The 55392-nt window shown below is 64.3% G+C and carries 59 protein-coding genes, 2 tRNA genes and 1 other RNA gene (2 of these 62 only partly in view); 9 read left to right on the top strand and 53 right to left on the bottom strand.

Annotated elements, in window-relative coordinates:
* The 19 genes from ACE3P0_RS03045 to ACE3P0_RS02955 all read right to left on the bottom strand — a co-directional run.
* Positions 1-40 carry the 5' end (the start) of a beta-ketoacyl-ACP synthase gene (locus ACE3P0_RS03045; RefSeq protein WP_374399672.1) on the bottom strand. It extends 1184 nt beyond the left edge of the window, so 40 of the gene's 1224 nt are visible here — the first part of the coding sequence; the start codon lies at positions 38-40; the stop codon falls past the left edge of the window.
* The gene (locus ACE3P0_RS03040) at positions 37-762 is read right to left on the bottom strand and encodes a 3-ketoacyl-ACP reductase FabG2 (protein ID WP_374399670.1); all 726 of its coding nucleotides are present in this window, start codon (positions 760-762) and stop codon (positions 37-39) included. Before ACE3P0_RS03040 ends, ACE3P0_RS03045 begins: the two co-directional genes overlap by 4 nt.
* Positions 759-1208, bottom strand: coding sequence for a hypothetical protein (locus ACE3P0_RS03035; protein ID WP_374399668.1), 450 nt, complete (start codon positions 1206-1208; stop codon positions 759-761). Before ACE3P0_RS03035 ends, ACE3P0_RS03040 begins: the two co-directional genes overlap by 4 nt.
* A complete protein-coding gene (locus ACE3P0_RS03030; protein WP_374399667.1) occupies positions 1205-2392 on the bottom strand; it encodes a beta-ketoacyl-[acyl-carrier-protein] synthase family protein in 1188 nt (395 codons plus the stop codon). Before ACE3P0_RS03030 ends, ACE3P0_RS03035 begins: the two co-directional genes overlap by 4 nt.
* Positions 2389-2919: a DUF3261 domain-containing protein gene (locus ACE3P0_RS03025; RefSeq protein ID WP_374399665.1), complete on the bottom strand. Its 531-nt coding sequence runs from the start codon at positions 2917-2919 to the stop codon at positions 2389-2391. The genes ACE3P0_RS03030 and ACE3P0_RS03025 overlap by 4 nt, the downstream gene beginning before the upstream one ends.
* The gene (locus ACE3P0_RS03020) at positions 2916-5282 is read right to left on the bottom strand and encodes an MMPL family transporter (RefSeq protein ID WP_374399663.1); all 2367 of its coding nucleotides are present in this window, start codon (positions 5280-5282) and stop codon (positions 2916-2918) included. Before ACE3P0_RS03020 ends, ACE3P0_RS03025 begins: the two co-directional genes overlap by 4 nt.
* The gene (locus tag ACE3P0_RS03015; RefSeq protein ID WP_374399661.1) at positions 5275-5880 is read right to left on the bottom strand and encodes an outer membrane lipoprotein carrier protein LolA; all 606 of its coding nucleotides are present in this window, start codon (positions 5878-5880) and stop codon (positions 5275-5277) included. The genes ACE3P0_RS03020 and ACE3P0_RS03015 overlap by 8 nt, the downstream gene beginning before the upstream one ends.
* On the bottom strand, positions 5877-6293 hold the full coding sequence (locus ACE3P0_RS03010; RefSeq protein ID WP_374399659.1) for an acyl-CoA thioesterase: 417 nt from the start codon (positions 6291-6293) through the stop codon (positions 5877-5879). Before ACE3P0_RS03010 ends, ACE3P0_RS03015 begins: the two co-directional genes overlap by 4 nt.
* Entirely contained in the window at positions 6286-7827 is a 1542-nt protein-coding gene (gene hutH, locus ACE3P0_RS03005; RefSeq protein ID WP_374399657.1) for a histidine ammonia-lyase, read from the bottom strand. Before hutH ends, ACE3P0_RS03010 begins: the two co-directional genes overlap by 8 nt.
* Positions 7811-8809: a hypothetical protein gene (locus ACE3P0_RS03000; protein ID WP_374399655.1), complete on the bottom strand. Its 999-nt coding sequence runs from the start codon at positions 8807-8809 to the stop codon at positions 7811-7813. Before ACE3P0_RS03000 ends, hutH begins: the two co-directional genes overlap by 17 nt.
* Positions 8806-9546 carry a glycosyltransferase family 2 protein gene (locus ACE3P0_RS02995; protein WP_374399653.1) on the bottom strand — a complete coding sequence of 247 codons (741 nt, stop codon included), beginning with the start codon at positions 9544-9546 and terminating at the stop codon, positions 8806-8808. The genes ACE3P0_RS03000 and ACE3P0_RS02995 overlap by 4 nt, the downstream gene beginning before the upstream one ends.
* Positions 9543-11222, bottom strand: a complete 1680-nt coding sequence (locus tag ACE3P0_RS02990) for an AMP-binding protein (protein WP_374399651.1) — start codon at positions 11220-11222, stop codon at positions 9543-9545. Before ACE3P0_RS02990 ends, ACE3P0_RS02995 begins: the two co-directional genes overlap by 4 nt.
* Entirely contained in the window at positions 11215-11760 is a 546-nt protein-coding gene (locus ACE3P0_RS02985) for a hypothetical protein (RefSeq protein ID WP_374399649.1), read from the bottom strand. The genes ACE3P0_RS02990 and ACE3P0_RS02985 overlap by 8 nt, the downstream gene beginning before the upstream one ends.
* A gap of 6 nt (positions 11761-11766) precedes the next feature.
* Positions 11767-12018, bottom strand: coding sequence for an acyl carrier protein (locus ACE3P0_RS02980; RefSeq protein WP_374399646.1), 252 nt, complete (start codon positions 12016-12018; stop codon positions 11767-11769).
* Positions 12015-12287, bottom strand: a complete 273-nt coding sequence (locus tag ACE3P0_RS02975) for a phosphopantetheine-binding protein (RefSeq protein WP_374399644.1) — start codon at positions 12285-12287, stop codon at positions 12015-12017. Before ACE3P0_RS02975 ends, ACE3P0_RS02980 begins: the two co-directional genes overlap by 4 nt.
* Positions 12280-12975 carry a lysophospholipid acyltransferase family protein gene (locus ACE3P0_RS02970; protein ID WP_374399642.1) on the bottom strand — a complete coding sequence of 232 codons (696 nt, stop codon included), beginning with the start codon at positions 12973-12975 and terminating at the stop codon, positions 12280-12282. The genes ACE3P0_RS02975 and ACE3P0_RS02970 overlap by 8 nt, the downstream gene beginning before the upstream one ends.
* 70 nt (positions 12976-13045) lie before the next feature.
* On the bottom strand, positions 13046-13753 hold the full coding sequence (locus ACE3P0_RS02965; RefSeq protein ID WP_374399640.1) for a beta-ketoacyl synthase chain length factor: 708 nt from the start codon (positions 13751-13753) through the stop codon (positions 13046-13048).
* Between the two features lie 374 nt (positions 13754-14127).
* Positions 14128-14204: transfer RNA gene (locus ACE3P0_RS02960), tRNA-Pro, on the bottom strand.
* A 19-nt stretch (positions 14205-14223) separates the two neighbouring features.
* Positions 14224-15192 carry a polyprenyl synthetase family protein gene (locus ACE3P0_RS02955; protein ID WP_374399908.1) on the bottom strand — a complete coding sequence of 323 codons (969 nt, stop codon included), beginning with the start codon at positions 15190-15192 and terminating at the stop codon, positions 14224-14226.
* Positions 15193-15363: 171 nt separating this feature from the next.
* On the opposite strand from ACE3P0_RS02955, the gene rplU reads away from it, so the two are divergent.
* From rplU to ACE3P0_RS02930, 5 genes are all read left to right on the top strand, one after another.
* The gene (gene rplU, locus ACE3P0_RS02950) at positions 15364-15675 is read left to right on the top strand and encodes a 50S ribosomal protein L21 (protein WP_172197563.1); all 312 of its coding nucleotides are present in this window, start codon (positions 15364-15366) and stop codon (positions 15673-15675) included.
* A gap of 18 nt (positions 15676-15693) precedes the next feature.
* Positions 15694-15957: a 50S ribosomal protein L27 gene (gene rpmA / locus ACE3P0_RS02945; RefSeq protein WP_172197560.1), complete on the top strand. Its 264-nt coding sequence runs from the start codon at positions 15694-15696 to the stop codon at positions 15955-15957.
* A gap of 133 nt (positions 15958-16090) precedes the next feature.
* Positions 16091-17248, top strand: coding sequence for an Obg family GTPase CgtA (cgtA, locus tag ACE3P0_RS02940; RefSeq protein ID WP_374399637.1), 1158 nt, complete (start codon positions 16091-16093; stop codon positions 17246-17248).
* A gap of 3 nt (positions 17249-17251) precedes the next feature.
* Positions 17252-18367 (top strand): glutamate 5-kinase, encoded by a 1116-nt coding sequence (proB, locus tag ACE3P0_RS02935; protein ID WP_374399634.1) that lies wholly within the window; start codon positions 17252-17254, stop codon positions 18365-18367.
* 127 nt (positions 18368-18494) lie between these two features.
* Positions 18495-19826, top strand: a complete 1332-nt coding sequence (locus ACE3P0_RS02930) for an NAD(P)/FAD-dependent oxidoreductase (protein ID WP_374399632.1) — start codon at positions 18495-18497, stop codon at positions 19824-19826.
* 91 nt (positions 19827-19917) lie between these two features.
* Here the strand turns inward: ACE3P0_RS02930 and rplI are convergent, their stop codons facing one another.
* Genes rplI through rpsF form a run of 4 tightly spaced genes read right to left on the bottom strand, consistent with a single transcriptional unit; the run spans position 19918 to position 21377 of the window.
* On the bottom strand, positions 19918-20367 hold the full coding sequence (rplI, locus tag ACE3P0_RS02925; protein ID WP_172197548.1) for a 50S ribosomal protein L9: 450 nt from the start codon (positions 20365-20367) through the stop codon (positions 19918-19920).
* A gap of 21 nt (positions 20368-20388) precedes the next feature.
* Positions 20389-20664 carry a 30S ribosomal protein S18 gene (rpsR, locus tag ACE3P0_RS02920; protein WP_172197545.1) on the bottom strand — a complete coding sequence of 92 codons (276 nt, stop codon included), beginning with the start codon at positions 20662-20664 and terminating at the stop codon, positions 20389-20391.
* 2 nt (positions 20665-20666) lie between these two features.
* Positions 20667-20972, bottom strand: a complete 306-nt coding sequence (gene priB, locus ACE3P0_RS02915) for a primosomal replication protein N (RefSeq protein ID WP_374399629.1) — start codon at positions 20970-20972, stop codon at positions 20667-20669.
* Between the two features lie 27 nt (positions 20973-20999).
* Complete coding sequence (rpsF, locus tag ACE3P0_RS02910; protein WP_374399627.1) at positions 21000-21377, bottom strand: 30S ribosomal protein S6; 378 nt, start codon at positions 21375-21377, stop codon at positions 21000-21002.
* Between the two features lie 222 nt (positions 21378-21599).
* Here rpsF and ACE3P0_RS02905 point away from each other — a divergent pair, with 222 nt between their 5' ends.
* Positions 21600-22871 (top strand): O-acetylhomoserine aminocarboxypropyltransferase/cysteine synthase family protein, encoded by a 1272-nt coding sequence (locus tag ACE3P0_RS02905; protein WP_374399625.1) that lies wholly within the window; start codon positions 21600-21602, stop codon positions 22869-22871.
* Positions 22872-22940: 69 nt separating this feature from the next.
* Here ACE3P0_RS02905 and ACE3P0_RS02900 read toward each other — a convergent pair whose 3' ends face one another.
* The 8 genes from ACE3P0_RS02900 to dnaX form a co-directional block, all read right to left on the bottom strand.
* Positions 22941-23228, bottom strand: a complete 288-nt coding sequence (locus ACE3P0_RS02900; RefSeq protein ID WP_374399623.1) for a 4a-hydroxytetrahydrobiopterin dehydratase — start codon at positions 23226-23228, stop codon at positions 22941-22943.
* An 8-nt stretch (positions 23229-23236) separates the two neighbouring features.
* On the bottom strand, positions 23237-23827 hold the full coding sequence (locus ACE3P0_RS02895; protein WP_374399622.1) for a malonic semialdehyde reductase: 591 nt from the start codon (positions 23825-23827) through the stop codon (positions 23237-23239).
* 47 nt (positions 23828-23874) lie between these two features.
* Positions 23875-27534, bottom strand: coding sequence for a DUF748 domain-containing protein (locus tag ACE3P0_RS02890; protein ID WP_374399621.1), 3660 nt, complete (start codon positions 27532-27534; stop codon positions 23875-23877).
* Between the two features lie 62 nt (positions 27535-27596).
* Positions 27597-28574, bottom strand: a complete 978-nt coding sequence (locus ACE3P0_RS02885; RefSeq protein WP_374399619.1) for a Gfo/Idh/MocA family protein — start codon at positions 28572-28574, stop codon at positions 27597-27599.
* Between the two features lie 22 nt (positions 28575-28596).
* Positions 28597-29754, bottom strand: coding sequence for a rhomboid family intramembrane serine protease (locus ACE3P0_RS02880; protein ID WP_374399617.1), 1158 nt, complete (start codon positions 29752-29754; stop codon positions 28597-28599).
* Positions 29720-30310 carry a recombination mediator RecR gene (gene recR / locus ACE3P0_RS02875; protein ID WP_374399615.1) on the bottom strand — a complete coding sequence of 197 codons (591 nt, stop codon included), beginning with the start codon at positions 30308-30310 and terminating at the stop codon, positions 29720-29722. Before recR ends, ACE3P0_RS02880 begins: the two co-directional genes overlap by 35 nt.
* Positions 30311-30366: 56 nt before the next feature.
* A complete protein-coding gene (locus tag ACE3P0_RS02870) occupies positions 30367-30702 on the bottom strand; it encodes a YbaB/EbfC family nucleoid-associated protein (RefSeq protein ID WP_374399613.1) in 336 nt (111 codons plus the stop codon).
* A gap of 15 nt (positions 30703-30717) precedes the next feature.
* Positions 30718-32601, bottom strand: coding sequence for a DNA polymerase III subunit gamma/tau (dnaX, locus tag ACE3P0_RS02865; RefSeq protein ID WP_374399611.1), 1884 nt, complete (start codon positions 32599-32601; stop codon positions 30718-30720).
* A gap of 157 nt (positions 32602-32758) precedes the next feature.
* On the opposite strand from dnaX, the gene ACE3P0_RS02860 reads away from it, so the two are divergent.
* Positions 32759-32962 carry a hypothetical protein gene (locus ACE3P0_RS02860; RefSeq protein WP_374399609.1) on the top strand — a complete coding sequence of 68 codons (204 nt, stop codon included), beginning with the start codon at positions 32759-32761 and terminating at the stop codon, positions 32960-32962.
* A 66-nt stretch (positions 32963-33028) separates the two neighbouring features.
* Here the strand turns inward: ACE3P0_RS02860 and ffs are convergent.
* The 3 genes from ffs to rnr form a co-directional block, all read right to left on the bottom strand.
* Positions 33029-33126: signal recognition particle sRNA small type (ffs, locus tag ACE3P0_RS02855), an RNA gene on the bottom strand.
* Positions 33127-33204: 78 nt separating this feature from the next.
* Positions 33205-33948 carry a 23S rRNA (guanosine(2251)-2'-O)-methyltransferase RlmB gene (gene rlmB, locus ACE3P0_RS02850; protein WP_374399607.1) on the bottom strand — a complete coding sequence of 248 codons (744 nt, stop codon included), beginning with the start codon at positions 33946-33948 and terminating at the stop codon, positions 33205-33207.
* Positions 33941-36577 (bottom strand): ribonuclease R, encoded by a 2637-nt coding sequence (gene rnr / locus ACE3P0_RS02845; protein WP_374399605.1) that lies wholly within the window; start codon positions 36575-36577, stop codon positions 33941-33943. The genes rlmB and rnr overlap by 8 nt, the downstream gene beginning before the upstream one ends.
* Positions 36578-36669: 92 nt before the next feature.
* On the opposite strand from rnr, the gene ACE3P0_RS02840 reads away from it, so the two are divergent.
* Positions 36670-36754 (top strand) — tRNA-Leu (locus tag ACE3P0_RS02840).
* A gap of 157 nt (positions 36755-36911) precedes the next feature.
* On the opposite strand, the gene ACE3P0_RS02835 is transcribed toward ACE3P0_RS02840, so the two are convergent.
* From ACE3P0_RS02835 to ndk, 16 genes are all read right to left on the bottom strand, one after another.
* Positions 36912-38219 (bottom strand): adenylosuccinate synthase, encoded by a 1308-nt coding sequence (locus ACE3P0_RS02835; protein ID WP_374399604.1) that lies wholly within the window; start codon positions 38217-38219, stop codon positions 36912-36914.
* 2 nt (positions 38220-38221) lie between these two features.
* A complete protein-coding gene (locus ACE3P0_RS02830) occupies positions 38222-39388 on the bottom strand; it encodes an ATP phosphoribosyltransferase regulatory subunit (RefSeq protein WP_374399602.1) in 1167 nt (388 codons plus the stop codon).
* Positions 39389-39393: 5 nt separating this feature from the next.
* Positions 39394-39579, bottom strand: a complete 186-nt coding sequence (locus ACE3P0_RS02825; protein ID WP_172197495.1) for a DUF2065 domain-containing protein — start codon at positions 39577-39579, stop codon at positions 39394-39396.
* 3 nt (positions 39580-39582) lie between these two features.
* Positions 39583-40473, bottom strand: coding sequence for a protease modulator HflC (hflC, locus tag ACE3P0_RS02820; RefSeq protein ID WP_374399599.1), 891 nt, complete (start codon positions 40471-40473; stop codon positions 39583-39585).
* Entirely contained in the window at positions 40473-41726 is a 1254-nt protein-coding gene (hflK, locus tag ACE3P0_RS02815) for an FtsH protease activity modulator HflK (protein WP_374399597.1), read from the bottom strand. The genes hflC and hflK overlap by 1 nt, the downstream gene beginning before the upstream one ends.
* A gap of 39 nt (positions 41727-41765) precedes the next feature.
* Positions 41766-42875 carry a GTPase HflX gene (gene hflX, locus ACE3P0_RS02810; RefSeq protein WP_374399595.1) on the bottom strand — a complete coding sequence of 370 codons (1110 nt, stop codon included), beginning with the start codon at positions 42873-42875 and terminating at the stop codon, positions 41766-41768.
* 44 nt (positions 42876-42919) lie between these two features.
* Positions 42920-43162, bottom strand: a complete 243-nt coding sequence (gene hfq / locus ACE3P0_RS02805) for an RNA chaperone Hfq (protein ID WP_172197483.1) — start codon at positions 43160-43162, stop codon at positions 42920-42922.
* Between the two features lie 93 nt (positions 43163-43255).
* Positions 43256-44584 (bottom strand): ribosome biogenesis GTPase Der, encoded by a 1329-nt coding sequence (gene der, locus ACE3P0_RS02800; RefSeq protein ID WP_374399592.1) that lies wholly within the window; start codon positions 44582-44584, stop codon positions 43256-43258.
* A gap of 10 nt (positions 44585-44594) precedes the next feature.
* Positions 44595-45737, bottom strand: coding sequence for an outer membrane protein assembly factor BamB (gene bamB / locus ACE3P0_RS02795; RefSeq protein WP_374399590.1), 1143 nt, complete (start codon positions 45735-45737; stop codon positions 44595-44597).
* On the bottom strand, positions 45734-46381 hold the full coding sequence (locus ACE3P0_RS02790; protein WP_374399588.1) for a YfgM family protein: 648 nt from the start codon (positions 46379-46381) through the stop codon (positions 45734-45736). Before ACE3P0_RS02790 ends, bamB begins: the two co-directional genes overlap by 4 nt.
* Entirely contained in the window at positions 46368-47672 is a 1305-nt protein-coding gene (hisS, locus tag ACE3P0_RS02785) for a histidine--tRNA ligase (protein WP_374399587.1), read from the bottom strand. Before hisS ends, ACE3P0_RS02790 begins: the two co-directional genes overlap by 14 nt.
* A 34-nt stretch (positions 47673-47706) precedes the next feature.
* Positions 47707-48957, bottom strand: a complete 1251-nt coding sequence (ispG, locus tag ACE3P0_RS02780) for a flavodoxin-dependent (E)-4-hydroxy-3-methylbut-2-enyl-diphosphate synthase (RefSeq protein WP_374399585.1) — start codon at positions 48955-48957, stop codon at positions 47707-47709.
* Between the two features lie 5 nt (positions 48958-48962).
* Positions 48963-49904, bottom strand: coding sequence for a RodZ domain-containing protein (locus tag ACE3P0_RS02775; RefSeq protein WP_374399583.1), 942 nt, complete (start codon positions 49902-49904; stop codon positions 48963-48965).
* A complete protein-coding gene (pilW, locus tag ACE3P0_RS02770) occupies positions 49901-50695 on the bottom strand; it encodes a type IV pilus biogenesis/stability protein PilW (protein ID WP_374399581.1) in 795 nt (264 codons plus the stop codon). The genes ACE3P0_RS02775 and pilW overlap by 4 nt, the downstream gene beginning before the upstream one ends.
* Before the next feature lie 2 nt (positions 50696-50697).
* On the bottom strand, positions 50698-51810 hold the full coding sequence (gene rlmN / locus ACE3P0_RS02765; RefSeq protein WP_374399580.1) for a 23S rRNA (adenine(2503)-C(2))-methyltransferase RlmN: 1113 nt from the start codon (positions 51808-51810) through the stop codon (positions 50698-50700).
* 86 nt (positions 51811-51896) lie between these two features.
* On the bottom strand, positions 51897-52322 hold the full coding sequence (gene ndk, locus ACE3P0_RS02760; protein WP_172197459.1) for a nucleoside-diphosphate kinase: 426 nt from the start codon (positions 52320-52322) through the stop codon (positions 51897-51899).
* A 197-nt stretch (positions 52323-52519) separates the two neighbouring features.
* Here ndk and ACE3P0_RS02755 point away from each other — a divergent pair, with 197 nt between their 5' ends.
* On the top strand, positions 52520-52999 hold the full coding sequence (locus ACE3P0_RS02755) for a hypothetical protein (RefSeq protein ID WP_374399578.1): 480 nt from the start codon (positions 52520-52522) through the stop codon (positions 52997-52999).
* 69 nt (positions 53000-53068) lie between these two features.
* On the opposite strand, the gene ACE3P0_RS02750 is transcribed toward ACE3P0_RS02755, so the two are convergent.
* The 3 genes from ACE3P0_RS02750 to ACE3P0_RS02740 form a co-directional block, all read right to left on the bottom strand.
* Positions 53069-54355: a TRAP transporter large permease gene (locus tag ACE3P0_RS02750; protein ID WP_374399577.1), complete on the bottom strand. Its 1287-nt coding sequence runs from the start codon at positions 54353-54355 to the stop codon at positions 53069-53071.
* Positions 54352-55065 carry a TRAP transporter small permease gene (locus ACE3P0_RS02745; protein ID WP_374399575.1) on the bottom strand — a complete coding sequence of 238 codons (714 nt, stop codon included), beginning with the start codon at positions 55063-55065 and terminating at the stop codon, positions 54352-54354. The genes ACE3P0_RS02750 and ACE3P0_RS02745 overlap by 4 nt, the downstream gene beginning before the upstream one ends.
* 97 nt (positions 55066-55162) lie before the next feature.
* Positions 55163-55392 carry the final stretch of a TRAP transporter substrate-binding protein gene (locus ACE3P0_RS02740; protein ID WP_374399573.1) on the bottom strand. The gene runs 781 nt beyond the window's last position, so 230 of the gene's 1011 nt are visible here — the last part of the coding sequence; its start codon lies off the right edge, out of view — the gene reads right to left on this strand; its stop codon occupies positions 55163-55165.

Genomic DNA, 55392 nt, shown 5'->3' with positions numbered 1-55392 from the left:
GGCTGATTGCCCCCACGCCGGTAATCACGACGCGCTTCATCCTGCCAATCCTCCGTCTACCACGATCACTTGCCGCGTGATGTAGGCCGCCGCCTCGCTCATCAGGAATGCCACCGTGCCGGCGACTTCAGCCACCGTGCCAGCGCGGCGCAGCGGGATCATGTCGCGAATCTCGGCCGGCATGTCGCTCGTCAGATCCGTCTCGATCAAGCCGGGCGCGACGCAATTCACCGTGATGCGACGCTTCGCAAGTTCCAGCGACAGCGCCTTGGTCGCGCCGATCAGGCCGGCTTTCGATGCGCTGTAGTTCACCTGACCACGGTTGCCGATCACGCCGGACACCGAAGCCAGCGTAACGATGCGCCCGCCCTGGCGAAGTTGCACCATCGGCATCACCAGCGGATGCAGCACGTTATAGAAACCGTCGAGATTGGTCCGCAGCACGGCATCCCAATCGTGTTCCGCCATCGCAGGGAAGGCCGTGTCGCGCGTGATGCCGGCGTTGAGTACGACGCCCCAATAGGCACCATTCGCACCAACGTCGGTTTCCAGTGCGGCGCGCGCAGCAGCGCGATCCGATACATCGAACTGCAGCACGCGTGCAGCGCGCCCGAGCGCTTCGACTTCGGCCGCGACCGCAAGCGCTTCATCGCGCCGGCTACGGCAATGCAACACCAGGTCGAAGCCATCGCGCGCCAGTTGCAGCGCAACGCCTCGCCCGATTCCACGGCTGGAGCCTGTGACCAGAACCGTCCGCTTCATGCTTCGGAACCCTTCAGAAAAACGTTTACATCATCCGGCTGGAACGCCGACAGCGTGGCTTCGGCCAGCACCATGTCATCGCGCGTGATGCGCGCATCGAACGCAGCGAGGCCGTTGTCGCCCTGGAATACCTGCGAGGCGGCAATCTGTAGCACCTCGCCCGGCGCGAAGCCGGGTACATGGGCCACGTAACGGCGCGCACCCAGCAACAGACCAACCTTCACCGGCGTACCTGCCGTCTGCGCCCGAATACCGATCAGCGCCGCGACCGTCTGCGCCATGTATTCGATACCGACCCATGCGCCGACACAGCCGTCGTGGCAGAACAGGGGATCGTCGCGAACCGTCAGCTCACACACCACTGCGTCGCCCTCGTGCGAAACGAGGCGATCCACCAGCCGCATGCGGCCACGGTGCGGCAGCAACGATTCAATCGCCGGCATCATGGCTGCGCCCCGAGAATCAGCGTCGCATTGTTGCCGCCGAACGCAAAGGAATTCGACAACACATGGCGCGGGCGACGGCCCAGCCGCAACCCCGACGTGGCAAGGCACAGCGCCGGCAAGGCCGGATCCGGCTCGCCATCCCACAGATGCGGCGGCAGCCAGCCTTCGACGTTGTCTGGTTGCAGCGCGAGCCACGCGAGCGCAGCCTCGATCGCACCCGCCGCACCCAGCGTATGGCCGGTGAGCGGCTTGGTCGAACTGACGGGCACCGAAGTCCCGAGCACACGTACAATTGCCGGGGCTTCCATGGCGTCATTGTGCGGGGTCGCGGTGCCATGCACATTGACGTAGTCGATGTTCTCGGGAGCCAGGCCCGCACGGCGCAACGCCTCGCGCATCGAGGTTTCGGCGCCCCGCCCGTCGGGGTCTGGTGCCGACATGTGGTGCGCATCGGCGCTCTCGCCCCAGCCCGCCAGACTCACCGCAGCAGGCTCGCGCGACACGATGAACAGCGCGGCGCCTTCGCCGATGTTGATGCCGTGGCGGTTGCGAGAGAACGGGTTGCAGCGTTCTGCGCTGACCGATTCGAGCGCCGCGAAGCCGCTGACGGTGAACGCGCAGAGGCTATCGACACCGCCCGCGATCACCACATCGGCGAGATCCGCCCGCAACAGGCGTGCCGCCGAAATCAGCGCCCGCGCACTGGATGAGCAGGCGGTGGAGATGGTGTAAGCCGGGCCGGAGACGCCCAGGGTATCCGCCAGACAACGCGCGGGTGAGCCGAGCTCCTGCTGGCCGTAGTGGTAGCCCGACGGGAATTCGCCCTGCGCCACGCGCACCCGCATCGCTTGCTCGCCCTCGGCGATCCCCGAAGTGCTGGTGCCCAGCACCACCGCGACGCGGTGCGCGCCGACGCGCGCGATCGCGGCATCGACTTGCACGCGGATCTGCGCCAGCGCCGCGAGCATCAGCGCGTTGTTGCGGCTGCGCTGGCGCTGCGGCAGATGCGCCACCGACGGTAGCGCTGCCTGAACTTCGCCGACCATCACATCGCGCCCGGCGAGGTAGCCCGCGCGCATCTGCATGCCGGGCGCTTCACCGGCGCGCAGCGCAGTGGCCACTGCCGTCGGGCTATCGCCCAGCGCACACAGCAGCCCCAGATGGTTCAGATAGATCGTGCTCATGCTTCGTCGGATTCAATCGTCAGGCGGTAACCGAAACGGCGGTGTTCAAGTGTCGTGCGCCCGCGCCAGCGCGGCTCACCGGAATACTCGATGTGCAGGATGCTCGCACCGTTGAGCAACACGTCGCGGCTGCGCTCACCCTCTTCCACCGTCCAGCCCGCCGGCAGCGCGGCCGCGAGCGCCTCGCGCGGCCAATAGGCCAGTTGCAGGTCGCGCAGGATACGCGCGCCGGACACCGCGTCGGGCAGCAGCGGGCTGCGGTCCTCGCGCAGGCCGCTAGCATCGAGATGCACCGCGATCATGCGGCGCCCCATCGCCAGCGCCGCCAGGTCAACGCGCTCCGGATCGATCGCCACTACAGCTTCGAAACTGCGCGTCTCACCCATCGCCGCAACGGTGATCTGCTGCGTCAGCGTCAGCGTGCGGCCAAAGGCTGCCGGCGCGACATAACCCAGCGGCACTTCGTTGGAGGACGGCCCGGCGCATGCCACGAGCAGCGTCAACAGGAGCGGCAGCCAGCGCCTCATGCAAGCTCCTTGCGCGCGAAGGCCGGCGCCAAGAGCCAGGACGCCCCCACGCCGACCAGGCACACCAGGCCGAAGACCCGCAGCGCCGATGTGTGCGACAAGGCCAGCAAGCCGAAGGACAGCAGCGTGCTGAAGGCCGACAAGGTGACCGCGAGCCACGGGTTGCCATCGTCGTTGCGCGGATGTTCGAGCAGGAAGATGCCGTAATCGATGCCCATGCCCAGCACGATGAACAGCCCCAGCACCGCGAACAACTGGAACGGCAGACCGGCGATGCCCAGCGCCGCAGCAGCCAGCAGGCTCGCCAGCACGGTCGGCACCACCGCACGCCAGGTCTCGCGGCCATATCGGCGCCACAGCAACCAGAAAGAGCCGAGATAGCCCAGCACGATCACGCCGCTCATCAGGCCGCGGTAGCGCGCGATGACGCTCGATATACGGCCCGGCTTGTCGACCCAACTCACGCCGGGAATGCCATCGCCCAGGGTGTGCAAACGCGCCAGCGCCGCCGCGCCGGACACGCCACTCAACAGCACTACGCCAGCGTACTGCGTGCCGAGTCGACCCAGCCACAGACTTTGGAAGGGCTCCGATACCGGGTGCTTGAGCCAGTCATCGAAAGCCAGCGCTTTGCAGCTCAGGCGATCGGCCATCACGGCAGCGTCGACGCCAGTGGTCGCCTCGATACGTTCGCGCCACTGCGGCGCACGGTAAGCCGCTTGCAGCGCCGCGCAGTCGGCCACCTGCCGCGCTTGTGAAGGGATATGCCGCGCCAGCATGTCGTAGCCCGTCAGCGTGCCGTCCGCCACGCGAGTCGCCAGGCGCGCGGCCAGCGCCTCCTGCGCCTGCAGCACCGCTTCCGCGCTGTCCGCCTGCACAACAAAGAACTGCGCCGGGCTTGGCACACCGGCGAGTTGCGCCACGCGCCCCTGCTCTGCCAGCAAGGCCGCCGGGGCCGACTGCAGCGCGCGCACGTCGTCTTGCAACTTGATCTGCGCAAGGCCGAGCACAAGCACTGCCAAGGTTGCGAGCGCCATCGCGACGCCCAAGGGCCCGCGCCCGAAGGTCGGCCAGATCGCGCGCAGATGCCCCATCCACGCACCTACGCCGGTGCCGTGCGTGGCACGCCGCTGCAGGTAGGGAAACCACAGGATCACGGTGAGCCACGCGGCCACCAGCCCGGCGCCGGAGAACAGCGCCATCTGCCGCAGGCCCGGGAACGGCGCCAGCGCAAGCGCCACGTAGGCCAGCACCGTCGTGACCATGGCGAGCCACAGGCCGGGGTTGAGCTGGTCGCGACGACGCTTCGGATCGAAGGGCCGCTCGCCAATGCCGGCGGCGAGAAAGTGCACGCCGTAGTCGACGCCGACGCCGATCAGGCTGGCGCCGAACACCAGGGTCAGCACATGCACCCGCTCGAACACCAGCCAGGTCGCGCTCATGGCACACAGCGTGCCGATCAGCAACGGCAACAGCGACAGCACCAGCGCACCGGGACGGCGGAAGATCAGGAACACCAGCAGCGTCACGCCGATCGTCGAACCAAGACCGATCGCCGCGAATTCATTACGCGCCTCGCGCGCGATCACCGCAGCAATCGGCGCCACGCCGGCGGTGAGGATTTCGGCATCCGGCGCAGCACTCGCAGCGCGCTGCCGTGCCAGATCGAGGTGCTCCATCAAACTCTGCTGCGCATCGAGCGAAAAGGCGCCTTCCTTCAGTGTCAACAGCACGACGCCCCACTCGCGCCCGTCCGCTGCGACCCACAACCGGCCATCGACAGTGCGCACGCGCTGGCCGCTCGCCTGATCCATCATCCAGTCGCCGAACAAGCCCAGCGGATCCTCGCGCCACGCCAGACCACCGCCGCCTGCGGGCGAGAAGAGTCGCGCCAGCGCGTGGTCGGCCTGTTTGTCGGCGCCAAGCGCGAGCAAGGCACGCCCCGATTCGCCGATCAGACCGCCGCGATACGGCGCCAGAAACGCGCGCCATGCGGCCAGGTCGCCACCGCTGACGCGGTGCCGCACCGACGCTGGCACGCCATCGAGCCCGCTCAGCCAAGCATCCACTGCCTTGCGCGTCGTCGTCGCGTCGCGTGCGCCAATCATCACCACCACGCGCCGCTCTGCGGATGAGGCCATGCGCGCAAACGCTGCCTCGGCGACCGGATCGCGGTCGTCCTGCGGCAACAGCGCCATCACGTCGGAATCAGGCCGCGGCCGCTCTACCTGCCACAGCCAGCCGAGGTGCGCGCACGCAGCGAGCACCAGCATCAGCCACAGGCAGGCGAGCGCGCGCCAGCCGCGCTCCGGCAGCCACGAGACTTCGTTGCGGACGTGAAGGGCGATCGACGAATCAGTCAAACTGCGCGGCCTCGGCCTTGCCTAGCGCCGCCGCAGGCGTAATGTCGAGCAAGCGGATACGGGTGCGGTCGCCGTTGGCATCCAGCATGTCCACCGATTCGACGAAACGCTGCCCCGCCAGATCGATCTTCGACAGCACCTGCGCCATCGACGCTTCTCGCGGCACCAGGCTCAGCGCCCAGCGGTTGCCGTCCACCTTGCCGCTCACCGTGAAGCGCTGTTCCAGTTGCGCGATGTCGCCGGACAGCAGCGCGAACATCACGCCGTTGATTGCACGCACCGCCGGCTCCTTGTCGGCCGACATGCGCATCGTCACGGTATCGCCTGCCTTCTGCAGGATCTCGCCCTTGGTCAGCCGCACGCTGCTCACGAATGGCGCTTCCGTCTGCCACAGCACACCGCGTTCGCGCGCGACGATGAAGTGTCCGCGCGAAGCCACCGGCTTCGGGAAACCACTCAGCTCGCGTACCTGCTCAAAGCGGCCACTCACCACCGGCGGCTGCTGCAACAGCCCGCGCACCTTGTCGACCAGCGGGTCGGCCGCATGCGCCACCGCGGCGAGCCACAGCAGGCAGCATGCACACAGCAGGCGGATCACAGGCTCACCCCCAATTTTTCAAACAGGATCGGCGGCGAGACGAAACACATCTCGCCGTTGGCAATCTCCACCGCAACCTGGATCGTCTCGCCCTTGGTCAGGCGCTCGCCACTCGCCGCGTCACGCACTTCGTAGCGGATGCGCAGGCGGTTTTCCCATTCGACGATGCGGGCGCTCACGCGCAAACGCTGCGCGAAACGCGCCGGGCGTGCGTAGCGAACCGACATGTCAATCACCGGCCAGGCATAGCCCGAATCGCGCATCTGCGGATAGTCGTAGTCCAGGCCCTGCAACAGGGCGTGGCGAGCGCGCTCGAAGTAGCGCACATAGTTGCCGTGCCACACGACTTCCATCGGATCGAGGTCATGGAACGGTACCTCGATCTCGATCTCGGCCTGCCAGTTATCACGCATACAGCCCCCAGCGCTGGCTGCGCAGTGCGGCGAGCACACGATGCAGGTCAGCATCGAGTGCACGGTCTTCGGCCACAAACGGAATCAGTTGATCGAGGTCGGCGATGAACTCGCCAAGCTCGTCGGTCAGTTCGACGGCCTGTAGCGCGCGCCGCAGCGCGACGCCCTGGCGCACCGCGATAAGGTGCCCGGCCGCGACCTGCTCCACCAGTTCCAGCACGCGCAGCGCATCGCGCGCGGCGATCGTGCCCATGCTGACCTTGTCCTGGTTATGGCATTCGGTCGAGCGCGAAAACACCGAGGCGGGCATCGTCAGCTTCAGCGCTTCCGCAGTCCATGCCGACAGCGAGATCTGCAGCGCCTTGAGGCCGTGGTTGATCGGTGCACGCTCACCGCTGGCGCCCGACAGGTTGGACGGCAGGCCATGGTTGAAGCGGGTATCCACCAGCAAGGCCATCTGTCGATCCATCAGATCAGCGAGGTTCGCGACGAGGTTCTTCAGGCTGTCCATCGCGAAGGCGACATGGCCGCCGTAGAAGTGGCCGCCGTGCAGCACCTGTTCGCCATCCGGGTCGATGATCGGATTGTCGTTGGCGCTGTTGAGCTCGTTCTCCAGCGTGTTGCGCAGGAAGGGCAGCGCGTCTTCCAGCACGCCGATCACATGCGGCGCGCAGCGGATCGAGTAGCGATCCTGCAGGCGTTTTTCATTGCGCGGCGGGCGATCGGAATGCAGATCAGCGCGCAGCCGTGCCGCCACGCCTTGCTGGCCGGCATGCGGCTTCACCGAGAACAGCGTTTCGTCGAAGTGGTGGGCGTTGCCGTCCAACGCAAGGCAGGCCAGCCCGGTCATGCGCGTGGCAAGCCGCGCGAGGTAGTCGGCACGCTCGATCGCCAGGCAGGCCAGGCCGGTCATCACCGCGGTGCCGTTCATGATCGCCAGCCCTTCCTTCGGGCGCAGGCGCAGCGGCGTGATGCCCCGCTCCGCGAACACATCGGCGGTATTGCGGATCGCGCCATCGACCCACACCTGGCGCTCGCCACACAGCACCGCGGCGAGGTAGGACAGCGGCGTCAGATCGCCGCTCGCGCCGACCGAGCCTTCAGCCGGAATCAGCGGCAGGATGTCCTGCGCCAACAGCGTTTCGATCTGCTGCAGCAAGCCCCAGCTGACACCGGAGAACCCCTGCGCCAGCGAAGTCAGGCGCGCCACCAGCACCGCGCGCGTTTCTTCCGGCGTGAGCCAGCGGCCCAAGCCGCAGCCGTGGTAGGTGAATAGGTGATGCGGCAACTCCGCCACCAATGCGGGCGGAATTGTCACGGTGCAGGAATCGCCGTAGCCGGTCGTCACGCCGTAGATCACGCCATCTTCCGCCAGCAGGCGGTCGAGGAAGGCAGCGCCGCGTTCGATGCGATCGCGGAAGGCCGGCGCAGTGTCGAGCGCCACCGCGGCGCGGCGCTGGCTGGCTGCGACGACATCGTTGCTACGGATACGGGTGCCACCGACCTGGATGGCTGAATCAGGCTTGCGAGTCATGTGTCACGCGCACGGGGCGCGCCCAGAAATCGAAAAAGTTGAACCACTGCAACGGCGTGCGTCGCGTTTCCGCTTCGAGCCGCGCCGCAAACTCCTGCACCAGCGGCTGCAGCGCCGCTTCGCGGTTGCGCCGCGGCAGCACGATGCGATCACGAAAGCGCTCGAAGCGCACGCGAAAGCCCTTGCCCTCGGCGGTCGGCCACATCAGGAAGACCGGCACGCCGAGCACGGCCGCCAGCACCCACGGACCGATCGGGAACGGCGCTGCCTTGCCCAAGAAAGGCGCGTCGAGTACGCCGGCATCCTGCGTCACCGGCACTCGGTCCCCAGTCATCACGATGAAGTCGCCATCGGCAACGCGCTCGGCAAGGAACATCGCCATCGCCGGGTCCAGCTCGGTGACCTGGATCAGGTTGAGCTGGCTGTCCGGGTTGAGCTCCGCCATCAGCCGGTTGAAGCGCGCCGCGTGCCGCGTGTGTACCAGCACATGGATCTTGCGGGCGTCATGGTAGCTCGACGCAAGTGCCCGGCTGGCCTCGAAGTTCCCGAGGTGGGCGGTCACGATGAGTCCGCCACGCTTTGCCCGAAACGCTTCGGCGCACAGCTCGGCGCCCTCGACGATGCAACGTGCGGGGTCAAGCCCGCCATTCCAGACCATCAACTTGTCGAGAATGCATTCGGCGAAGGCCACGAAGTGGCGCAGCGATGCCCAGCGCCCAGGCTCGACACCGCTTTCCCGCAGTCGGGCGATGTACGCAAGTGATGCCTCGCGCGCTCTGCTCGCGCTGAGCCAATAGACGAACACGACCGGGTAGAGCGCAAGCTGGAACGGCAGACGCCCCAGGGTGCGATGCACGCGATACAGCAAGCGCATGCCCAAAATGAAACCGACTTCGTCGATCTGCGCCCAGTGCCGCGCGCCTTGCACAGGCGCAGTCGCCTCATCCGCCCCCGACCGGGGGCTCGCCTGCGAGCGCCTCATGCCGCACTCCGGAAGTGGCGCAGCAGCAACCGCGGCATCCGCGGCAACATGCCGAAGAACAGCCGCGTGTGCATCCACGAAATGGCGAGGTTGTCCGCCAACGGACGGAAATGCGACACCCCGTCCTCCGGATAGCGCACCCGCGTCGGCAGGTTGCAGATCCGCAAGCCCGCCCAATCCAGCCGCACCAGCACCTCAACATCGAAATCCATGCGGCGACCGATGCGCGTGCGCCGAAGCAGCGGCACAACCACGTCCAGCGGATAAACCCGGAAACCACACATCGAATCGGCAATCCGGAACGACAGCGTGTTGATCCACACCCACACATGGGTCGCATAGCGCCCGTAAAGCCGCCCTTTGGGCACGCTGGCGTCGTAGAGCGGGCAGCCAATGATCGCGCGATCCGGCGTCGCCCTGGCCGCGGCCAGAAAGCGTGGCACGTCGGCGGTGTCGTGCTGGCCGTCGGCGTCGATCTGCAAGGCGTGCGTATAGCCCGCCGCCAGCACCGCACAAAGTCCGTCGGACACCGCAGCACCCTTGCCACCGTTCTGCGCGCGACGCAGCAAAGTTACCCCGGCATCAGCCGCCGCCAGCCTGTCGAGTACGGCGGCGCATTCGGCGCGACTGCCGTCATCCACCATCAAAACGGGCAAGCCGTGGGCGCGCAGAGCTGCGACGACTGCGCCGACGGCGTGCTCGTGGTTGTAGACCGGAACCACCGCACAGCACTTCACCGCGCTGCTCCAAACATCAAACGGCCGCTCGCGCAGGTACGCTCGCCGTCGGTGACCCGGAACGCCACAGCCGATTTGGCCGGCAGATGTTCCAGCGACAGCTGCAAGCGGCAACCTGGTCGCACCACATGCTGGAACTTCAACGCATCAACGCCGCGAAACGGCGCCGCAATGCCGAACATGTCCTGCGCCCAGCGCATCGCCCAGTCGAGCTGCGCGACGCCGGGCAGGATGGGTGTATCGGGAAAATGCCCCTCGAACGCAGCGAGCGTCGGCGCCACCTCCAAGGCAATCACCGCCTGCGTGTCGCTCACCGATACCACATGCGCTTCCGGCTGCTCGGATGAGGCACCGAAGAGCGCGCACAGCAGTGCCTGAGGTGTCTTCCCGAGCGCGTTGAGCGGCATCGAATCGACATGCCGCCAACGTCGCGGCAGAGCCAGCGCTTCGACATCGCCGACAACCGCGCTGCGCAACTTGGCGTGGAATGCGGCACGGCCAAGGCCGGCAAACGCGGCCTTGCCCGCATCGCTAAGCACCAGCACGGCACCGAGGCGGCCTTCCGGCAGCAGGCAGCAACGTACATCGCTGATTTCGGACTGGCGCGCCAGCGCCCGCTCGACGGCATCCAGCGACACCCGTTTTTCTTCGACCTTGACGATACGGTCAGCACGGCCCAGCAGGCGAAACCCGCCGCCAATCGCTTGCGCGCGATCGGCCGTGTCGTACCACGCGGCGGCATCCGGCATGAAGGGCGACCGCAAGCGCAGGCCGGTTTCCGCGAAATCGAGTTCGACACAGGCGTGGGGCTGCCACGCCGCATCGACTGCGTGATCGGATTGGGTGCGCCAGGCCACGCCGCCGCTTTCCGAACTGCCATAGACCTCCACCACCGGAGCTCCAAGCGCTTCGCGCACCGCCAGCGAAGCCTCGCGCGCGAGCGGCCCTCCGGACGAAAACACGATCCGCGGTGCCGGCGGCAACGCATGCAGCGCCAGCGCTTCGGGCCAGCGGCGCAGGAAGGCTGGGCTGGAGACCAGCACGGCGTCGCCTTCCGCCAATGCCGCCGCGACGGTTTCGGGATACAGCAACTGTTGCGCGAGCATGGTGCGGCCGCTACACACCGGCCACAGCAGGCGGAACAGCAGGCCGTAGAGGTGCTGGTGCGATACGGTGCCGAGAATGCCCGCCCCCGCTGCAGCCTCCCCCCATACCGATTCGATGACGGTGAGTTCGGTCGCCAACTGGCGCAGCTGCTTCTCGATGGCGACAGGCATGCCACTGGTGCCAGACGTGAAAACGATCAGCGCCGGCAGTTCATCGTCCAGCGCAGTCAGCGTGAAATCGGCCGGCGCCGGCTCGACCAGCGCGTGCGGCGGGCCGGCCAGCCAGCCGTCGACTTCGCCTTGCAGGCGCTGCAGCGTCGCAGGCAGCAAATCGCCGGGCAGCAGCACCGTCTTGCCGGCCGCCCAAGCGCCAAAAAGCCGCACGGCGGCCTCGTCCGCGTCGTCGCAGAACAGCCCCCAGCGCTGACCCGGCTCGGTGCGCAGGCGCGCCGCCCACGCGCGTACACGCGCGAGGAATTGCCCCCAGGAAACGGGCTTGCCGTGGGTGAGCGCGAACGGCGCATCCGGCGCGCGCGCTTGCAGCAGCGCGCTCGACAAACGATCAGACACCGGCGAGCCTCCGCTTGACGCGCTGACGCACCAGCCATTCGACTGCGAACAGCAGCCCCATCGCGAGGTAGGACAAACAGCCGTTGTAGAGCGCCCATGCAGCGTCCGAACCCCACAGCACGGTTGCCAGCGAGATGCTGCCGTTCAGTACGAAGAACCCGCACCAGACTTGCGTCACGCGCCGCACGTAGGGCAAGGCGGCATCCGGCAGATCCGGCTCCTGCAGGCGGGCAAAGCGTTCGATGACGGTCGGCGGATGCAGCAGGCTCCAGCCGAAAACCGCCAGCAAGCCGAGGTTGATCGCAAGCGGGTAGTAGCGCAGCGGCAGCGCGTCGTTCGCGAACAGCGCATACGCCGCAAGCAGCGTCGCCGCCGCCACCCACATCCACGCGAGGCGGTCACGCGGCCCCACCGCGAGACGGGTCAGCGCCGCCACCACCAGGGCAGCCGCCAGCCAGCGCGGCGACACCCAGCGCTGGCCGAACGCCACCGCAAGCGGATACAGGATCGCGAAGAGCGCCAGCACGCCGTTGGGCATTACGCGTCAGGCGGCTTCGGCCATCACGCCGTAGAGCGCTTCCACAACGTCCTGCACGGTGCGCACGGTCTTGAACACGTCCGGTTGCATGCGCTTGCCCGTCAGTTCCTTGGCGCGGAGCATGAGGTCGACCGCGTCGATCGAATCGATGTCGAGATCGGTGTAGAGGTTCGACTCCGGCTTCACATCGGCCGGGTCGATCTCGAACGTCTCATGCAGCACGCCTACGATCCAGGCGTAGATCTGTTCGCGGTTCATACAGCCTCCTGCGTACGACGGCGCGCCTGCACCAGTTCGGCGAGCGCGGCAACGCTGGCAAAGTGCGCGCGCGTCTCGTTCGAATCGGCCGACAGCGTGATGCCGTAGTGTTTCTGCAACGCGACACCGAGTTCAAGCGCATCGATCGAGTCGAGGCCCAAGCCGTCGCCGAACAGCGGTGCATCGGCTTCGATGTCATCGACCGAGATGTCCTCAAGATCGAGGCAATCGATGATCATCTGTTTGATTTCCTTGTACAACTCATCCATGGCGCAACAACTCCTGGGCGAAATGCCGTTCGAGGTCCTGCGTCAGATGCCGGGCGGCAAGCGCCAGGGGCAGATCGGAACGCAGGTAGGGGGCGACCGGGATGTCCTCCCCCACGGTAAACACAAAATGCGGCGGCCGAAGCGGCACGCGATACCACTTCTCCCCCTTGGTCAGCATGATCGGGCTGCACTCGATATAGACCGGCGTCAGCGCGAGCGCACCCCTCACCGCAAGATTGCCGGCGCCACGCTGGAACGACAGCGGGCATCCCGGCACGGTGCGCGTGCCTTCGGGGAAGATGATCAGGTTGCTGCCCTTCCGCACTGACGCGATGCACGCATCCACGACCTCAGGGCCAGACCCATTGCTCATGTAGTCCGCCGCCTGAACCGGCCCACGCGTGAATGGGTTGCGCCACAAGGCCGCCTTCACCACACAATCAGCATTACGCACCAGCGACATCAAGAACACGACGTCGATCAAGGTGGGATGGTTCGCGACGATCAGGAGTCCGTCGCGCTGCAGGCGCTCGACGTTGCGCAACTCGTAGGTATAGATGCCCATCACGCGCATCTGCGCGACGAAGGCCTGGAACGCGAAGCGGATCACGTTGCGTGAAATGCGTCTGCGCGCGGAGCGCTCCCGCACCGTAAGACGAATCAGCGGAAAGACCACGAGCCCGAGCAACAGCCCACCGAGGCCAAAGCTGGTGAAACAGAATCCGGTGGCAAAAATCCGCCAAGCGCGGTTAAACGGGCTAGACACGTCGCACCTGCCACGCCTGCGCACAGTCGAACCCGGGCTCGTTACCGAGCAGCCAACGCACCCATGCCAGGATTTCAGCCTCGGTACGCACCGGATCTGCCGCGGCGACCTGAGACAAGGCCAGGCCCGAAGCGGTATCAAGCCGGAAGACGCCAGCCCAGGCCATCGCGAATTCGGGCTCGGTCACGTAGGCGGAATAGCAGGCAGGCACCGGCTCGTCGCTCAGAATCGCGAGCACCTCGTCGTGGCCATCGGACAGAAAAGCCTGCACTTCGGCAAGCATCGCGAGAACGCCGCCTGTCTCCGCAGCCAGCGCCGTGTAGGGCGCCGGGTCCTTTCGGACAATCCCGAGCAAACCCGGCGCGGCGTTATGCACCGATGCGGCAAACCCGGCCGGCGACAGGGCGTCGCCGCGCGCAAGCGCTTCGAGCAACTCGGCGGAACGCCCTACTGAGCCATGCCGCGAGACATACACAACCGGCAAACCGGAGCGCTCGCCCAAGACGTCGAGCGCAGCACGCAAGGTCATGCGCGCCAATCGATCCGCGCGCCGGCGCATCATCGCCGGAATTTCGGGCAAGGCCGGCTCGCCCGAGGCATCGGCCGCGCGAAGCCCATCAACCCACGCCTGCCATGCGGCGCGATCCTGCAAGCCGGGCGCCCAGGCTGCCCAAGAGGACAGGCTCAACACACCCGACATCACCAGCCGCCCGTGAACGCCCTGTTCGCACCAAACGCTGCGAGCGTGCGCATCGGCGAACAAACGGAAGCAGGAATCGAAGCGGGTACGCCCATCGTGATGTCAGTGCGCCGCGAGTCGGCGCAAAAAAGTTCGGATTGTTTGCGAAGAGCGCCAGACGGAGCGATGCAATCGCTCACGGAAAGCTGAATCATCTGTCGATCCAGCCGTTCTCACTCGCCAGTTGCAAGCGCGTCGCCAGCAATATCAAAGCGCAACCAGACAAGCACCGCCTGCGATACAGGCAAACAAATTCAACAAATTTGTCAAAAAATATAAATATTTTTGCACAAACGAAAAAACGCCGGCATAAAGCCGGCGTTTTTCATGAAACCTGGTCGGGGTGAGAGGATTCGAACCTCCGGCCTCTACGTCCCGAACGTAGCGCTCTACCAGGCTAAGCTACACCCCGTTTTTCTTGCTGCGACCGATCAGTGATCTCTCGCAACTGCAAAGTCCGACAATTGTAGCAGCGAATCTTTGAAATGTGAAGGGGGTAATGCAAGAAGACCCGCTTTTGCCAACGCAACCTCTTCCACAGCCGCTTGGCGCGTACGTTCCAGCGCATCTGTCGCGCGGATCGCGGCCATCACCGCGGGGTAGGAATCGCGGCCACCTTCGGTAATCGCATGGCGTACGGCGTCAGCGTGCTCCTGCGAGCCGTGACGCATCACGTGGATCAGCGGCAGCGTCGGTTTGCCTTCGGCCAGGTCGTCGCCGACATGCTTGCCGGTATGCGCCTCGTCGCCCGAGTAATCAAGCACATCATCGACCAACTGGAACGCGGTGCCGATGTGGCGGCCAAAACTCGCCAACGAATCCTGCCCCGCTTCGTCCAGCCCGCCAAGGATCGCGCCCAGCCGCGCAGCCGCTTCGAACAGCATCGCCGTCTTGTAGCGAATCACGCGCAGATAATCGTCGACGGTCACGTCGACATTGCGAACATTGAGCAGCTGCAGCACCTCGCCTTCGGCGATGACGTTGGTTGCATCGGCCAACACGCGCATCACGCGCATGTCGTCGACACCCACCATCATCTGGAAGGCCCGCGAGTACAGAAAGTCGCCCACCAGCACGGCGGCGGCATTGCCAAACATCGCATTTGCTGTGCTGTTGCCGCGACGCAGCGCAGACTCATCGACAACATCGTCGTGCAGCAGGGTCGCGGTATGGATGAATTCCACCACCGCCGCCAGTTCGTGGTGGTGCGAACCGCGATAGCCCAGCGCATTGGCAACAAACAGCAACAAGGCAGGGCGCAAACGCTTGCCGCCGGCGGCGATGATGTACTCGGCGACCTGACGGATGAGCACGACATCGGAATGAAGGCGCTGGCGGATCACGCCATCAACCGCAGCCATGTCGGCGGCAATCGGCGCGTAAAGTTCTTGGGTCGACAAGGTGCGGCCGTGCGTGACAAAAGACGCAATGCTAGGAAGCAGCGGCCGGCGAGTCAAGGCGCGCACTTCTGCAAAATCGGGAAAACCCGATAAGAAACCTTGACTTAGGCTTCGCAAAAAGTTAGAGTCGCGGGCTTTTCCACGTAGTTGTTCGTAAAGAACGGAGTCAACATGTACGCGGTCGTAAAAACCGGGGGCAAGCAGTATCGCGTGTCCACCGGCCAAAAGATCAAGGTAGAACAGATACCTGCGGACGTTGGCGCTGAGATCACCCTGGACCAGGTTCTGGCCGTGGGTGAAGGCGAGTCGGTCAAGATCGGCACGCCTGTGGTTGCTGGTGCTGCCGTGAAGGCCACCGTGATCGCTCAAGGCCGTCACGACAAGGTCACGATTTTCAAGATGCGCCGTCGCAAGCACTACCAGAAGCACCAGGGGCATCGTCAGAACTACACCGAGCTTCGCATCGAAGCGATCTCGGCCTGATAACGGGGAGTCACGCACATGGCACACAAAAAAGCCGGCGGCAGTTCACGTAACGGCCGCGACTCAGAATCGAAACGCCTCGGCGTCAAGCGCTACGGCGGTCAATTCGTGCTGGCTGGCAACATCCTCGTTCGTCAGCGCGGTACCGAATACCACCCGGGCGACAACGTCGGCATCGGCAAGGACCACACCCTCTTCGCGAAGATCGACGGCGTCGTTCAGTTCGTGATCAAGGGCGCGAGCCGCCGCCGCACCATCACCGTGGTGCCCGCCCAGCAGTAATCATCGCTGTCGGGACGCAAAAGCCCTATCCGCGTGATAGGGCTTTTTCATTTCTGATGGCGCACAGCCACTGCAGAGAGGCGGTCGCATCCCCCCGGGTGCCACCACCTGTCTGCGGTGCAAGGAGAATCACATGAAATTTTTCGACGAAGCCCGCATTGATGTGCTCGCCGGCGATGGTGGCAACGGCATGGCCTCGTTCCGCCGCGAGAAGTACATCCCCAAAGGCGGCCCGGATGGCGGCGATGGCGGCCACGGCGGCCATGTGATCGTCGTTGCGGACCGTAACGTCAACACGCTGATCGACTACCGCTTCACCCGCACCTTCCGCGCCGAGCGCGGCGAAAACGGCGGCAGCAAGGATTGCTTCGGCAAGGGCGGCAAGGACATCGTGCTGCGCATGCCGGTCGGCACGATCATCTCCGACCTAGAAACCGGCGAACGGATCGCCGACTTGAACCGCGACGGCAAGCGCGTGGTGATCGCCCGCGGTGGCCGCGGCGGCTTGGGTAACCTCCACTTCAAGACCGCGACCAATCGCGCCCCGCGCAAGAAGACGATGGGCATCCCGGGGGAACGGCGCAGCCTGCACCTCGAACTCAAGGTGCTTGCCGACGTAGGCCTGCTGGGCATGCCGAACGCCGGCAAGTCGACCTTCATCCGTGCCGTATCCGCAGCGAAGCCCAAGGTCGCGGACTATCCGTTCACCACGCTGCATCCGAACCTTGGCGTCGTACGGACCGACGAAGGCCGCAGCTTCGTAATCGCCGACGTACCGGGGCTGATCGAAGGTGCCGCCGACGGCGCCGGCCTGGGGCACCGCTTCCTGCGCCACCTGGCACGCACCAATGTGCTGCTGCATCTGGTCGACATCGCGCCCTTCTCGCCGGAGACCGACCCGGTACGCGAAGCCAAGGCGATCGTTGCCGAGCTTGAGAAGTACGACCCGGCCCTCGCCGCCAAGCCGCGCTGGCTGATCATCAACAAGATCGATCTGCTCGAAGAAGACGAACGCGATGCGCGCGTCAAGGCCTTCCTGGAGGCCTACGGCCAGGTCGAGCGCTGGTTTGCGATCGCCGCAATCAACGGCGAGAACTGTCGTTCGCTGGTGCTGGCAATTCAGGAGTTCCTAGACGCGCAGCCCAAGCCCGAGTTCGTCGAGGACGAAGAGGAAGGCCTGCCGGCCGAGCCGGTCGGCCCGTCCGAGGAAGAAATCATCGCCGCGGCCGCCGCCGAAGGCGATGACGACGACGAGCAAGACGACGAAACGGACTCCAACGAGGACAAGTAAGCGATGCGCGAGCAGATCCGCGAAGCACGCCGACTGGTGGTGAAAGTCGGCAGCGCACTGGTTACCGACAACGGGCGCGGCCTCGCGCTCGCCGCACTTGAAGACTGGGCACGCCAGATCGCTGCGTTGCGCCGCGAGGGAAGGCAGATCGTGCTGGTGTCATCCGGCGCGATTGCGGCCGGCATGCAGCGCCTCGGCTGGACCACGCGGCCGCACGAAACCCACACGCTGCAAGCCGCCGCCGCGGTAGGACAGATGGGGCTAGCACAGGCTTACGAAGGCATCTTTTCGGCCCACGGCCTGAAGACCGCCCAGGTACTGCTGACGCATGAAGATCTGGCCGACCGCACCCGCTACCTCAACGCACGCTCGACCCTGCTGACGCTGCTCGATCTGGGCGTGATTCCGATCATCAACGAGAACGACACCGTCGTGACCGACGAGATCAAGTTCGGCGACAACGACACTTTGGGTGCCCTGGTCGCCAACCTGATCGAAGCCGACACGCTGATCATCCTGACCGATCAGCAAGGCCTCTATACCGCCGACCCGCGCAAGGATCCGGACGCAACCTTGGTGACTGAAGCCCGTGCCGAAGACACCTCGCTGGAGGCGATGGCCGGCGGCGCCGGCACTGGCATTTCGCGCGGTGGCATGATCACCAAGATCCGTGCCGCGCAACGTGGCGCCCGCAGCGGCACGCACACCTGCATCGCCAGCGGCCGCGAGCCGGATGCGCTGTTGCGTCTCGCCAAGGGCGAATCGCTCGGCACACTGCTCTTCGCCTCCAGCTCGCCGCTTGCAGCCCGCAAGCAATGGCTGGCAGACCACCTACAGCTCGCCGGCACCATGCACCTCGACGCAGGCGCGGTGCGCGCACTGGAAACCGGCCGCAGCCTGCTGCCAGTCGGCGTCGTGTCGGTCGAAGGGGAATTCGGCCGTGGCGCTGTGGTCGCCTGCGTGGGCCCGGACGGCCGCGCACTGGCCCGCGGACTGACGAACTACGCCAGCCGTGAGGCAGCCCGCATTGCTCGCCACGCCAGCCATGAAATCGAAAGCATCCTCGGCTACGTCGACGAGCCGGAACTGATTCACCGCGACAACCTCGTTCTGCTCTGAGCGCAAGCAGTCACGCGGCTTTCGGGCACATAGGGGCGGCCGATGCGTCAATCATGAAATTCGATTGTCGCCCCTAGCCCATTGCCGCTAGAGTCGCCGGTCCTTCCGCAGCACCGGAGACTCAAACGTGACACAGGCTGACACGGCAGCGCGCCATCGCATCATCATCGTCGGCGGCGGCGCCGGCGGGCTCGAACTCGCAGTCAAGCTCGGCGACCAGTTCGGCAAGCCCGGCAAGGCCGACATCACACTGGTCGATCGCGGCCGCACCCACGTCTGGAAACCGCTGCTGCATCAGGTGGCGGCCGGCACGCTGGACAGCCATGCCGACGAAATCGAGTACCTCGCACTCGGTCGTCGCCACCACTTCCGTTTTCGCCAGGGCGAATTCACCGGACTGGATCGGGCGAAGAAAGAGATCCGGCTCGCGCCGGTGCGCTCGCTGGAAGGAGAGGTGCTACTACCGGAATCCACCCTCCCCTACGACACGCTGGTGTTCGCGCTGGGCAGCCAGACCAACGACTTCGGCACGCCCGGTGCGCGTGAGCACAGCATCATGCTGGACTCGCCCGCGGCCGCGCTGCACTTCCACCGCAAACTGATCGACGCCTCGATTCGCGCACAGGCGGGCGGCCCCGCTGCGGGTCAAGGGCGCTTCACCGTGGCAATCATCGGCGGCGGTGCGACGGGCGTTGAACTCGCGGCCGAACTGCATATGACCGCCCGCATCATGGCGAGCTTCGGGCTTGAGAACCTTCACCCGGAACGCGACCTGAAGATCTCGATCGTCGACGCCGCGCCGCGCATCCTGCCGCTGCTGCCGGAGCGCGTGTCGTCGGCGGTGTCGCGCGAACTGCGCAAGCTCGACATTGATCTGCACACGAACGAGAAGGTCGTCGAGGTCAGCGCCGAAGGCGTGCGCATGGGCAGCGGCAAGTTCATTCCGAGCGGGCTGACGGTGTGGGCCGCCGGCATCAAGGCGCCGGATTTCCTGCGCGATATCGACGGGCTGGAGACGAACCGGATCAACCAGCTGGTGGTCGATCGCAGCTTGCGCAGCACGCGCGATGCGTCGATCTACGCGATGGGTGACTGCGCCGCGTGCCCGATGGACGACAGCGGCAAGGCAATGGTGCCGCCTCGTGCGCAGGCCGCACATCAGCAGGCGCTACTGCTCGCCAGGACGATTCCACGCGTGCTGGCTGGTAAATCCGGTCTGCCCTTCCGCTATCACGACCACGGCTCACTGGTCTCGCTCGGCGAATACAGCACCGTAGGTAGCCTCATGGGGCGCGTCGCCAGCGGCGGCGTATTCATCGAGGGCATGTTTGCGAAGTGGATGTACTGGTCGCTGTACAAGAAGCACCAGGTCGCGATCAACGGCATGTTCCGCACCTGGCTGGCGACCTGGGTCGAGGCGATCGACCGCATGCGCAATCCGCGTATCAAGTTGCACTGACGAACAACGGTGGCGGCCACACGCCGCCCCTTCGCACAAAAAGAAAACGGCCCGCAAAGCGGGCCGTTTCACATGCAGCAGCGGGTTCGGCTTAGTTCTCGCCGAGCACCGACACCGTCACGTTGACCAGCACGTCGGTGTGCAGCGCGACTTGCAGCGCGTTGTCACCGATCGCCTTGATCGGGCCGAGCGGCATGCGAACCGCGGCCTTTTCGACCGAGAAGCCTTGCGCGTTAAGCGCTTCAGCGACGTCGGCGTTGGTCACGGAACCGAACAGACGACCATCGACACCGGCCTTGCGGACGATCTGAACGGTGGTGCCATCCAGCTTGCCAGCCAGTTCCTGAGCGGCAGCCAGCTTCTCGGCGGCAACGCGCTCGAGCTCGGCGCGCTTGGCTTCGAAAGCAGCCAGGTTGTCAGCAGTGGCGCGCTTGGCCTTGCCATTCGGGATCAGGAAGTTACGGGCGTAACCGTCCTTGACCTTGACGACATCGCCGAGGTTGCCGAGGTTGATGACCTTTTCGAGCAGAATGATTTGCATGGTGATTCCTCTCCGGCCCGATTAGTCGTGCAGGTCGCAGAACGGCAGCAGGGCCAGGAAGCGGGCGCGCTTGATCGCAGCCTGCAGCTGACGCTGATAGCCGGCCTTGGTGCCGGTGATACGGGCCGGCATGATCTTGCCGGTTTCGGTCACGAATTCCTTGAGGACGTCGACGTCCTTGTAGTCGATCAGCTCGACTTTTTCAGCCGTGAAACGGCAGAACTTGCGACGCTTGAAGAGCCCACCGCGGCGGTTGCCGCCCTTCTTGTCGTCTTTCTTTTTCGGTCTGAAAGCCATTTTCAGTTCCCTTCCAAAATTTCGATCGTATTCACATGCATCACCAGGCCTTTATGCCGCGCGCTACGCGCTGCGAGAAACCCGGTGAGCGTCACCTTGTCGCCCGGACGGTGAGCCTGCGCAGACAGCGCGACGTCACCCAAAGCCAGCACAGCAACCTCGCACCGCACTTCCCGCTCGATTCCGGCTTCGACCTGTCGTGAGACATGTTCAAGGCTGAATTCAAGGACCGGCATCCCTGCCGGCGTTCTGCGGAGCACGCCGCATTCGGCGATTACTCCATCCAGAACCAGTGCGTTACGTATCACCTCCTGGCGGCCCGGGAGTCAGGCGACTCAGGCTTCGGCGGTCTTCGTTTCTTCGGCAGCAGGTGCCGGGGTCAGCGACTTGGCCTTCTCTTCCTTCATCATCGGAGACGGCGCAGTGACAGCCTTCTTCATCTTGATGGTGAGGTGGCGCAGGACGGCGTCGTTGAACTTGAACGCGTGTTCGAGTTCGGTGAGCGCTTCCTGATCCGTCTCGATGTTCATCAGGACGTAGTGAGCCTTGTGAACCTTCTGGATCGGGTAAGCCAGCTGACGACGACCCCAGTCTTCAAGACGATGGATCTGGCCGCCACGCTGGGTCACGAGCGCCTTGTAGCGCTCGATCATCGCCGGCACCTGTTCGGACTGGTCCGGGTGGACGATGAATACAACTTCGTAATGTCGCATGGATACTCCTTGCGGTTGCGTCAATCACAGCCCCCCGGCATGCGAAACCGGTGGAGCAAGGGAACCCGCGATTTTATACAAGCCCATGTATTTATTCAAGTTGACCAACCAGGGCACGGATAGCGCGCGGGAGACGATTAGCTTTGCACGATTTCGCAATAGCGTGCAGAGGCGCGCCCTCTATACTCGCGTGCTTGTTTTGGTGACCCGGAGACGAAACAGATGAAGCTCGAAACGCTTGCGGTACATGCGGGCTACTCGCCCGACCCGACGACGCGCGCAGTCGCGGTGCCGCTCTACCAGACGGTGGCCTATGCCTTTGATGACACCCAGCACGGCGCCGATCTGTTTGATCTGAAGGTGCCGGGCAACATCTACACCCGCATCATGAATCCAACGCAGGATGTACTGGAGAAGCGTGTCGCCGCACTCGAAGGCGGTATTGCCGCGCTGGCACTGGCTTCCGGCCAGGCGGCGATCACCTACGCGATCCAGACCATCGCCGAAGCGGGCGACAACATCGTCTCGGCGGCGACACTGTACGGCGGCACCTACAACCTGTTCGCCCACACGCTGCCGCAATACGGCATCAACGTGCGCTTCGCGGACTACCGCGACCCGGCGAGCTTTGAAGCACTGATCGATGATCGGACCAAGGCGGTCTACGTTGAATCAATCGGCAACCCGCTCGGCAACATCACCGATATCGAGGCCATCGCCGCCATCGCGCACCGCCATGGCGTGCCACTGATCGTCGACAACACCGTGCCCTCGCCCTACCTGTTGCGTCCGATCGAATTCGGCGCGGACATCGTGGTGCATTCGCTGACCAAATACCTCGGCGGCCACGGCAACTCGATCGGCGGCGCGATCGTCGACTCGGGCAAGTTCCCGTGGGCGGATCACAAGGCGCGCTTCCGCCGCCTGAACGAACCGGATGTCTCCTACCACGGCGTGGTCTACACCGAAGCCCTCGGCCCGGCTGCCTACATCGGCCGTGCGCGTGTGGTGCCGCTGCGCAACATGGGTGCTGCGATCTCGCCCTTCAACGCCTTCATGATCCTGCAAGGCATCGAGACGCTGGCGCTGCGAATGGACCGTATCACCGCAAACACTCGCAAGATTGCGGAATACCTGAAGGCCCACGCGAAGGTGAAGTGGGTGAATTACGCTGGGCTTTCGGATCACCGCGACCATGCGCTGGCACAAAAGTACATGGGCGGCCGTCCGTCCGGCATTCTGACCTTTGGTGTGGAAGGCGGGCTGGAAGGCGGCGCGCGCTTCCAGGACGCATTGAAGCTCTTCACCCGGCTGGTGAACATCGGCGACGCGAAATCGCTCGCCTGCCACCCTGCATCCACGACCCATCGCCAACTGTCACCGGCGGAGCTGGAAAAGGCCGGCGTGACGCTCGATACCGTGCGCCTGTCGATCGGCATCGAGCACATCGACGACCTGATCGCCGATCTGGATCAGGCGCTCGACGCGGCCTGATATTGGGTCGAGCACCACAGAAAAACGGGCACCCTTGGGTGCCCGTTTTTCGTTTGCGGTCAACGAGGCTCACAAGGCGTCGATCGCTTTCGCCATCGCCACATCGCGCGCCGACAGCCCGCCCGCATCGTGCGTGGTCAGCAAAATCTCAACGCGGTTGTAGACGTTGCTCCACTCCGGGTGGTGGTCGTGCTTCTCAGCAAGCAGCGCCACGCGATTCATGAAGCCCCAGGCCTCGCTGAAATCGCGGAACTTGAAGTGTTTCACCAACACGTCGCGACCCGCTTCATGCGCCCAGCCCTTGAGCGCAGCAAGTGCAGCGTGGCGCTCAACGTCAGTCAGTTTCGCAATCGCCATGGCTCACCTCAGACGATGCTGCAAGCCTGGTTAAAGGCGAAGCGCGGGCTGCGCGCATACAGCGCGCTGCGGTCGCCGTAACCGAGGTTGCAGAGAAAGTTGCTCTTGATCGCTGTGCCGGCAAAGAACTCGGCATCGACCATCGCGTTGTTGAAACCGGACATCGGCCCGCAATCCAGCCCCAGCGCGCGTGCGGCAAGAATCAGGTAGGCCCCTTGCAGGCTGCCGTTGCGGAAAGCGGTGGTCTGGATCTTGACGTCGTTGCCGGCGAACCACGCACGCGCATCACTATGCGGAAACAGGTCGCTGAGCTGGTCATGGAACTGCAGGTCGTAGCCGATGATCGCCGTCACCGGCGCAGCCATGGTCTTCGCGCGGTTACCCTCATCGAGTGCCGGCGCGAGGCGCGCCTTGGCATCTGGGGAGGTCACGAAAACAATCCGTGCAGGCGAGCAATTGGCTGAAGTAGGCGCCATCTTCAGCAGATCGTAGAGTTGATGCAGCAACGCGGGCTCGACCGTTTTGTCGAGCCAGACGCTGTGCGTACGGGCGCTGTTGAAGAGTTGGTCCAGCGCTTCCGCAGCGAGTGCGTGGGTCATGGGTTGGGTATGCTCCGTCAGCCAGAATTCGCGCCAGCCTGGTCGGGTCAGCGCAGCGAAAAATCGACGCGGCTGGCGCTTGTGGCAGCCTTCGCGTCGCTCTTGTCCTTGTCTTCGCCCAGCTTGGGCGCCAGCACGAACACGCGCTCGACCGGCACCTTTCCGGTTTCGACCAACCAGGTCTTGACCTGGTTCGCGCGCTCCTGCGCCAGCGCTCGCACATCGGCATCGCCCACGTTCGCAACGCTCATCAGCATCCGCTCCATGTCGGCGACCGGTACATCCTTCTGCATGCCCACGACGTTGCGCGGCTTGTTGGGGATCTTCTCGTCGGCGTAAACGCGCTTGAGCAGTGCCGGATACTCGGCTGGATCGATGCGCACCTCGTCAATGCCGCCGCCGGACTCGCCCACCTTGGCCATGTCCTGCAGCTTCAGGCTGCGAACCTTGCGTTGGTAGCTCTCGCGTTTGAGCCCCTCGGCGTCCACCAGCGGATCGGCGCGCCCGGTCAGGTCCAGCGTCAGTGACGGGCGATCCTTCAGGGTCTTGGCGATGAGCTCGAGTCGCTTGGCGCCGTCGGCATCGATCCGCGCCAAGCCGGCCGTGAAGGCGAGCTGCGAGACATCCGCACCACCATCACCCCCCGCGAGGAAGGAGAACGGCGACGACACGATCTTGCCGAAGAAGTTGAGGATCATCTTCCAGACGATGCCGCCAACCGAAAACTCCGGATCGTCCAGCGTGCCGCCCACCGGCAGGTTCACATCGATCTCACCTCGGCTGTTCTTCAACAGATTCACCGCGAAGCGAACCGGCAGCGATGTCGCATCAGGGCTCTCGACCTTGTCACCGAAAGTCAGCTGATCCAGGAAAACGTGGTTCTCGGCGCTGAGCTTGCGGTCCTCGATGCGGTAACGCAGATCCATCGAGAGTTTGCCCTTCTCGATGCCGTAGCCGACGTATTTGCTGGCATAGGCTGACAGCGCAGTGAGCTCGTACCCTTTCACCGAGGTCTTCACGTCGAGGAAGCGGTCGTTGCGGAACGGCGCCAGCTGGCCGCTGATTTCGAGCGGCGCCAGTCCATCCACCGCACCGCGCAGATCAAGCGCCGCCACCTTTGCCGGATCGGTGCCAAGGTTCTCGATACGGCCGGCAACACCCGACAGGCGTGCATCGAAATTCGGCCGCACGAAGCGATCGCTGTAATTGATCGACGCGCCGCTGAGCACGATACGGTCGATACGGATCGGCGGCATCGGCTTCGCCGGCGGCACGGTCGCCGTGCTGGCCGCGGCGGCCGGCTTCTTCGCTTCGGGCGTCGCACTCGCGGGGGTGTCGTCGTCCGCATGCCGCCGCTGCGTGACTTCGCGCAGGTTCAGCTCCCCCTCCTTGCTCAGGATCAGGCGCGTCTGCAGATCGCGTAACGCAATTTCCCCAACACCAATCGACAACGGCGACAAGCGCAGATCAATGCCACTGAACGAGAAATTGCCCCAGCGCACGAAGTCGGCGTCGTTGATCAGATCCAGCGAGGAAAAGTCCGCCACCGCCACCCGGCCCTTGTAGCTGCCCGCGGGGGCATCAGGTTTACTCAGATCAAGGCTCAGTGCGCCCTGCGCAGAGACCTTGGCGCGCGTGACCGAGACCTCATAGTCGCGCGTCACCTGCGCCAGCAGCGGCACTACATCGAGCCCGCTGCCGTCAATCTTCAGATCGGTGCGAAGCGGTTGCGGCGACACACGGCCATTCACCGACAGACGGCCTTTCTGATTCCAACCTGTTGTCAGCTTGAACTGCGCATAGCTGCCCGGACTGCTCTCGACATCGCTGACCGCCAAGGTCAACGGCGAGAGGTTCAGACGCAGCGGCGTCGGCCGCGAGACGTCGTCGTAGCGCAGCGTCGCCCCGTTGAGCGTCAGCTCGCCCAGGGCATAGTGCCAGTCGGTATCCGCTTTGTTAGCTTGGGTGGCTTTGGGCGCCTCGCCCGCCTTGGCTGCGGGTTTGTTGCCCGTAAGGCGCGCGAGGTTGAAGCGGCCGTCCTTATCGCGCTGCAGGGCGAACTCCGGCGCATCAATGCTCGCCGCGCCCAGTTTGATCGTCCGTTGCGGCAAATCGAGCGTCAGCCCACTCAACGCGAGCTTCGGCACCTTCAGGAACGGGGTCTTCTCGCCACGCAGGCGCAGCGCCATGTCGGCGGCACCAAGTTCAGCATCGGTGAGCACAACACCAACACCCTGCTCGCCCACCTGCAGATCCAGCGGCACGCGGCCGGTCAGGCGCGCGCCATCAACAATGAGGCCCGGTATCGTGCCCGCGACGTAGGACGCCCCTCGCGCTGGCTGCAGCTCGGCGAAATCGAGCACGCCCGCCAGGTGCAGCGGCTTGATCGTGAGCTTGGCCTCCAGCCCGATCGATTCGCCTGCGTCGCCCTTGGCTGCGAGCTTGAGGCCCGCCGGCTTGTCGAGCGCAGACGAAAGCCCCTTGAGCTCGATATCCAGCGTTTCCACCGCCATTTTCACGGGCGGGTCGGTTGTGACGTTCGATATGCCGACATGGCCGTGCTCCAGCGCAATACGGTCGAGCTGCCATTGCCAGCCAGCCCCGGCATCCGGCTTTGCGGGTGTCACCTCTTCAGCCGGCCCGGTATAGGCCAGCAGCTCGCGCTGGATCGCCAGTACCGCCTTGATGCGATTGCTGCGATCGAACTCGACCGCCACCTCCGGTTTCACCAGTTCCACCGCCTGCACATGTGCCTTGCGCGCGAGCGGCTGGACGTCGGCGAGCGCGATTCGCAAGGCGTCGAAATGCGCGATGTCACTGCCATCGGAATCACGTACCAGCCAGTCCAGCAGGCTGGCCTGGCCCGATAGCGAGATGCTCGGTGCTTTGCCGAGCAGTTGCTCGAAGCGCAGATGCAGGTCGGCCGCGAGCTTGCCCTTCTCCAGCGACACCCCCGGTTTCTTCGGCAGATAAGCCAAGTAGGGCGCAAGCTCCACCGGTGCCAGCTTGAGTTGGAGTTCGGCATCGCGCCGCTCGCGCGAGAAGGGACGTGTCTTGCCGCCCAGTTCCACGGCAGTGCCGTTCACCAGCGCCGACAGACGCGGGTTTGCAAACACCTCGACATCTGCCGGGATGCTCGAAATGAAAGGCAAGGCGAAGGCAAGCCGCTCGATCCGGTGCTCGCGGCCGACCGATTTGTCGTTGAAGCGCAGCAGACCTTCGGTGACTTCGATGTTGTAGAGCGCAAAGCGGGTATCGCCGCCGCCCTCTTTCTTCGGCTGCTTCGCGAGGCGCTCGAGAATATCGCTGATCGAGTAGCGGTTCGCCGCTTCGCGGGCGATGTAGACCTGCGGCCGCTCAACCCGCAGCGAGCGCACCACCACCGCACGATGCAGCAGGGAGCTCGCACCTTCAAGGTTGGCCTCGGCACGGCCGATTTCGAGTAACGGAGGTTCGCCCGCCCGGCCACCGATCTTCAGGTCGTCGATGCCGGCCGACAGCCGAAGCAGGTTGATATGCACGGCGCCGACCGTGACCGGCCGGTCGAGCATGGCGCCCAACTCGTTCTGCAGCGCACCGCGCACGAACGGCGGTGCCACGACGGCAACCGCCCCCGCCAGAGCAAGCACCGCGATCATCGCGATCGCCGCACGGCGCCCCCAGCGCCGCACACCCGGATGACTCATCACCGCCGGCAATGCTTTCATCGCAACCCTCGTCTTCTTGTTATGGGCCTGCTTTCAGCTTAGCAGTGGCCCTGCGCAACGCATCACATTGCGCCGGTCGGCGCGGGTTCCATCGCGAGGAATACCCGGTCCAGCGTCTCCGCTTGTGCCAGCGCATCGTCGAGCGGATAGCGCAGCGGCTCCTCGGCGCGGATCGCACGCTGGAAATGCGACACCATGCGCACATACGCATCGGTGGGCGGAAAGTGCTGCGCGTGGGCGTCGTGCCACAGCACGACCTCCCGCTCCTTGTTCAGGAAGGGCTGGTCGATGCGCAAGGCGCCATGCGCCCCGAGCACCTCGAAACCCTGATGGAAGGGCAAGGAGAAGCCGCAATCCATGTGCGCCGCCGCATCGCCGAAACGCAGCAACGCGCTCAGAGCGTGGTCGACGCCACGATCGGTGTAGCTCGCCTGCGCCGCCAGCACGTCGGGCTGCTCGCCTGTGATCTGACGCATCAGATCGAGTGGATAGCAGCCCACGTCATACAGTGCGCCGCCGCCCATGGCCGGATCCCAACGCACATCCTCGGGCCGGTCGAGCACGAAAGCGAAAGCACCGCGCATCACCCTGGGCTGGCCGATCGCGCCATCGCGCACCAGCGCGTGAAGTTGCTCGATAGCGGGATGGAAGCGGTACATGAAGGCCTCCATCGCAAGGCGGCCGTGAATCCGTTGCGCCGCTTGCAACTGCGCAACCTGGCGCGCATTAAGCGTGAGCGGCTTTTCGCACAGCACATGCTTGCCGGCGGCCAGCGCCGCGAGCGCCCATGGCAAATGGGCTGCGTTGTGCAACGCGATGTACACCGCGTCAATGTCAGCGTGCTGCACCAGATCGAGGTAATCCACGGTGCGCGCAATGCCGTTGCGCTGGGCATAGACCTGGCCACGCTGCAGATCGCGGCAACCCAGCGCGGCAACATGCCCGCCCGCAGCGCGGATGGCAGGAATCACTGCCTGTTCGGCGATCCGTGCTGCACCGAGCACACCCCATTTCACCGTAGCACCCACCGCTGTGTTCATTGCTGCCCTCCCCCGGGCGAACTTATTGCCTGCTCTTCACGCCCTCAACCTGCTGCAGGCGCAACGCAAGAATGATGTTGTCGGCCCGCAGCGAGTGGTTGACCGCCAGGTCAAACCAGCGCGGGTTTCCGGTCGTACATGCCTGCCCCAACGCCACCACCGCATTGCGCCGCGCCTGCACATAGCGCAACAGCAGCTCGCGGTTTGGAGCGCCGGCCGGCAAAGCCGTCACGGCTCGCAGTTGCAGTTCCCTTCCCGGCAGCAGCTCCCCTTCGATCTGTTCCAGCGCTTCCGCACTGGTGATCTTGCCCTGCCGCATCCCGGCGACCAGCGCCGCCGTGTGTTGTGTCAGCTCCTGGTCGGCTTCGGCAAACAACTGCGTCTGGTGCTGTTCGGCGGCCATGCGGCGGAAGCCCTCGCCAGCCGGCTGCGCACCACCCCACATCACCAGCGCGAGACCACTCACCGCCGAAATGCCGGCCAGCCCGCGCAACCACACCGCCAAACCGGGTCGCTGGTCGAGCGGATGCGCAAAGCCAGCGCCCAGGATGAAACCGCCCACGAGGCCACCAACGTGCGCCGCGTTGTCGATGCCCGGCAAGGTGAAGCCCGCGAACAGCGAAAAACCGATGAAGGCGACGGTGCTGGTGCGCAGTTCGCGCAACAGGCCTTCCGGCACCGCGCGGCGCTCGAAGATGAGGTAGGCGAGCAAGGCGCCATAGAGACCGAAGATCGCGCCGGAAGCGCCAACGCTCAGCACGGCAGGCTTCCACCACAGGCTCGCGAGCGAACCCAGCAGCCCGGCCCCGGCGTAGGTCAGCAGATAGTTCCGGTGGCCGAAGAGGCGCTCGGTTACCGCACCGACCTGCCACAGCGCGAACATGTTCATCGCGATGTGCATCAGGCCGCCATGCAGAAACAGTGCCGTGGCGACACGCCAAGTCTGCCCGGTCAGCGCGGCCGGGCCGTACAGCGCCCCGGCGCGGATCAGCACCCGGCTATCGATCTGCAGCAGGCCGTGGCTATGCAGCATCAGCCAAGCAAAGACCAAGCCGTTGGCCAGCAGCAATACCGATGTCACCCAAGGGCGCTTGATACGCCCGAACAGCAAATCGAGAAAGCGTTGTTCGTCCAGCTTGCAGCCCTCAGAGCACGCGACGCTCGACCAGCGCCTGCGCAATTGTTCCGATATCGGTGTGCTCCAGCTCGCCGCCGACCGGCAAGCCGCGGGCAATGCGGCTGACCTTCAGCCCGCGCGCACGCAGCATCTCACCCACGTAATGTGCAGTCGCCTCGCCTTCGTTGGTGAAGTTGGTGGCGAGAATCACTTCCTGCACGGTCCCGTCGGTCGCCCGCGCCAACAAACGATCGAGCCGCAACTCACGCGCGCCGATGCCATCCAGCGGCGACACGCGGCCCATCAGGACGTAGTACATACCGCGGTAGGCGTGGGTCTGCTCCATCATTGCCAGATCGGCCGGCATTTCGACCACGCAGAGCTGCTGCGGATCGCGTGCCGGGTTGACGCAGCGATCGCATACCTCCGCCTCGGTGAAGGTATTGCAGCGATCGCAATGCCGGATGTGCGCGAGCGCCGCATCCAGAGCCCGACCCAGGCGCCCCGCGCCCTGACGATCCCGCTGCAGCAGGTGGTAAGCCATGCGTTGGGCGGACTTCGGCCCAACGCCCGGCAATACGCGCAGGGCGTCAATCAGTTCGTCGAGGGCAGCGGGCATGCGGTCGCGTCAGTCGTGATGCGCGGGCACGTTGCCGTGCCCAACGCATCGATTGCTCAGAAGGGCAGCTTCATGCCCGGCGGCAGGTTCAGGCCGGCAGTGAAGCCGGACATCTTCTCCTGCGTGGTGGCCTCGACCTTGCGCACTGCGTCGTTCATCGCGGCGGCTACGAGGTCTTCGAGCATTTCCTTGTCGTCCATGACAGACGGATCGATCGTCACGCGACGCACATCGTACTTGCAGGTCATCAGCACCTTGACCATGCCGGCGCCGGACCCACCTTCAACTTCGATCAACGCCAGCGCTTCCTGCGCCTTCTTCATGTTTTCCTGCATCTGCTGAGCCTGCTTCATCAGCCCGGCCAGATTGCCCATGCCACCACCCTTGAACATCGCTTGCTCTCCTTCTTAAAACGGTTTTACCGACGCTTCCACAAGCGTCGCATCAAATCGTTCGATCACCTCGCGCACGAAGGGATCGGCCTCCAGCGCCGCCACCGCATCAGCATGCCGGCGCTGCTTTTCAACCTGGTTGCGCTGAGCCGGCGTTTCGCTGGCCACAGCGCCAATCTCGATACCCAGACGCGCGGCACGCCCCAGCAGTGCCGAGAGCGCGTCCTGCAGCTTGTCCCGCGTGCTCTGCATCGCAGCGAGATGTTTGTGCGTTTCCGGCAGGCGCAAGCGCACCAACGAGCCATCAAAACCCAGCAACTCGCATTGTTGTGCGAGCTCGCGAACCAGACCGCCCAGGCGCATCGCCGCGACCATGCCGTGCCAATCGTCCAGCGCGCCGTTCCAGACTTCGGGTTCAGCAGGCTGCGGCATCGCAGCGGCGGGTTTCGGCGCCTGTTCGCGAGCGGCAGGTGTTGCGATGGGCGCCGCCGTCTGCACATAAGGTGGCTCGAAGGGCGGTTCGAAATCCGGCTCCAGCACCGGCTCGTAACGCGCATCGAACCCTGGTTCGAACGGCGGCTCAATATGCGCTGCCGGAACAGCAGCGGCAGGCGCCGCAGGCTCAGGTTCGGGATCGGACGCCGGTTCGCGCGGCGTCGATGCTGCAGCGGGCGCAGCCGCCCTCGGCGCCACGGACTGCGTCATTTGGGCCGATTGCGCGGCTGAGGCCGCCGGCGCCGGGCCCACCGGCAACGCCCTTGCACGCGGGGCTCCGCCTGACGGCGCGCTACCCGCGGTGCCACGCGCCTCACCTGGCGTTTCGGGCCGGAAGGCATGCAAGCGCAGCAGCGTCATCGTGAATCCGGCGTAGGGATCGGGCGCCAGCGCGAGGTCGTCGCGACCATGAATGGCGATCTGGTAAGCGAGCTGCAGGAATTCCGGGTCGAAGCGCGCCGCAAGCGCTTCGAGCTGTGCACGCTCCTGCAGATCCATGATCGCCTGCGGCGCGAACTGCGTCAGCGCAAGCCGGTGCAGCAGGCTCGCGAAGGCTTGCAGTGCGGCCTCGAAGCTGAGGCTGCGCGCCTGCATTTCGTCCGCGACGGCCAGCATTGCCGGCAGATCCTGCGCCGCGAGGCCTTCGACAAGCGCGTAGAGCTGATCTTCGCCGACCGAGCCGAGCATGTCGCGCACACCCTGCTCTTCGACGCGGCCGGCCCCATGCGCGATCGCCTGATCCAGCAGTGACAGCGCGTCACGCATCGAACCGTTCGCACCCCGCGCGAGGTGACGCAGCGCACCCGCCTCGAAGGGCACGTTCTCTTGCTCAAGGATGCGCGACAGGTGGTCGACGATATGCCCCGGGGGCATCTGCTTGAGGTTGAACTGCAGGCAGCGCGACAGCACCGTCACCGGGATCTTCTGCGGATCGGTCGTCGCAAGAATGAACTTCATGTGCGCCGGTGGCTCTTCCAGCGTCTTGAGCATCGCGTTGAACGCGTGTCCGGTGAGCTGGTGCACTTCGTCGATCATGTAGACCTTGTAGCGGCCGCGGGTCGGCGCGTAAGCCGCCTTGTCCAGCAACGAGGCCATGTCATCGACGCCGCGATTCGAGGCCGCGTCCATCTCTACGTAATCGACGAAGCGCCCCGCATCGATTTCCTGACAAGCCGAACAGACCCCGCAGGGTGTTGCGGTCACGCCGGTTTCGCAGTTCAGCGCCTTGGCCAGGATGCGCGAGATGGTCGTCTTGCCAACGCCTCGCGTACCGGTAAAGAGCCAGGCGTGATGCAGGCGGCCGGTGGCGAGCGCATGCGTCAGCGCGCGCACCACATGCTCCTGCCCGACGAGGGTGTCGAAGCTTTTCGGGCGCCATTTGCGCGCCAGCACCAAGTAACTCATGCGAGGGATTCTAGCAGAGGGCCAGAGCACGCCCGCGGGCAGAGGCACACGTGTGCCGATAGCCAATATTGATCGCAGTGGTTGCTTTAATCAATTAGCCCTAAGAGCGCCAAGCAACCAGACTACAAGCCAAGCACACAGTCACCGGGAGGTCACCATGCAAGCACTCACTCGCAGCCATGCCCTGCGCCGCGCCCGCCGCAGCCTCGGGCTCGCGATCTTCATGGCCGGATCGACGGTGCTGGCGATGCAAGGCGCAGCACTGCTCAACTCCGACAACGCACACGCGCCGGATTCCCGAATTCATACGATCAGCCGGCCGGCACACGGCATCGGCAAACACGTCGGCATCGCCACCTGATCGCGAAACTACCGCAGAAAAAGCAAAGGGCGTCGAAGTTTCCTTCGACGCCCTTTTCGTATTCAGGGTGGCGAGCCTGACCCCCGGCACTTGCAGGGAGCGGTTATGGCTGCTTCCTTCCGGACCTGACCAGATTCCCACGCTGCAATGCGAGGAGACCCGCCACGCCGAATCATAACACGGCCGACGCGATCAACCGCCGTTTGAGACCAAGGAGGGCGAGCCAACCGCGAGCCGCCGCCTCAGGCTCCACGCGTCCGCTGCCGCCGCGCCTCGAACAGGCAGATACCGCTGGCGACCGACACGTTGAGGCTTTCGACCGAACCGTACATCGGGATCTTCGCCAATTCGTCGCAGGTATCGCGGGTGAGCCGACGCAGCCCATCGCCCTCCGCCCCGAGGACCCACGCGAGCGAACCGCGCTGGTCGATCGCATACAGATCCTTGTCCGCCTCGCCGGCCGCCCCGACGCACCAGACGCCAAACTCCTGCAGCTCGCGCAAGGTACGCGCGAGGTTGGTGACGGTGATGTAGGGCACGGTGTCTGCAGCGCCGCTGGCAACCTTCATCGCCGTGGCGTTGAGCCCGACCGAGCGGTCCTTCGGCGCAATCACCGCATGCGCCCCAGCGCCGTCTGCCACACGCAACGCAGCGCCAAGGTTGTGCGGATCAGTCACCCCATCGAGCACCAGCAGCAGGGCCGGTTCCGTCAGCCCTTCGAGCACATCGTCGACTTTCAGCGCGCGCTGGCGCGCGTCGATCTTCGCGACGACGCCCTGGTGGCGGTGCGTGCCTGCCATGCCATCAAGCCGCGGGCCGTCAACCGGGTGCAAACGCACCGCGGCCAGCTCGGCGCGCGCGATCAGATCCTTGGCACGGGCATCGGCCCGCTTGGCGTCGAGGTAGATCTCCAGCACCGATTCCGGGTCATGCCGCAGCTTGGCGCCGATTGCGTGAAAGCCGTGGAGGTATCGCGTCTCAGCCACGGCGGCCTCCCTTCTTGCGCGGCCCACCCTTGGGTGCCGGCTTCTTGCCCGCCGGGGCGGGTTTCCCGCCCGTCGCCTTACGTGGCGCTGCGCCCGCTTTCTTGGCGGGTTTGGCGCCGACCCCCTTCACACCCGTCGGCGGCGGGCCGCTGCGTTCGCGCTGCCGCCCGCTTGCCTTGCGGCGGCCTGCAGCAGCGCCAGGCACCTGAGCACCTGCCTTTACACCCTGCAGCTCGCGCCAACTCACGAACTCGCCTTCGTCATCATCCAACGCCGCCACAACCGGTTTCTCGCGCGCTTCACCACGCGCTGCGTCGCGCGCGGTCTTGCCACGACGGGCAGTCGCCGAGGGCGTGGCCTCGACCAAGCGGAAATCGATCTTGCGACTTTCGAGGTCCACGCGCACCAACTGCACCTTCACGCGATCGGACAGGCGGAAGCGCTGCCCCGTGCGCTCACCGACCAGTTCGTGACGCGCATCGTCGAAATGGAAATAGTCCGCGCCAAGATCCGAGATGTGCACCAGGCCCTCGATGAACACATCGTCGAGCGCCACGAAGATGCCGAAGGGCACGGCCGCCGACACGCTGCCCTCGAACTCCTCGCCAATACGATCCTGCATGAAGAAACACTTGAGCCAGGCTTCGACATCCCGCGTGGCTTCGTCCGCCCGGCGCTCGGTGGCCGAGCAATGCGCGCCGACTTCATCGAGGTCCAGCGCGGCAAGGGCTTCTGCCGCCTTGCTCTTCTTGCGCGGCTGCTGGCGCGCGATCACGGCCTTGATTGCGCGATGCACCAGCAGATCGGGGTAACGGCGAATCGGCGAGGTGAAGTGGGTGTAGGCGTCGTAGGCGAGACCGAAGTGGCCGACGTTGTCCGGGCTGTACATCGCCTGACGCAGCGAGCGCAGCATCACCGTCTGCAGCAACTGGCGATCCGGCCGCGTCTTGATGCGGTCGATCAGTCGCGCGAAATCCGATGCGGCGGGGTCGTCGCCACCCCCCAGATCGAAACCGAATTCGCCAAGGAAGGTCCGCAGCTTTTCCAGCTTTTCCGGTTTCGGGCCCTCGTGAATCCGGTAGAGCGCCGGCTGTTCGTTGAATTCGAGGTATTCCGATGCGCACACGTTCGCCGCGAGCATGCACTCCTCGATCAGGCGGTGTGCATCATTGCGGGTCTCCGGCACGATCTTCTCGATCTTGCCCTGGTCGTTGAAGACCATGCGCGTCTCGGCCGTCTCGAAATCGATCGCGCCGCGGCGCGCACGTGCCTTGAGCAGGATCTGAAACACCGCGTCGAGCGACTCCAGATGCGGCAGCAGCGGCGCCAGCTCGGCACGCGTCGCTTCGTCCTTGTCGTACAGCGCTGCAGCGACCTTGGTGTAGGTCAGGCGGGCCTTCGAATGCATCACCGCCGGATAGAAGCGGTAACGCTGGATCTTGCCGGTCACCGAGATCGCCATGTCGCACACCATGCAAAGGCGATCGACATTCGGATTCAGCGAACAAAGTCCGTTCGAGAGCTTCTCCGGCAACATCGGGATGACACGACGCGGGAAGTAAACCGAGTTGCCGCGCTCGTAAGCATCCTTGTCGAGCGCACTGCCCTCGGTGACGTAGTGGCTCACGTCGGCGATCGCGACCACCAGTCGCCACCCCTTGCCAACCGGTTCGGCGAACACGGCGTCATCGAAGTCCTTTGCGGTTTCGCCGTCGATCGTCACCAACGGCAACGCACGCAAGTCCTCACGCCCGCCGCCCAGGTCGCTCTCGCGCACCGTATCCGGGATCCTCGCCGTCTGGGCTTTCGCAGCTTTCGAGAATTCGAACGGGAGATCGTGCTTGCGCAGCGCAATCTCGATTTCCATACCTGGGTCGGCATACGCACCAAGCACCTCGACGACCTTGCCGATTGGCTGGCTGTTCTTGGTCGGTTGCTGTACCAGCTCGACGGTCACGACCTGACCGGCAACCGGCAGCTTCGTGCGCCCTTCGCGGGCAAGCAGGATCTCCTGGTTGATGCGGCGGTTCTCGGCGACCACGTAATGCACGCCGTGCTCGACAACCACGCGGCCAACGACACGCTCGTTGGCGCGTTCGAGCACCTCGACGATCTTCGCCTCGCGCCGCCCCTTCCAGTCGGCACCCGTCACGCGTACCAGCGCGCGGTCGCCGTGCAGCACCGCCTTCATCTCACGCGGGCCGAGGAACAGGTCGTCGCCGCCCTCCTCCGGTTTCAGGAAGCCAAAACCGTCCGGATGGCCCTCGACGCGACCGCGAATCAGATCGGCCTTGTCGGGCAGGATGTAGGCGCCGCGCCGGTTGCGCATCATCTGGCCGTCGCGCTCCATCGCCCCGAGCCGGCGCGCGAACACGTCAGCCTCTTCCAGCGTGATGTCGAGTGCATCCGCGAGGTCTTCGCCGGTCATCGGCACGCCGCGCTCCGTCAGCACCTGCAGGACGTACTCACGACTCGGGAGTGGATACTCGTACTTCTGCAGCTCGCGTTCGAGAAACGGATCTGCACGTCGAAGCTTCGAGAGCGCCGGGCCTGCGGCCTTCTTGCTTGCGCGCCTCTTCGGCTCAGCAGCCGGCGCAATCGCAGCGGCGGTATCAGGTACTTCACTCATCGTCGTCTTGCGTGAGCGCATATTTTTCTTTGGTGTTGTTGACAATTCAATTCCTTCGTTTATACTTCTGTTCTCGCTGCGGAGCAGCGAATGCCCAGGTGGCGAAATTGGTAGACGCGCTAGTTTCAGGTACTAGTGCCGCAAGGTGTGGAGGTTCGAGTCCTCTCCTGGGCACCAAGAATTTCGCAGGAAAAGCCAGTTCTTCGGAACTGGCTTTTTTCTTTTCTGCTTCCCTTCACGCGTTTCCGTCTCGCCTTTGAGTTGATGTGCCGGGCTTTTCCTTTTGGGGCCCGGCCGCGTATTGCCGCCAGACCCCATCCTTTACTGCCTGCGTTCAGCCCTTGAACGGGTGACGCAGAACGATCGTCTCTTCGCGATCCGGCCCGGTCGAAATCATATCGACCGGCACACCGCAAAGCTCTTCAATCCGGCGCAGATAGGCACGCGCATTGGCCGGCAGCGCGTCATACGATTTCACGCCGACGGTCGGCTCGTTCCACCCCGGCATGGTTTCATAGATCGGCTCACAGCGCGCAACGCGGTCCGCGCCGATCGGCAGCAGATCAATGATCTTGCCGTCCAGGCGATAGCCCGCACACAGCTGCAGTTCCTCGATGCCGTCGAGCACATCGAGTTTGGTAATGCAAAGACCCGAGACGCCATTGATCTGGATCGAGCGCTTCAACAACGCCGCATCGAACCAGCCGCAACGACGCACGCGCCCGGTGACCGTGCCGCGCTCATGCCCGATCGTCGACAGGTGATGGCCCACGCAGCCCTCTTCCTCAATCGGCAGCTCGCTCGGGAACGGGCCCGCGCCAACACGCGTCGTGTAAGCCTTGGTGATGCCGAGGATGTAATGCAGCATGTTAGGGCCGACGCCTGCGCCCGGCGATGCGGCACCGGCGACACAGTTGCTCGATGTGACGAACGGATAGGTACCGTGATCAACATCCAGCAGCGTGCCTTGCGCGCCTTCGAACAGCAGGTTCTCACCACGGCGATTCACTGCATGCAGCGCGGCCGACACATCACCCACCAGCGGCAGCACGCGCGCGGCGTTGGCCATCGAAGCGTCATAAACCTGCTGAAAATCGACCGCTTCGCCGCCGAGGTACTTGGTCAGCACGAAGTTGTGATAATCGAGGTTTTCGCGCAGCTTCTCGGCAAAGAGATCCGGATAGAACAGATCCAGCACGCGCAGGGCACGGCGGGCAACCTTGTCCTCATAGGTCGGGCCAATGCCCTTGCCGGTCGTGCCGATCTTGGCTTCGCCGCGGCGCGCTTCGCGCGCGAGATCGAGCTTCTGGTGGTACGGCAGGATCAGCGGACAACCTTCGCTGACCATCAGGCGGGAGCGGACTTCAATGCCGCCCGCTTCCAGCTTGTCGATTTCATACAGCAGGTGCTCGGCGTTCACCACCACACCGTTGCCGATGTAGCAGCGCACGCCGTCGCGCATGATGCCGGACGGAATCAGGTTCAGCGCGTACTTCTGCCCCTTGATCACCAGCGTGTGACCGGCGTTGTGGCCGCCCTGGAAACGCACGACACCGTGCGCGTGGTCGGTCAGCCAATCGACGACCTTGCCTTTGCCCTCGTCACCCCACTGGGTGCCGACGACGACGACGTTTCTTGCCATGCTCAATCTCCCTGAAGCGGAACGACCACCCAACGGTCGCCCTGCAGAACCAATTCCCGATCACATCCCGCCTCGCGCCAAGTGCCAGCGTGGCCCGGCAAAGCACACGTAACGACCTCGCCGGCAGCGCGCAACGCGGCCACGGCCTGCGTCAGCCGCAGATCATCAACGGCGGGCGCCAGCACGGCACCGGGCAGCACCCCATCGTCGTCCGCATTGATCAGGTCGCGCAAATCGTTGACGCTGAACCCAGTGGCCGGCCGCGCGCGTCCAAACGCACGCCCCACTTCGTCGTAGCGACCACCAAAAGCGACTGCGGCGGGCGAGGTACCGCAAAATGCGGCGAACACGAGACCACTGTGATAGTCGTAGCCGCGCAGATCGGCGAGGTCAAACGACAACGGTAAATCCGGCAGGGCCGCCGCAATCGCGCGCAGATCGGCGAGCGCCGTCTGGACTGCCGGGATTGCAGGCAATACAGCGGCTGCGCGATCAAGCACGCTGGCGTCGCCATACAGCACCGGCAACTGACGCAATGCTCCGGCAGCCTCACCCGGCATGCTCGTCGTCATCGCTTCCAGCGTCGGCACATCCTTCGCCTGCAGCACGGCGAACAACTCCCGCTGCTGCTCAGCGCTGAGCTCGGCGAGTTCCGCCAGCGCCCGGAAAAGACCGATATGCCCAAGATCGATTCGAGAAGCCTTCACGCCCGCGACTTCAAGCGTACGCGCCAGCAGACGGATGACTTCAATATCAGCATCGATGCCCGAATGGCCATAGATTTCCGCCCCAAGCTGCATCGGTTGGCGACTCGCCAACAGCGAACGCGGCGTCGTGCGCACGACGCTCGCGGCGTAGCAAAGGCGCGTCACGCCAGCGCGATTCAGCAGGTGTGCGTCGATCCGCGTGACCTGCGGCGTAATGTCTGCACGCAGGCCGAGGACGCGGCCGGTGAACGGATCGGCCATGCGGAAGGTGTGCTCCCCCATCTCCTTGCCGGTACCGGAAAGCAGCGACTCGACGTATTCGATCAGCGGCGGCATCACCAGCTGGTAACCGTGCAGACGGAATTCGTCGAGCAGGCGGCGGCGCATGGCCTCAAGGCGGGCGGCCTCGAGCGGCAAAGCGTCTTCAATATGGTCGGGCAAAGCCCAGCGCGGCGACGACATGAGTATCAGTGCGAAAGGATCAGGAGGATCAGGCCAACCAGCATCGAGGTCAGCCCAATGAATCGGATTTGTCCGTCTGCAAGGCTGGCCACCTGCAGAAAGACCTTGCGCCACACACCGGGCGCCAGAAAGGGCAGCAGGCCTTCGAGCACCAGCATCAGCGCGAAGGCCATGAACAAGGTATCAAACATGGCTTACTTGCCGGCTGCGCCCTTGTTGCTGCCCGCCCCGCGGTAGTACTTGAAGAACTCGGCGCCTGGATCAACCACCAGCACATCGTTACGGCTCTTGAAGCTCTGGCGGTAGGCCTCAAGGCTGCGATAGAAGCTGTAGAACTCCGGGTTGCGGTTGAAAGCCTCAGCGTAGATGGCGGCCGCCTTCGCGTCGCCCTCACCCTTGACCTTCTGCGCATCGCGGTAGGCCTCTGCGATAATCACTTCACGCTGGCGATCGGCGTCGGCCCGAATCTTCTCGGCCTCGGCCGAGCCCTGCGAGCGCAGTTCGTTCGCAACACGCTTGCGCTCGGCTTCCATCCGGCTGAAGACGGCCGCGCTGACTTCGGTCGGCAACTCGACGCGCTTGAGGCGAACATCCACCACCTGCACACCGATCTTGCGCGCATCCTGGTCAGCCTTGCTGCGCATCTCGTTCATGATGCGCTCGCGCTCGCCCGACACGACTTCATGCACCGTACGCTTACCAAACTCTTCGCGCAGGCCAGCGTTCACGGTCTGCTCAAGCCGCGTGCGAGCACGTGCCTCGTCGCCCCCAACGGCGGTGTAGTAGGCCTTCGGATCAACAATACGCCACTTCACAAAAAGATCGACCAGCACGTTTTTCTTTTCGCTGGTGATGAAACGCTCGGGGTCGCTCGTTTCAAAGGTGAGGATGCGCTTGTCGAAATAGCGCACGTTCTGCACCAGCGGCACCTTGAAGAACAGGCCGGGCTCATTCGCAACCCGACGGATCTCGCCAAGCTGGAAGACGATCGCGTACTGGCGCTGGTCCACGGTAAAAACGGCGAGCGACAGCACGGCGATGACCGCGAGAGCCAGGCCCGCGAGCAAAGGCAAACGTTCGCGCATCAGCGCTCTCCCCTTTCGCGCGAGCGCATGGCTTCGCGACTACGATAATCGGCCGGCACCGGCACATCCGCCTTCGGCGGCGCGACCGGATCGGAACCCGCAGAGTTCGACGGGCGGCTCGGCGTCGCGGCAACGTCCGGCGTCGGAGCCGGCGCGCTGGCGCTCTGCCCGGTCGCCTGCATCAGTTTGTCGAGCGGCAGATAGAGCAGATTGCCATTGCCTTTCGCGTCCACCATCACCTTGGTGGTGTTGGCGAAGATCTGCTGCATCGTGTCCAGATACATACGCTGACGCGTTACTTCCGGCGCCTTGGCATATTCGGTGACGATGCTCTTGAAGCGCGACGCATCACCTTCTGCGTTGGCGATGACGCGCGCCTGATAGCCGGCCGCCTCTTCGAACAGACGCGACGCCGTACCCTTGGCCTTCGGCACCACATCGTTGAAGTAGGCCTGACCTTCATTCTTCTGCCGCTCGCGATCCTGCCCCGCCTTGACTGCGTCATCAAAGGCGGCCTGCACTTGCTCCGGCGGCTGTGCGTTCTGCATCGTGACCTTGGAGATCATGATGCCGGCCTGATAGCGATCGAGGATCTCCTGCATCAAGGTCGCGGCGTTGGTCGCAATCTGTTCACGGCCTTCGTACAACACGAAGTCCATCTTGCTCTTGCCGACGATTTCGCGGATCGCCGACTCGGCCGCCTGAACCACGTTGGCGTCCGGTTCGCGGTTGTTGAACAGGTAGTCCTTCGGATCCTTCAGCACGTACTGCACTGCGAACTGGATGTTCACGATGTTCTCGTCATCGGTGAGCATCAGCGACTCGTTGAGCACCTTGTTGCGCTCACTGCCGCGATAACCGATTTCAACCGTGCGAACACCCGTCAGATTGACCAGCTCGTGCGTCTCGATCGGATACGGCAAGCGCCAGCGCAAACCAGGCTCGGTACTCTGAATGAATTTACCGAAGCGCAGAACGATGCCGCGCTGGCTCGCGTCAACGATGTAGAAGCCGCTCGCCAGCCACAGCGCAGCGACGACGCCGGCGATCAAACCGATGCCGCCACCGATCTGGCCTGGGCTCGGCGAGTTGCCGCCCGAATCGCCATTGCCGCCGCCCTTGCGACCAAAGAATCCCGACAGGCGGCGATTGACGTCGCGCCACACTTCTTCGAGATCAGGCGGCCCTTGATTGCCGCCGCGATCGCCGCCACCCTGATTGTTGTTGCCCCAGCGCGGGTCGTTGAGAGACATGAGAATTCCGGTGATGACCATACGGATGGTCCTTGGAGATCAGCCCGGCTCCGCGGGCACGTCCTCGCCAAGCAACAGCTCGGCGAGCGCTTCGCGCAGGCCATCAAGGCCGGCGCCAGTCTGAGCGCTGACAAAAACGCGGGCGATGTTACCACAGGCGTCCCGCTCGACCTTGGCCTCCGCAAGGGTCGCATCGATCTTGTTCAGCACGAGAATCTGCGGAACATCGCCCGCACCAATTTCCTGTAACACCTTGCTGACGACCTCGATCTGAGCCTCGCGATCATCGCTGGCGCTATCCACGACATGCAGCAGCAGATCTGCGCTTGCCGTTTCTTCCAGCGTTGCATGAAAGGCCGCGACCAGCGCGTGCGGCAGATCGCGGATGAAGCCGACCGTGTCGGACAACACCACCGTGCCACGCCCGAGAAACACTCGGCGAGACGTCGTATCGAGGGTTGCAAACAGCTGGTCGGCAGCATACGCACCGGCCTTCGTCATCGCGTTGAAGAGCGTCGACTTGCCTGCATTCGTATAGCCAACCAAAGAGACCGTCGGAATGTCACGGCGTTCCCTTGCACGTCGACGCGTCTTGCGCTGTCGCTCAAACAACGCGAGGCGCGCCTTGAGGGCCTTGACACGCACACCGAGCAAGCGACGGTCCGTTTCGAGCTGCTTTTCGCCCGGACCACGCAATCCAATGCCGCCCTTCTGGCGCTCAAGGTGGGTCCAGCCGCGCACCAACCGCGTCGCAAGGTGCTCAAGCTGCGCGAGCTCAACCTGCAGCTTGCCCTCGTGACTCTTGGCTCGGAGGGCGAAGATATCCAGGATCAGCGCATTGCGATCCACAACGCGGCATTGCAGCTCGCGTTCGAGGTTGCGCTGCTGAACAGGGGAAAGTTGATGATTGAAGAGCACCAAGTCAGCCTGGTGTTCCAGACAGACGACGCCGACCTCTTCAACCTTGCCGCGCCCGGCAAACAGGGCGGCATCGGGTGCGCGCCGTTTGCCGCGGACGACCGCCAGCACTTCAGCACCGGCGCTCTTGGCAAGCAACGTGATTTCGTTCAACCGCTCGCTCTGGCCGGGTTCGCCCAGATCGAGTTGAACGATTACGGCCCTGTTACCGCTCGCGGGCCGTTCAAACATTCAGCGAACGGCCGCTTGCGCGGCCGCTTTAAGACTAGGTGCGTTCAATCCTGCTTGTCTCCGTGATCCTGCTGGATCGAGACCGGGCGTGCCGGCACAACGGTAGAGATGGCGTGCTTGTAGACCATCTGGGTGACGGTATTCTTCAGCAGCACGACGTACTGGTCAAAGGACTCGATCTGGCCCTGCAGCTTGATGCCGTTGACCAGGTAGATCGAGACCGGAACATGTTCCCGGCGCAGCGTATTCAGAAACGGGTCTTGTAGCAGTTGCCCTTTGTTGCTCATTTCGGGTGTCCTCTTGTGTGCTTGTAATAATCATTCGATGGGCGCATGTCCCGGGGTAGATCGAACGCGGAGTCAGCCGTGCCCCGCAACGCCCTATTCCGTTTCGGAGAACGGATTGCGGGCCGTCTTGAATTGTATCCGCAACGGCGTGCCCTGTAGCTTGAAGACTTCCATAAAGTTGCGCTCAAGGAAGCGCTTGTAGGAATCTGGGATGTGCTCCAGCGCGTTGCCGTGCACGACGACGACCGGTGGGTTGGAGCCCCCCTGGTGGGCGTAGCGCATCTTGGGTCGGAAGATGCCATGGCGCGGCGGCGCCTGCTTCGTGATCGCGGCCTGCAACGTCCGAGTCAGCTTCGGCGTAGCGAGCTTGATCATTGCGGCCGCATAGGCGCCATCGACCGAACGCATCAGCGCGCCAATCCCGTCGCCTTCCAGCGCTGAAATGTAGTGAAACTTCGCCCACGAGAGGAAGTTGAGCTTGCGCGCGAGGTCGTTCTTGAGCTGCTCGCGGCGATAACTATCCACCGCATCCCATTTGTTGACCGCCACCACCATCGCGCGGCCGGATTCGAGCGCAAAGCCGGCAATGTGCGCATCCTGCTCGGAAATATCCTGGCTCGCATCGAGCACCAGGACAGCGACGTTCGACTGCTCGATCGCCTGCAGGGTCTTGATGACCGAGAACTTTTCGATCGCCTCGAACACCTTGCCCTTACGCCGCAGGCCCGCGGTGTCGATCAGCGTGTAGTTCTTGCCGTTGCGCTCGAACGGGATCGAGATCGCGTCGCGCGTGGTGCCGGGCATGTCGAACGCGATGACACGCTCTTCGCCGAGCAGCGCGTTGATCAGTGTCGACTTGCCGACGTTGGGACGGCCGATGATTGCGACTCTCGGGCCACCGGAGCCGTCGTCATCACCCTCGGGATCCACAGGAAACGGCGCCAGCACCTCATCGATCAGGCCGCGCACGCCGTCGCCGTGCGACGCAGAAATGACCACTGGATCGCCAAAACCAAGCTCATGGAAATCTGCCGCGACAACAGCACGGTTCATCCCCTCGCCCTTGTTGACGACCAGATGCACCGGCCGCCCGGTACGGCGAAGCTCAACCGCAATCTGTTTGTCTTGTGGCGTGAGGCCGGCGCGGCCGTCAACGAGGAACAGCAGCGCATCCGCTTCGGCGATGGCCTGATCGGCCTGGCGAGCCATTTCGGCAAGGATGCCGTCCTTTGCGGCCGGCTCCAGGCCGCCGGTATCGACCACGAAATACGGCCGGTCGCCGAGGCGACCAATGCCGTAGTGACGGTCACGCGTCAGGCCGGGCATGTCTGCCACGAGCGCATCACGCGATCGCGTCAAACGGTTGAACAGCGTCGATTTGCCAACATTCGGACGCCCGACGAGGACCAGGGTGGGTTTCACTGCATTTACCTCAACGCACCTTCATGTACGACAGGATGCCGTCACGTGAGAGTGCAACAATGCCGCCGTCGTGTTCGAGCAGCGGCGCATCCAGCGGCGAGTTGTCTGCACGCAAGCGCGCGGCGAAGTGGCCGTCGGCCTTGTTGAGCAGATGTACCCAACCTTCGACGTCGCCGACGGCGACATATCGATCAAATTCAAGCGGGCGGCCAACCTTGCGCAGCTTCAGTTCGTCCTGCTTCCAGGCCGTCGCGCCAGTACCGCGGTCAAGCGCATGCACCGAACCGCGTTCGTCGGTCGTGAACACGTTGCTGCTGTCCATCGCAATACCAACCGGGGTCGAAATGTCACGCCCCCAGACCGAGACGCCCTTGGTGACATCGAAACAGGTGACACGCCCCTGGAAGGCTCCGGCACACAAACCGCCAGAGCCCAACAACGGCGCACCGACAACGTCGGACAAGCGCTCAAGCTCAGTCGTGCCGCGCGGTTGTGCGACGGCGCCTTCCCAAGCGAGCTGACCGTTATTGACGGTGATCGCGGCAACGCGCCCACCGGAGAAGCCAGCGAACAGATAGTTGTCGACCCGGCGCATTTCCGAGAATGCGCGGAGTGACAAGGGCGGCGTGCTGCGGGTGTAGGTCCAGCGACGGCGGCCATTCGCCACGTCGAGCGCAATCAGGCGCGAATCACCGACTCGCACAACTACCATGTCGCTATCGACTTGCGGTGTCGCAGCGACATCACCGCCGACATCCACCGTCCAGCGCTCGGCGCCGGTCGCAGCATCAAACGCCGCGACGAAACCGCGGCGCGTGCCAACCACCACCAGTGCGCTCGAAGCGCCGACAGCTGCCACGATGTCTTCCTTGGTGCTGGCACGCCATACCTGGCGCCCGTTCTCGATGCGGTATACGTCACCGCCCTCATTGGCGGCGAATACGGCATCGCCAGCGGAGGCAGGCTGAATCAGCGCCTTGCCCGCCTTGCCGACGCTAAAGCGCCACACCTGTTCCAAGCGCGCCGACGCCGTAAATGGCTTGAGCTCGGCCATCGGTTCGACGATTGACTTGCTGAACCACGAATTGACGGTTGAGCAACCGCTCAGCAACGTGAGCGCAAGCGTGAGCGTAATCGGCGCGCGCAATCTCACTTGCCGCCTCCAAGCGCATCGATCTTCAGTTCGAGGACCGACTTGAAGGCCTGCGAGCCCTGGTCGGAACCCAAGCCGTCGAGCGCTTCCTTGTAAGCCGTCAGCGCGTCGGCAGGCTTGCCCTGGGCCACCAGGATGTCGCCACGCAGGTCAGCATAGCGCACGGCAAACGCCTTGTTCGGCTTCGCGCTGAGCTGCTTAAGCGCAGCGTCGTAGGCTTTCTCGTCGAGCAGAACGGCAGCCAGACGCAGACGAGCGAGATCGCGCGTCAGGGGGTCGTTGCCCTTCTCGACCGCCCACTCCAGCTTGGTCTTGGCGCTCGCGCGATCACCGGCGGCAGCCTGTGCTTCGGCCGCAAGCAGCGCTGACAGATCAGCATAGGCCGTAGAACCGAAACGCTCGGCGATGATGCCGGAAGCTTCGCGGATCTTCTGAGCGTCCTTGGTCTCAACGGCCTGCATCAGCGTCGCGTAGATCACGCTCGCCTCGCTGGATTGCTTCTTGCTGTAGTACTCCCAGCCACGCCAACCGACCACCGCCACCGCCAGCACCACGGCGCCGATCGTCAGCAAATTGCCCCACTTCTCCCACCAGGCCTTGAGCGTTGCAATCTGTTCCTGTTCTTCGAGGTCAAACGCTGCCATCTTCTTCTTCCACGTTATAGAGCAGAGCGGCGAGGGTCTCGCCGAGTTGAGCGGCGGGCAGACGGCGTTGCTCGCCACCTTCCCGCAAAAGTTTGAAACTGGCCTCTTCAGCCGCAGCCTCGTCGTCGCCGACGATGACCGCAACGGCCGCACCGGACCCGTCGGCCTTCTTCATCTGGTTCTTGAAGTTGCCACCGCCACAGTGCAGCACGACCGCAAAACCGTCTTCGCGGAGCTGTTCGGCCAAGCGAAACGCGAAGCGCGATGCCGCCTCACCCTGGTGCACGAGGTATACATCGGGCACCGAACGCGCCGCGTCGCCCTGCGAGACTTCCCACAGCATCATCAGACGCTCGATGCCCATGCCGAAACCACAGGCCGGGGTCGGTTTGCCACCCAACTGTTCGACGAGGCCGTCGTAACGCCCGCCGCCACACACGGTTGCCTGAGCACCGAGTTTATCGGTCACCCATTCGAACACGGTGCGGTTGTAGTAGTCCAGCCCGCGGACCAGACGCGGATTGATGCGGAACGGGATTGCAGCCTCACGCAGCAGGGTCTGCACGCCCTCGAAGTGCGCCAGGGAGTCGACGCCGAGGAATTCCGCCAGCTTCGGCGCCGCTTCCACAAGCGCCTGCATCGCAGGGTTCTTGGTGTCGAGAATGCGCAGTGGGTTCGAGTGCAGGCGCCGTTGGGCGTCCTCGTCGAGCTGATCGCGATGCGCCTCGAAGTAGGCAATCAATGCCTGGCGGTGCGCCGCGCGCTCGTCGCTGGAGCCCAGCGTGTTGAGTTCCAGCGAGATATCCTCTTCCAGACCGAGATCGCGCCACAGGCGGGCGAGCATCACGATGTGCTCGGCGTCGATATCCGGACCGGTGTAGCCGAAGGCTTCCACACCAAACTGGTGAAACTGGCGCTGGCGGCCTTTCTGCGGCCGTTCGTGACGGAACATCGGGCCGTTGTAGTAAAGACGCTGCGGGCCCGACGCATTGATGAGGTTGTGCTCCAGCACCGCACGCACGCAAGGCGCGGTGCCTTCCGGGCGCAGCACCAGCGGATCACCGTTGAGGCGATCCTCGAAGGCGTACATCTCCTTCTCGACAATGTCCGTGTGCTCACCGACGCCACGCACGAATAGCGGCGTGAATTCGAGAATCGGGGTGCGGATCGGGCGGTAGCCATAGCTACGCAGCCAACCACGCACGATCTCCTCGAACAGCTCCCAGCGTTCGGCGTCGTCGGGCAGGATGTCGTGCATGCCACGCACGCCCTGAATCAGTTTCTGTGCCATCAGCTACCTGTCAATGTCGTCGGCGTCGAAACGCTCAGACGATCTTTCTTGTGTATTTGCGCGCCACGTAGGCATCGATCAGCCCGATGAATTCCTGGGCGATGTTGTCGCCACGCAGGGTCACGGTCTTCTCTCCATCTTCGAAGACCGGCGCGGCCGGCGTTTCGCCAGTGCCCGGCAGCGAGATGCCGATGTTCGCGTGCTTGCTTTCGCCCGGGCCGTTGACGACGCAGCCCATCACCGCAAGGGTAAGGTTCTCGACGCCGTCGTACTGTGTTTTCCATTCCGGCATCTTGTCGCGCACATAGCCCTGCACCGACTGCGCGAGCTCCTGGAAGAAGGTGCTGGTGGTGCGACCGCAGCCAGGGCATGCCGTCACCATCGGCGTGAAGGCGCGCAAACCCATGCTCTGCAGGATTTCCTGCGCAACGATCACTTCCTGCGTGCGCGCGCCGCCTGGCTCCGGCGTCAGCGAAACACGGATCGTGTCGCCGATACCCTCCTGCAGCAGCACACCCAGCGCCGCCGTCGACGCAACGATGCCTTTGCTGCCCATGCCCGCCTCGGTCAGCCCGAGGTGCAGCGGATAATCGCAGCGCGCGGCCAGCATGCGGTAGACCGCGATCAAGTCCTGCACGCTCGACACCTTGGCGGACAGGATGATGCGGTCGCCCGCCATGCCGAATTCTTCCGCCTTGGCGGCCGATTCCAGCGCCGAGGTAACGAGCGCTTCGCGCATCACCGCCTGCGCATCCATCGGTTCGGCGCGGTTGGCGTTCTCATCCATGATGCGCGCCAGCACCGATTGATCGAGGCTGCCCCAGTTCACGCCGATGCGCACCGGTTTGTCGTACTTGCAGGCCAGTTCGATGATCGCCGCGAACTGCGGATCGCGCTTCTGACCCGACCCCACGTTGCCGGGGTTGATGCGGTACTTGTCCAGCACCTCGGCGCACTCGGGGTAGGCGGTCAGCAGACGATGTCCGTTGTAGTGGAAGTCGCCGACCAGCGGCACATCCACATTCATCTTCAGCAGCTGCTCGCGAATTTTCGGCACGGCGGCAGCCGACTCTTCGTTGTTCACCGTAATGCGGACGATCTCGGAGCCCGCACGCGCAAGCTGCGCGATCTGGATCGCGGTACCGATGTAGTCCGCGGTGTCGGTATTGGTCATCGACTGGACGACGATGGGCGCATCCGAGCCCACGCGAACGCGTCCGATACGTACTTCACGGGTGCGGTGGCGAGCAGCCGGCTTTCCACCGAAGGGATCGAAAACGGACATCTTGGTCACTTCAGGGAAAGGCGCGCCACGCTCACCTTGGTGTAGGGCGCGAGATCGACCGGTCGGCCGTTGTATTCAACTTTGACATTCGGTGCGTTGCCGATCACCAGTGCGAACGGCGCCGTACCCTGCACCGACTGCGTCGAACCCGCCTTGCTGAGCCGAGAGAACACGATACTGCCCGACGCGTCACGCACCTCGACCCAAGCATCCTGCGCAAACGTAAAGCTGAGCCCGCCCTGTACGGCACCGATCGGCGCCGATTGTTGCGCTACGGCGACCGGCGCCGACTGCTGCGCCACGGGCTGTGCAGGCTTCACCGCTGGGGCCGGCGTCGATTGCGCCGCCACAGGTTGCGACTGAGCGATCACTGGCTCGGATACCCCGGAAGGCGGTTCGACTTGAGCCGTCACCACGGCCGTTTCTTCAGTTTGCGGCGGAAACACCGGCTCAGAAGCGGCCACGCCTGACGACTGGTTCGCAGCGCGATCCACCCCAGGCACCGCGCCACGCCCGAACCAGTTGAAGCCGGTCCACAGCGCCCCCAGAACGACGATCACACCGACAACCAGCACCGCCGGCAGTGGCGAGGCCGAGCGATAGCCGGACGGACGACGCGGCACCGAACCTTCGGCATTTGAGTCCGGAGCCAGCTTCAGATCCTCCCCACGCGCAGGCTGCTCCATGCGTTCGAGCAAGGGCGAGGGGTCCAGCCCGAGATAGCGCGCGTAGTTGCGCACAAAGCCGCGGGCAAATGCACTGCCCGGCAGCTGGTCAAACGCTTCGCCCTCGATCGCCTCGATCTGGCGCGGCGTCAACTTCAGAGTGGCGGCAACTTCCGCGATGCCGAGATTGCGCGCCTCCCGCGCCTGCTTGAGGGCAACGCCCGAAGCGGCCACGCCGGGCGCATTCGCGTAGCTGTGTGATTCCATCGACGTAGCGCTCAATCAAAGCGCTCCTGCAAATAGTCCTGATATTCCTGCGAGCTGGAGAAGCGGCGACGCAGCTGCGCCACGTAGGCCGCCTCGGCCTCGCGATTTCCGAGCTTGTGTTCGATCCGCAGGCCAAGCCAGACCGACGCAGCCGTAGGCTCACCAACTCGGTTCAGATCAGTCACCAGATCGCGCGCCTTCTGCAGCTCGCCCTTTCGGTAGGCAATGCTCGCGAGGTTGAACAAGGCGGTCGCGTTGTTCGGATCGAGTGCAATTGCGCGCGCGAACTGCCCGCGCGCGGCATCGTCGTTCTTAAGCTTCAGGTAGCACAGCCCCGAGTTGGTATAAGGGCGAGTCGGCGTTTCGTAATACGGGTTCTGTGCCGCTTTGGCGAGCAGTTCCAGCCCGCGCTGCTCCTGGCCACCATTGCACAGGAACCAGCCGAAACTGTTGTTGATCTCAGGGTCGCCCGGCGCTAGCGAGAGCGCACGCTCGAACGCCGATTGCGCCGCTTTCTGCTCGTCGAGATACATATGCACCAGCGCCTGCAGGTGATGCGCCGCAGCGTAGGTCGGGTCCTCCTGGACTGCGACCCGCGCCTCCTCCATCGCAACACCAAGACGGCCGGCCTTGACGTACTCGTTACCCAATTCGACATGGGCGCGAGAGCGCTTGCGCGCCTCGGTGGTCACCGGTTGATCGGTCGAGGGTCGATCCGCGACGCCAGCTCCGCCTTGCGACGAAGGGGTACTGCAAGCGGACAGCGCCGCCGCAGTCGCGAGCACAAGCATGAGCGAACGAGCCACGATCAAGATCTGACCTCCGTGAGCGAAATGGTGCGACGGGTGGTACGACGGGTCTTGTCGACGACCTGACCAGCGAGTTGCCCGCAAGCGGCATCGACATCGTCGCCGCGGGTCTTGCGGGTGGTCGTCACGATGCCGGCGTCGATCAGGATCTGCGCGAAGTGCTTGATCCGCGGCGCCGGAGAACGCCCGTAACCCGAGTTCGGGAACGGGTTGAACGGAATCAGGTTGAATTTGCACGGCACATCGCGCGTGAGTGCGATGAGTTGCCGGGCATGCTCGTCCTGGTCATTGACCCCGTCGAGCATGACGTATTCGAAGGTGATGAAGTCACGCGGCGCGCGCTCGAGATAGCGCCGGCAAGCCGCCATGAGTTCCGCCAGGGGGTACTTCTGGTTGATCGGCACCAGCTTGTCGCGCAGCGCGTCGTTGGGCGCGTGCAGCGACACGGCGAGTGCCACCGGGCAGGCGTCGCGGAGGCGATCCATCGCCGGCACGATGCCCGAAGTCGACACCGTCACGCGACGGCGCGAAAGGCCGTAGGCGTGGTCGTCGAGCATCAGGTTCAGCGCGGACACGACGTTGTCGAAGTTCGCCAGCGGCTCGCCCATGCCCATCATCACGACGTTGCTGATGATGCGCTCCCCATCCGGGTCGGCGCCGAGCAGGCGGTTGGCCATCCACAGCTGGCCGATGATCTCGGCGGCCGTCAGATTGCGGTTGAAGCCCTGTTTGCCGGTCGAGCAGAAAGAGCAGTCGAGCGCACAGCCCGCCTGCGAGGAAATGCATAGCGTGCCCCGCGTCGTCTCGGGGATGAACACGCTCTCGATCGCGTTGGCATTGCCGACATCGAACAGCCACTTGCGCGTGCCGTCGGTGGAAATGCAGTCGCGGATCGGGGTCGGCGGCACGATGCAGGCCGAGTTCTGCAGCTTGGCGCGCAGGCTCTTGGCAACATCGGTCATCGCCTCGAAATCGGTCTCCCCGAAGCGGTGGATCCAGCGCAGCACCTGGCGCGCGCGAAACGGCTTCTCGCCCTGCGCGGCGAACCAGTCTGTCATGGCCTGCGCATCGAAATCGAGCAGGTTGACGCGGTTTTCTTGTGCTGTCGTCATGTTTGTCTCCGGGGGCAGAGACCGTTCAGACCACCGGCGGGGGTTCGAATTCCCGCCGGCAGATCCGTTGGATCGCTACGCCTCGCTTAGCGGGAGTAGACGTTCATGCCCGGGAAAAAGAACGCCACTTCAACGGCGGCGGTTTCGGGGGCGTCCGAACCGTGAACGGCGTTGGCGTCGATCGACTCGGCGAAGTCGGCGCGGATCGTGCCCGGCGCAGCCTTCTTCGGGTCGGTGGCACCCATCAGCTCGCGGTTCTTGGCGATCGCGTTCTCGCCTTCCAGCGCCTGGATCATCACCGGGCCGGAGGTCATGAACTTGACCAGATCCTTGAAGAAGGGGCGCTCTTTGTGCACCGCGTAGAACTGACCGGCTTCCTGCTCGGACAGATGCACCAGCTTGGCGGCAACGATCTTCAGGCCCGCGTCTTCAAAACGCTGATAGATTTTGCCGATCACGTTCTTCGCGACGGCGTCCGGCTTGATGATCGATAGGGTGCGTTCGATAGCCATGTTCAAACTCCACGATTGTTGGGTACAAAAAAGCTAACTTTTGATTATATCAGGGAAAATTTACCGGGCCGTAGCCTTCTTGTGCCAAAACGAAACGGCGCGGAGCCCGGTCAATCGAGCGAATTTTCTGGCGCGGGAACGATAGTCCAGCACCCCGCTGAACCCCTAGACTCACGGCTTTCCCGTCGAAAGGACTCATGATGAAGCAACTCCTCGCTGCTCTGGTCTGCTCTGCCGCCCTACTCACTCCGCTGGCCGAAGCCGCCACGCCCGCGGCGCCGGATCCGGCCGCCGTGCAAGCGTTGCGCGATCAGATCCGCACCGACAAGAAGAAGGTGGTTGCCGACAACATGCTGCTGACCGCAGCCGAGGCAGACAAGTTCTGGCCGCTGTACGATCAGTACGAGAAGGCTGGCGCGCCGGTCCGCCAACGCCTGACGCTCGCGATGATCGACTTCGTCGCGGTGGATGCGAAACTCACCAACGCCAACGCAAAGCGCCTGGTCGGCGAAATCAATGCGGCCGAGCGGGACCTGCTCAAGTTGCGTGCCAGCTACTTCGACAAGATGGCGAAGGCGATCCCGGCCGCCAAGGCGGCGCGTTTCATGCAGATCGAAGCAAAGATCGACGCACTGCTGCGTTTTGACCAGGCTGCGACGATTCCGCTGGCGCAGTAAACGCATCTGAATGAACAAAAAGGGGCGCTTCGGGCGCCCCTTTTTCATTCCGGCGAACCAGATCGGCCACTACTGGATCATGCCCAGCATGCGCGGGAACCACAGCGACAAGGTTGGCACGTAAGTCACCAGCCCGAGGAATACCAGCATTGTCAGCAGCCATGGCCACACAGCAACCGTCAGTTCGGTGATGCCCATCTTGGTGATGCCGGAAGCGACGTACATGTTGAGCCCGACCGGCGGGTGGCACATGCCGACCTCCATGTTCACCGTGATCAGGATGCCAAAGTGCACCGGGTGGATGCCGAGCTTGGCCGCCACCGGGAACAGGATCGGCGCCATGATCAGCACGATCGACGAGGGCTCCATCACATTACCCGCCACCAGCAGCAGCACGTTTACCGCGAGCAGGAAGGCAATCGGCCCGAGGCCTTGCGCGAGCAGCCAGTCGGCCAGCTGCTGCGGGATGTTCTCGTTGGTCATGATGAAGGAGAACAGCACCGCGTTCGTGATGATGTAGAGCAGCATCGCGCTCATGTTGGCGGAATCGAGCAGCACCTTGCGCACGCCGGCAAGCGGCATGTCCTTGTACACGAACACCGCGACGATGAAGGCATACACGGCGCTCATCGCCGCCGCCTCGGTCGGCGTGAAGATGCCGGTGTAGATACCCCCCATCACGACGATGATCAGGAACAGGCCCCACATGGATTCGCGGAAGGCCTTGAGGCGCGCAGCCCAGCTCGCCTTGGCCTGCCGCGGGTAGCCGAATTTTCGCGCGCGATACCAGGTAGTGAAGCCGAGAAAGGCCGCCAGCATCAGCCCCGGCACCACGCCCGCCATGAACAGCGCACCGACTGAGGTGTTGGTGGCGACCGAGTACATCACCATCACGATCGAGGGTGGGATCAGGATGCCTAGCGCACCGGAGGTGGTGATCACACCAGCGCCGAAACGCTTCGGGAAACCGGCCTTGACCATCGCCGGCAGCAGGATCGAGCCGATGGCGACCACCGTCGCCGGCGACGAGCCGGACACCGCGGCGAACAGCGCGCAGGCCATGACGCCCGCCAGCCCCAGGCCACCATGCCAGTGGCCGACCATCGAGGTGGCGAAGTTGATCATCCGCCGCGCGACACCGCCATGAGTGAGGAAGTTGCCGGCCAGGATGAAGAACGGAATCGCCATGATTTCGAACTTCTCGATACCGGTGAAGAGCTTCAGCGCCACCGATTCGATCGGCACCTGCGTCATCGTGAAGAGGAAGGTCAGCACCGTCAGGCCAAGCGAAATCGAGATCGGCATGCCGGTCAGCATCAGGGCCAGCAACAGGCCGAAGATGATCAGCGCGCTCATTGCTTGCCCTCCTCGTCCGCATCGCGCTGCTGCGCGGCCTTGAAGCGGCGCGAACCACCGTAGCCGTGGGCGATGTCTTCGCCCTCGGCGAAGGCTTCGCCAACCGACGGCGGCTCGGCATCCGATTCCTCATCAAGGCCATCGACATGGCCATGGTCGTGATGCGGCAGCTCGCCGGTCTTCACGAAGGCCCAAGCCACTTGCAGGAAGCGGAAGCACATCAAGCCGGAACCGAGCGGAATCGCGGAATACACGATCCAGGTCGGCCATTCGAGGTCCGGCGTGGTCGGCCCTTCAAAAGTGTCACCGGGGATGCCCAGTTTGGAGAACAGCGCGTGGTGAAAACCGTTCTCCCACACAAACCGCGCACCCAGCGCCGCCACGATGCCAGTGAAGAAGGCGCCGGCACACAGGCCGAACAGCACGAACTTCGCGCGCTTGCGATCGTCGAGCCGGTTGATCAGCACATCCACGCCGACGTGGATGCCGGTACGCACGCCGTAGGCCGCGCCGAACTTCGCCATCCACACAAACATGATGATGCACAGCTCCTGCGCCCAGGAAAGGTTGATCGACAACAGCCAGTCCTGCAGGCCGGGAATGGCGAAGCCGGACAGGTAGCGGTGCAGCACGGCGACAAAGATGATCACCGTGGCCGCGCCCATCAGGGTCGCGATCAACCATTCCTCGATGTGATCGAGGATCTTCATTGGATGTCTCCGGATAAGAATCGGCCAAACATGGCCGGGCCGGCAGCGGGCACGCGGCAGTCCCCCCTAACCACCGCGCACCGCCCCGAAAAGGGGTTCAGGGGTTGGCCGGGTTGAATCCGGTCTCCTTGTAGATCGCCTTGATCAGCTCGGCGCCGACGCGCGACTCCTGCTCCTTGTGCACCTTGAGCAGCACCTTCTTCAGTTCGGCCTTCTCGGCCGGCGACAGCGCGAGCACTTGCGTCTTGCCCGACTTCTTCACCGCCTCCAGCGCGTCGGCGTTCTCCTTTTGCGCCACCGCGTCGGCGTAGCGGGTTGCCTGCGCCA

Source organism: Niveibacterium sp. (assembly GCF_041909475.1).
Classification (GTDB): Bacteria; Pseudomonadota; Gammaproteobacteria; order Burkholderiales; family Rhodocyclaceae; genus Niveibacterium.
Note: the sequence above shows the minus strand (reverse complement) of the source record. Positions and strands in the feature narration are given on the sequence as shown.

What these genes read in the sequence shown, in the direction of transcription:
- ACE3P0_RS03040 (WP_374399670.1), bottom strand. Translation starts at nt 762, where the DNA reads ATGAAGCGGACGGTTCTGGTCACAGGCTCCAGCCGTGGAATCGGGCGA.
- ACE3P0_RS03035 (WP_374399668.1), bottom strand. Translation starts at nt 1,208, where the DNA reads ATGATGCCGGCGATTGAATCGTTGCTGCCGCACCGTGGCCGCATGCGG.
- ACE3P0_RS03030 (WP_374399667.1), bottom strand. Translation starts at nt 2,392, where the DNA reads ATGAGCACGATCTATCTGAACCATCTGGGGCTGCTGTGTGCGCTGGGC.
- ACE3P0_RS03025 (WP_374399665.1), bottom strand. Translation starts at nt 2,919, where the DNA reads ATGAGGCGCTGGCTGCCGCTCCTGTTGACGCTGCTCGTGGCATGCGCC.
- ACE3P0_RS03010 (WP_374399659.1), bottom strand. Translation starts at nt 6,293, where the DNA reads ATGCGTGATAACTGGCAGGCCGAGATCGAGATCGAGGTACCGTTCCAT.
- hutH (WP_374399657.1), bottom strand. Translation starts at nt 7,827, where the DNA reads ATGACTCGCAAGCCTGATTCAGCCATCCAGGTCGGTGGCACCCGTATC.
- ACE3P0_RS03000 (WP_374399655.1), bottom strand. Translation starts at nt 8,809, where the DNA reads ATGAGGCGCTCGCAGGCGAGCCCCCGGTCGGGGGCGGATGAGGCGACT.
- ACE3P0_RS02985 (WP_374399649.1), bottom strand. Translation starts at nt 11,760, where the DNA reads ATGCCCAACGGCGTGCTGGCGCTCTTCGCGATCCTGTATCCGCTTGCG.
- ACE3P0_RS02980 (WP_374399646.1), bottom strand. Translation starts at nt 12,018, where the DNA reads ATGAACCGCGAACAGATCTACGCCTGGATCGTAGGCGTGCTGCATGAG.
- ACE3P0_RS02975 (WP_374399644.1), bottom strand. Translation starts at nt 12,287, where the DNA reads ATGGATGAGTTGTACAAGGAAATCAAACAGATGATCATCGATTGCCTC.
- ACE3P0_RS02965 (WP_374399640.1), bottom strand. Translation starts at nt 13,753, where the DNA reads ATGTCGGGTGTGTTGAGCCTGTCCTCTTGGGCAGCCTGGGCGCCCGGC.
- rplU (WP_172197563.1), top strand. Translation starts at nt 15,364, where the DNA reads ATGTACGCGGTCGTAAAAACCGGGGGCAAGCAGTATCGCGTGTCCACC.
- rpmA (WP_172197560.1), top strand. Translation starts at nt 15,694, where the DNA reads ATGGCACACAAAAAAGCCGGCGGCAGTTCACGTAACGGCCGCGACTCA.
- cgtA (WP_374399637.1), top strand. Translation starts at nt 16,091, where the DNA reads ATGAAATTTTTCGACGAAGCCCGCATTGATGTGCTCGCCGGCGATGGT.
- proB (WP_374399634.1), top strand. Translation starts at nt 17,252, where the DNA reads ATGCGCGAGCAGATCCGCGAAGCACGCCGACTGGTGGTGAAAGTCGGC.
- rplI (WP_172197548.1), bottom strand. Translation starts at nt 20,367, where the DNA reads ATGCAAATCATTCTGCTCGAAAAGGTCATCAACCTCGGCAACCTCGGC.
- rpsR (WP_172197545.1), bottom strand. Translation starts at nt 20,664, where the DNA reads ATGGCTTTCAGACCGAAAAAGAAAGACGACAAGAAGGGCGGCAACCGC.
- rpsF (WP_374399627.1), bottom strand. Translation starts at nt 21,377, where the DNA reads ATGCGACATTACGAAGTTGTATTCATCGTCCACCCGGACCAGTCCGAA.
- ACE3P0_RS02905 (WP_374399625.1), top strand. Translation starts at nt 21,600, where the DNA reads ATGAAGCTCGAAACGCTTGCGGTACATGCGGGCTACTCGCCCGACCCG.
- ACE3P0_RS02900 (WP_374399623.1), bottom strand. Translation starts at nt 23,228, where the DNA reads ATGGCGATTGCGAAACTGACTGACGTTGAGCGCCACGCTGCACTTGCT.
- ACE3P0_RS02895 (WP_374399622.1), bottom strand. Translation starts at nt 23,827, where the DNA reads ATGACCCACGCACTCGCTGCGGAAGCGCTGGACCAACTCTTCAACAGC.
- ACE3P0_RS02890 (WP_374399621.1), bottom strand. Translation starts at nt 27,534, where the DNA reads ATGAAAGCATTGCCGGCGGTGATGAGTCATCCGGGTGTGCGGCGCTGG.
- ACE3P0_RS02885 (WP_374399619.1), bottom strand. Translation starts at nt 28,574, where the DNA reads ATGAACACAGCGGTGGGTGCTACGGTGAAATGGGGTGTGCTCGGTGCA.
- recR (WP_374399615.1), bottom strand. Translation starts at nt 30,310, where the DNA reads ATGCCCGCTGCCCTCGACGAACTGATTGACGCCCTGCGCGTATTGCCG.
- ACE3P0_RS02870 (WP_374399613.1), bottom strand. Translation starts at nt 30,702, where the DNA reads ATGTTCAAGGGTGGTGGCATGGGCAATCTGGCCGGGCTGATGAAGCAG.
- dnaX (WP_374399611.1), bottom strand. Translation starts at nt 32,601, where the DNA reads ATGAGTTACTTGGTGCTGGCGCGCAAATGGCGCCCGAAAAGCTTCGAC.
- ACE3P0_RS02860 (WP_374399609.1), top strand. Translation starts at nt 32,759, where the DNA reads ATGCAAGCACTCACTCGCAGCCATGCCCTGCGCCGCGCCCGCCGCAGC.
- rnr (WP_374399605.1), bottom strand. Translation starts at nt 36,577, where the DNA reads ATGAGTGAAGTACCTGATACCGCCGCTGCGATTGCGCCGGCTGCTGAG.
- ACE3P0_RS02835 (WP_374399604.1), bottom strand. Translation starts at nt 38,219, where the DNA reads ATGGCAAGAAACGTCGTCGTCGTCGGCACCCAGTGGGGTGACGAGGGC.
- ACE3P0_RS02830 (WP_374399602.1), bottom strand. Translation starts at nt 39,388, where the DNA reads ATGTCGTCGCCGCGCTGGGCTTTGCCCGACCATATTGAAGACGCTTTG.
- ACE3P0_RS02825 (WP_172197495.1), bottom strand. Translation starts at nt 39,579, where the DNA reads ATGTTTGATACCTTGTTCATGGCCTTCGCGCTGATGCTGGTGCTCGAA.
- hflC (WP_374399599.1), bottom strand. Translation starts at nt 40,473, where the DNA reads ATGCGCGAACGTTTGCCTTTGCTCGCGGGCCTGGCTCTCGCGGTCATC.
- hflK (WP_374399597.1), bottom strand. Translation starts at nt 41,726, where the DNA reads ATGTCTCTCAACGACCCGCGCTGGGGCAACAACAATCAGGGTGGCGGC.
- hflX (WP_374399595.1), bottom strand. Translation starts at nt 42,875, where the DNA reads ATGTTTGAACGGCCCGCGAGCGGTAACAGGGCCGTAATCGTTCAACTC.
- hfq (WP_172197483.1), bottom strand. Translation starts at nt 43,162, where the DNA reads ATGAGCAACAAAGGGCAACTGCTACAAGACCCGTTTCTGAATACGCTG.
- ACE3P0_RS02790 (WP_374399588.1), bottom strand. Translation starts at nt 46,381, where the DNA reads ATGGCAGCGTTTGACCTCGAAGAACAGGAACAGATTGCAACGCTCAAG.
- hisS (WP_374399587.1), bottom strand. Translation starts at nt 47,672, where the DNA reads ATGGCACAGAAACTGATTCAGGGCGTGCGTGGCATGCACGACATCCTG.
- ispG (WP_374399585.1), bottom strand. Translation starts at nt 48,957, where the DNA reads ATGTCCGTTTTCGATCCCTTCGGTGGAAAGCCGGCTGCTCGCCACCGC.
- rlmN (WP_374399580.1), bottom strand. Translation starts at nt 51,810, where the DNA reads ATGACGACAGCACAAGAAAACCGCGTCAACCTGCTCGATTTCGATGCG.
- ndk (WP_172197459.1), bottom strand. Translation starts at nt 52,322, where the DNA reads ATGGCTATCGAACGCACCCTATCGATCATCAAGCCGGACGCCGTCGCG.
- ACE3P0_RS02755 (WP_374399578.1), top strand. Translation starts at nt 52,520, where the DNA reads ATGATGAAGCAACTCCTCGCTGCTCTGGTCTGCTCTGCCGCCCTACTC.
- ACE3P0_RS02750 (WP_374399577.1), bottom strand. Translation starts at nt 54,355, where the DNA reads ATGAGCGCGCTGATCATCTTCGGCCTGTTGCTGGCCCTGATGCTGACC.
- ACE3P0_RS02745 (WP_374399575.1), bottom strand. Translation starts at nt 55,065, where the DNA reads ATGAAGATCCTCGATCACATCGAGGAATGGTTGATCGCGACCCTGATG.